Origin of the sequence: Maritalea sp. S77 (assembly GCF_049801075.1) — a bacterium.
In the GTDB taxonomy this organism is placed as follows: Bacteria; Pseudomonadota; Alphaproteobacteria; order Rhizobiales; family Devosiaceae; genus Maritalea.
The window spans coordinates 972,143-1,027,511 of sequence record NZ_JBNAGG010000001.1 but is presented as its reverse complement, the minus strand read 5'-3'; the positions used below and the strand labels follow the sequence as shown (position 1 = coordinate 1,027,511).

Genomic DNA, 55,369 nt, shown 5'->3' with positions numbered 1-55,369 from the left:
TAAAGATCGATCGCGCAGGCGCGCTTGAGAGCCGTAAGGGCTTGAATGGCTGCCATCAATTCCATGCGGTTATTTGTGGTTTCGGCTTCACCGCCGCACAACTCTTTTTCATTGCCGTTAAAGCGCAGCAATGCGCCCCAGCCACCCGGGCCGGGATTGCCTGAACATGCCCCATCAGTGAAAATTGTTACGCGCTCACCCATGCCACATATCCCGAGTATATTTATGGAAGGTCAGTTCCTGACCTGTTTTTTCTTCAATTTCGGTATGGGTAAATTCCATACCAATGGACCGCAGAATTTTGATGGACGGCGTGTTGGCCGAATAGGCGAAGCCCCAGCAAAAATCATGATCAGTTTCGCGAAATAGCCAATCGCGAATGGCGGTTGCTGCCTCGCTAGCATAGCCCTTTCGCCATTCAGTTTTCAAAATGGCATAGCCCAATTCCGGCGTGGCTTCCGTGCCGTGGATGCCGAAACCTGCACGCCCCACAAACGCACCATCTGACTTTCGGGTTAGACGAAACTTGCAAAATCCATATTTGGCGTAATGATCGGCCCACTCGTCCATGCGCCTTTGCGCATCTTCCATGGTTTCTTCTCGGCCAGACAAATAGCGCGAAACTTCAATATCTTTATGCAGATTGAAAACGTCGTCGATCTGGTCTGGTGTCCATGTGCTAAACACCAGCCGCTCGCTCTCAAACAAAGGCTTTCCGTCCATAAATTATGCTCTTAATTCACGCGGTACGTTGAAAGCGATGTTTTCTTCGGCCGTCACTTTGGTGGAGACAGTTATCTCATAGTGCTCGCCAAATTTTTCGATGATCTCATTGACCAGCTCTTCTGGCGCTGAGGCACCTGCTGAGATGCCAAGCTTTTCCACGCCGTCAAAGTCGGACCAAACAATGTCGCTCGCGCGCTGGATCAAGCCAGATTTTGGGCAGCCTGCACGGTCCGCCACTTCAACCAACCGCATGGAGTTTGAGGAGTTCGGTGCACCCACCACAACCATCGCATCGACATGCGGGGCAACCTGCTTCACCGCCTCTTGCCGATTGGTGGTGGCATAGCAAATATCTTCTTTGTGCGGTGCGCTGATGCTTGGGAAACGCTCTTGCAGCGCCGCAACAATTGCAGCCGTGTCGTCAACCGAAAGAGTCGTTTGCGTCACAAAGGCAAGGTCGTCTGGTGATTTCGGCTCAAACTTGGCTGCATCATCCACGGTTTCAATCAAGGTGATCGCGCCATCTGGCAACTGACCCATGGTGCCGATCACTTCTGGGTGACCCGCATGACCAATCAAAACGATTTCTTTGCCTTCTTCAAAATGGCGCTGCGCTTCCACATGCACTTTTGAAACAAGCGGGCAGGTGGCATCAAGATAGAACATCTTGCGCTCCTTCGCATTCGCAGGCACCGATTTCGGAACACCGTGCGCGGAAAAGATGACGGGCGCATTTGTGTCTGGAATCTCGTCCAATTCTTCAACAAATACTGCGCCTTTTTCGCGCAATCCATCCACCACATATTTGTTGTGCACAATCTCATGTCGCACATAAACCGGCGCGCCATATTTTTCGAGCGCAAGCTCCACAATCTGAATGGCTCGATCTACACCGGCACAAAATCCGCGCGGTGCACAAAGAATTATTTCCAAAGGTCGTTTTTTTGTCATAGTGGTGAGATGCGATCTATTTGTGGTGAAGTCAAGACTGGACAAATGTCGAGTTGCCCTGAACTGATTTGAACCGCATAGTAATAAATGTGAATCTGTTTGTCTCGGGTGAAAATTGTGCCACGTTCCATCAATCAGCAAATCTTTGCGCTTGCGCCGGCTAACGAACCGCCGCGTCTAAGCAAAGATCAAGAACGGCTGGTGGTGGGCAAAGCCGCCTGGATTTACGCCATGGCGCAGACGGGTGTGCCAACGGCGCCGACCATCTGCCTCACCCGGCAAGCATGGGACACGCTGCAGACCAGCGAAGTCTCTGGCCCGATGGCTGCCCATTGGGTGGCGACCTTGTTCAAACTTGTGCCGAAGGGGCAACAGCCACCTAAACTTGTGGTCCGAACCGCAGCGCATACACATTTGGCCGGGTTGGCGCGCGTGCGCGGCGCGATTGACGCACCTGCGACAGACTTGGATGCGATTGACGCGAAGAAGCCTTTGGGGCGTGCCATTCAGCGTGCTTTTGATTCTTATCAGCTCGGCACACCCGTGTGGGCGGATGAGGCCTCATCAAATGTAAAAGACGATCAAATTGTTATTATCCAAGCTGCTTTTGATCAGCCTGTTGTGCAAATCCAAACCCGCGACACAAATTCGGGATTGATGGGCCCAACGCATACCCATGGCGATAGAGCTTTGCCAGAAGCCTTCTCCGGGTCTGCGGCGCAAGAATTATGCGCCACGCTCGATCGATTGGCAGGCACCCATATGGTGTGTTTGGCCGCGCTCAAGGGCAAAAAAGTGGTGTTTTTGTCAGCGCGACCAGTGCAAGCGCCGATCTCCGCTATCTTGGAGGCAGCGTGTGATCGCGTGTCGCGCGGCATTTGGACGCCGCGACTGGCTGTCAGCCATGTTGATCCGAGCCGCTTGCCACAGCTTTTGCACGCACGTTTGAAAAACAAGAAGCGTGCGACGCCGCTGGCGGTGGGCATGGGCGTTTCTCCCGGCGCTGCCAGCGGCGCAATTGTGTTTTCCGCTGAAGATGCATCGCGCTATCAGGCACGGGGCAAAGATTGCATTTTGGTGAGCCTAGAAACAGGTCCAGCCGACATTGAGGGTATGCAAGCGGCCAATGGCATCCTAACCGCACGCGGTGGCATCACGAGCCATGCCGCAGTGATTGCGCGTGTAACAGGCAAGCCGTGCGTCTCTGGCGTGCGTTCATTGGTGATCGATGCAGACAAGCGCGCCCTGCAATTGGGTGACCGGACCCTTATTCAGGGCGCTGAACTGACAATTGATGGCAATTCTGGCGAAGTCTATGCCGGGGCATTGCCGCTCAACCAGCCCAATATTGGCGGCGCGCTGGGTAAGCTATTGGATTGGGCAGACGGCAGCCGCACCATTGAAGTGCGCACCAATGTGGAAACGATTGAAGGCGCGCAAACTGCTTTGTCATTTGGTGCAGAGGGGATTGGGCTGGCGCGCTCCGAACATATGTTCTTTTCTGCTGAACGCATGGTGGCGTTGCGCCGCATGATGTTTAGCCAAGACCTTGAAGACCGCATGGAAGCGCTGCATGGCTTGGTGGAATATCAAGCCAATGACTATGCGCAGCTTTTTACTGCGATGGAGGGGCGGCCAATCACTGTGCGTCTGTTTGATCCCCCATTGCATGAATTTCTGCCACGTAGCCAGGAAGAGGTGGAAGAAACCGCTGCCTCACTTGGGCTGAAAATTATCGATTTTGAGCGCCGCTTGGAACGGTTGATCGAAGTGAACCCGATGCTTGGGCATCGTGGCTGTCGCCTGGCGATTTCGCACCCAGAAATTTTGGAAATGCAAATCAAGGCGCTGGTTGCGGGTGGTCATGCAGCCATTCAAACCAACGATGTGCCGATTAATCTTGAGATTATGGTGCCTTTCGTTTCGTCGTCACGCGAAGTGAGTTGGGTGCGGAGCCATATTTTGGCGCTGATGGAACAATTGGGCATGTCGCCATCAGAAACATTCAAATATTCCGTCGGCACAATGATCGAATTGCCACGGGCAGCAATCCGCGCGGGCGAAATTGCCAAACATGTCGACTTCTTTTCATTCGGCACCAACGATTTGACCCAAACAACCTTCGGCATTTCGCGCGATGATGCGCCGGCCTTTCTGGCGGCCTATCAGCGAAAGAAGCTTTATGATGGCGACCCCTTTGTCACCATCGACAAAAAAGGCGTTGGCGAATTGATCCGCACGGCGATCCGTCGCGGCCGTGCATCCAACCCGGATCTAAAAATCGGCATTTGCGGTGAACATGCGGGTGACCCCGAGAGCTTGAAGTTCTTCGCGGGCTTAAATGTGGATTATGTAAGCTGTTCACCATTCCGCATCCCCATCGCTCGTCTTGCCCTTGCACAAGCTGCTATTTAACTCAAATTTGATCTGTCAAATTTTGGCCGCACAATTTCCATTTGAGCGCTGCAAACTCAACATATTCAGAACTTGATCCGCGTTTACTCCCCATAAACCAAGATTAGACATAATGAACTCTGCGGCGCGTTAATGCCGTTGAGTAGCATCGAGTACATAATGAGTTTAGATTTGGCTGGCCCGGAAGGGCGGGGGCGCGCAAAGAAGAAGCCGCTATATAAGGGCTTTTGCGCGATTTTGAGCTTTACAACGATGATGGTTGCTTTCACCAACGTTTCATTGGAACGCTTGGACGAAGGTGCTGAACTGTTCATCGATCCAATGCAGATCGATGATATGGTCGCATCACGCAAAGCTGCCCCTTCTATTGAAAATTTCTCCGTTGCTGCTGCATTTGTGGGGCCTAACCGCGACGCGAAAACAGATCGTCGTAAGGGGCCATCTGCCATGGAAATTGTGCAGAGCTTTGCCACAACACGGTTCCAGATGGCCGAGGCGCGTGCGCCGAAAGCCCTGCCCATGCCCGATAAGGTGATGGTTGCGTCCATCAATGGTACGCCGAAGAAAACCAAAGCGCCTGCGGCGGATGTTGAGTTGGTAGCAAAACCACAAGACATGCCAAAATTGGCGGCGCTTGAGGCGATCGATGCCATCTCCGGCCAAGGCGATGAAGGCCCAGACGCGATTGAACGCGATCCGAATTTGCCTTTCCCTGTATCGGTGCCGACAAAGCTAGCCTATGCGCGCGACAATGCGCCAAAGACTAAAGATCTAACTGCGCCGCTGACGCAGGCTTCGATGAAAGCCAATGCGCGTGAGGAATGGTGCATGGCCACTGCGATTTATTTTGAAGCGCGTGGCGAAAAATATCGCGGCCAAGTGGCGGTGGCGCAAGTGGTGCGCAACCGGGTGAAGCACAAAGCTTATCCCAACTCGATCTGTGGTGTGGTGTTCCAAAACCAAACATGGCGCAATCGCTGCCAGTTCTCATTCGCGTGTGATGGTATTCCAGAGCGCGTAAATGAAAAAGCTGCTTGGGCCACAGCGGAAGAAATCGCCGGCAAAGTTATCCGCGGCGATATCTATTTGCCAGAAGTGTCGAACTCAACGCACTATCATGCAACATACGTGAACCCGCATTGGGCCTCTCGCCTCAAGCGGATGACCAAAATCGGGACCCATATCTTCTATCGTTTCAAGCGTAGCTAAACGCTCAGCCGCCTATCTCGCCAGAGACTTATAGTGATAAACGATTGAAGATGGACTCGATGTCAATGCAATCCGACGCTGGAACAATTCGGATTTAGAAAAATAGATCATTGATCCGTTTACAAAGCCGGGGATGACAGGGAATACCTCTTCAACCTTGATGCCGGGATACATCACGCTTGTTGATGCGAAACCGTCAGTCGAATAGGTGCCGGTGCTTGTATACGCGATCCGAACCTCATGCTCATTGCCATAGCCGATTTTACGCACGGTTGCGCTGGCAAATGGTTCCAGATCTACACTCTCATCAGCTGTAATGCGATAGTGCTCATCTTTGATGCGCACAAACTGAGATACATCAACGGGCTTAGGTTCATCACCATTCTGAATTTCTTCAACACCTGCTTGAACAGAGCTTACAAATTCAGGCCCCATTTCAGCAAGCGCAACGCCACCTGTTACCGCCAAAAGGAAAACCATCGGGCCGTAATGGAAGTTTGAAAATGGTGACGTGCTCATAATAAATCTCCTAAAAAATCGCTGATTAAGGATTTATCAACCATTAGGGCGAGGCGTCAAAACAATGCTTAAGAAATGGTTAATTTCTGTACCAAAGTGAGACGGTACGCGCGTGCGAAAACACGCGTTAAGAACGCAAATGGTCGCTAAGCAATGTTTGGATTAGCGCGAGGCGGGGCCGGAAATATCTGAGAAATTGGCAATAAATTTCTCGTGCGCCACATGGATTGGCCACGGGCGGATAAGGCTTTCAAAGTCTGGCATATCGAAGCTGGCGAGGCTTGGCTCACCAAACAATTTACGCGCTTCCGCAGGTTCAAAGCCTGCCAAATTCACAGCCTCAAAATAAGCAGCTTGTTGATCCGCCTTCTTAATCTGCTTCACGACCTGTGCTGTTGGATTTGCAGGCAGAGAAAAGCGCACATGGATGGCGCCAAGTAATCGATTCTCTAGTTGCTTATATTCGCCGCCCATCGCCGCTTTCAACGGCGAGATAATGTCGCCCATCACATATTCAGGCGCATCGTGCAAAAGCGCATAAAGGCGTGCCGATCCATCAAACTTCGGATTGGCCGCAGCGGCCAAATGCATCACCAAAATGGAGTGCTGTGCAACCGAAAAGGCATAGTCGCCATTGGTTTGCCCATTCCAGCGGGCCACCCGGGCCAGCCCGTGGGCAATATCGCTCAACTCAATGTCTAAAGGCGAGGGGTCCAACAAATCCAAGCGACGGCCAGACAGCATGCGCTGCCATGCACGGGGTTGAGTTTTCGCCATTGGAAGGACGCTCCAGAATTGAGAATTTGCGAGGGTTTAAGAATCGCTCAAATCGTAGCTTGCCCATGTGGGCACCGCAAGCTGGATTGGCCGCCCTTCATGCAAAAATGTGGCGCCCTTTTTCGCTTTGTCTATGCGCACAAGGGCCAGACCCGAATTGCCGCTCGCATTCAGTAAGTCACCGACTTTTTTCTCGTCAGCTTCAATGGGGGCCGGCGCGCCTAGCGGCGCTTCGCTTGTCACACACACCACGCGCTTGCGGGCAGTGCCGCGATGCTGCATGCGGGAAACAACTTCTTGCCCGATATAACAACCCTTTTTGAAGTCGATGGCGCCGGGCAGCAAATCCATGCCGATATCGTGGGCGAATAGGCTGTTGGGTTCAAAATCTGCCGGGCAGGCGGCAATGCCATTTTCGAACCGCGTTTGAGTGTAGGCCGATGTGCCATCGGCCCAGCTGGAAGCTTCTTCAGTCGGCGCATAATGCCGGAAGCCCATGCCGGGGCGGATGTCTTTAAACGCATCTTCAGTTGGCTCGCTCGACCAACCGACTGCCGTTTCATCGCCGAGCTGGGTCATCTCAACATCGGCGCGCATTTTATACAGCCGCATCCGCTTGAAAAAGTCGTCCACCAAGGCCGAATCGAGATCAGCGTAAAAAGTGTCCTCTTTGCGGAAAATCTGCCCCTCGAACATAATCTTACCCTGCGGCGACAGCAGCGCGAACCACTGGCAGGTCTTCTCCTCCAGCGCGCGCACATTGGCGGTCAGCGTGTCATGCAGCAGTTTTTCGGCGTCTTTGCCGGAAAAGGAAATCAATTTGCGGTCAAGTTTGAAAATAGTTGGCATAGGGCCTCTCACTTGGCTTGCCCTTCATGGGGGCATCGCGTTAAACCGGATAAACCTTCTTATCATCTAAAAAAGAGCACACCACCATGAATGCGAAATTTGACAAAGTTTTTATCAATGCAACGCTGGTCAATCATGATGGGGTGCACAAAGCAGATGTTGGCATTGTAAATGGTCGCATCGCCCATATTGGCGATCTGCAAAACGCCGATGCGGGAGAAAAGATCGACTGCACGGGGTTGCACATTCTGCCCGGCGTGATTGACACGCAAGTGCATTTCCGCGAGCCGGGGGCAGAGCATAAAGAGAATTTGGAAACCGGATCGCTGGCGGCAGTGATGGGCGGCGTGACGGGCGTTTTTGAAATGCCAAACACCAACCCATTGACCATTGATCGCGCAAATTTTGAAGACAAAATCAAACGCGCAACCCACCGGATGCATTGTGACTTTGCCTTCTATATTGGCGGCACCCACGACAATGTGGACGAACTGCCAATGCTGGAAAAACTGCCGGGCTGCGCCGGGGTGAAGGTGTTTATGGGCTCTTCAACGGGCTCGCTGCTGGTGGAAGATGATGATGGCGTGGAAAAAATCCTCTCAGCCATCACCCGCCGCGCGGCATTCCACTCTGAAGATGAGCCACGCTTGAACGAGCGCAAACATTTGCGCGTGGAAAATGACCCGTCGAGCCACCCCGTTTGGCGCGACGTGGAAGCGGCGGTGAAATGCACCACGCGCTTGCTTTCCATTGCCCGCAAAACTGGCAAACGCATCCACGTGCTGCACATCTCAACCGCAGAAGAAATGGATATTCTGGCGGCCAGCAAAGATGTGGCAACTGTGGAAGCGACCCCGCATCACCTCACATTGGACGAAACGGCCTATGATCGCTTGGGCACCTATGTGCAAATGAACCCGCCTGTACGCAACGCAGAACACCGCGCGGGCATTTGGCGTGGCGTTGATCTGGGCATTGTGGATGTGCTCGGCTCCGACCATGCGCCGCACACCCGCGAGGAAAAAGACCAGCCTTATCCAAACTCACCATCTGGCATGACCGGGGTGCAAACCCTCGTGCCAATCATGCTGGACCATGTGAATGCAGGGCGCTTGAGTCTTGAGCGCTTTGTTGACCTCACCAGCCACGGCCCGAACCGCCTGTTCCAAATCAACAATAAAGGCCGCATCGCCGTGGGCTATGACGCCGACTTCACCATTGTCGACATGAACCGCGAACAGACCATCACCAACAACTGGATCGCCTCCAAACCCGGCTGGACCCCTTATGACGGCGTAACCGTTAAAGGCTGGCCCGTAGGCACCATCCTCCGCGGCCACCGCGTGATGTGGGAAGGCGAACTGGTTGATGCGCATAAGGGTGAGCCTATGCGTTTTGCGGAGAGCATGGCGGGGTAGTTGGGATTTTGTGGAGGCGCGTTTTGAGGCAAAGTGGAGGTTGCGTCGAAACGCGAGGTTCACGTTGTGTATAATTTAATGTCTGCTTAATAGCCCATAGTCGGCATCAGTTGTTGGATGCGATTTGTTTTTCGACTCTCGGCAGCTAGTTGTTTTGCAAGTCGTCTCCCACTACAGGTTGAGTTCCAAATTCTCACTAGAAACAACTGCTTTTCGCGGCTAACCTAACCGGACACTTTTGAAATTTGAGATTCGACAATTCACCATGACACCATCAGAATTCATTAAAAAATGGAGAAATGTCGAGCTAAAGGAGCGCACCGCTTCTCAGTCACATTTCAACGACATATGCAGATTGCTCAACATCGAAGACCCAATTGCGGCCGACCCTAAAGGTGAATGGTTCACCTTTGAAAAGGGCGCGTCCAAAACTAGCGGTGGCGAAGGTTGGGCTGACGTTTGGCGTAAAAACAGCTTTGCATGGGAGTACAAGGGTAAAAGGGCAAATCTAGACAAAGCATTTGATCAACTGCTCCAATACGCCATTGCACTTGAAAACCCGCCTTTGCTCATTGTTTCAGATATGGATGTTATCCGCATCCACACGAACTGGACCAATACTGTTCAAAAAGTCTACACGATCCATCTAGACGATTTAAGCGATGCTGCAAACCGAGAATTGTTGCGCAATGCTTTCGATGCGCCGGAAAGGCTAAAACCGAGCAAAACGCGGCAGCAGGTCACAGAACAAGCCGCCCAAAAGTTTGCCAATATGGCGCAACGATTGCGGGATCGCGGACATGATGCACAAGAAGTTGCTCATTTTGTCAATCGATTAGTATTTTGCATGTTTGCAGAAGATGTGGATTTGCTGCCAAATAAAATGTTTGAGCGCATGATTAAGGCAGCGCTTCCTGATCCCGCTACCTTTTCAAGCCATGCCCAACTTCTCTTTGTCGCCATGCAAAAAAGAGGCGGATTAGTCGGGTTTGAAAAAGTTGCTTGGTTCAATGGCGGGTTGTTTGATAGTGATGCGGTGCTGCCACTTGAGAAGGACGACCTCAATGATCTTGTCGATGCGGCAAAGCTGGATTGGTCCGATATTGACCCAGCAATTCTAGGGACTTTGTTTGAACGTGGTCTTAATCCGGCAAAGCGCAGCCAACTTGGTGCTCATTATACTGATCGCGATAAGATCATGCAGATCGTCAACCCAGTGATCGTTCAACCGCTACTCGGTGAATGGGCTGCGGTAAGAGCCGAAATTCAACTTACGCTTGCAAATGCCCCAAAACAGACAAAACAAAAACTACTACGTGGCGCAGAATTGGCGGCAAGCACGCGCGCGCATCGCAAAGCTGAGAAGCTGCTTTCAGAATTCATCGAACGACTGAAGAATTTTCGGGTCTTAGACCCTGCCTGCGGGTCAGGGAATTTTTTGTATATTGCTTTGCTTGAACTTAAGAATATTGAACATAGAGCGAATCTGGAGGCGGAGGCGCTAGGTCTTTCCCGTGGTTTCCCACAAATCGGTCCCGAGGTGGTTCTCGGTATCGAACTAAGTGCCTATGCAGCGGAATTGGCGCGAATATCGGTATGGATTGGTGAAATCCAATGGATGCGCCGTAATGGCTTTGAAGGAAACCGCAATCCGATCCTGCGCACACTGAACACAATTGAAAACCGAGACGCCGTTTTGAATGAAAATGGCACACAAGCGGAGTGGCCAAAAGCGGATGTAGTGATCGGAAATCCACCGTTTTTGGGTGATAAAAGAATGATTGCGGAACTGGGCGAAAGCTATGTTCAAAAATTAAGGGCGGCGCATAAAAATGACGTACCAGGCGGTGCAAACTTCGTTTGTTACTGGATATACCACGCCAACAAACTGGCGGCGAACGCCGGAGCGGAGCGAGTTGGTCTTGTAACCACTAACGCCGTTCGCACCGGCGCCGACAGAAAGGTGTTGGAAACGTTTACGCGTACCGCAGAGATTTTTGAAGCCTGGTCGGACGAACCTTGGATAGTCGACGGAGCATCCGTCCGTGTTTCAATTATCTGTTTTTCCAATGCACCTCAGCCAAAGAGATTAAATGGAAATACTGTCAATATAATCACGCCTTCGCTTAGCGCTTTTCCACAACCAATGCCTGTTGCATTGCAAGAGAATGCTCGGGGGTCTTTCACTGGAGTATTCTTGAACGGAGCTTTCGAAATTGAGCAAGCCAAAGCAATTAACTGGCTGAAAGCCCCGTTAAACGTCTCCGGTTCTTACAATAGCGACGTTTTGCGTTTAACTGCGAATGGTGAAGACTTGCTGCAGCGAGGTGAAGTCAAATGGTTGTTGGACTTTGGAGCAGATATTGGTGAAGACGAAGCTGCATTGTATGAGTTACCTTTTGAATATGCGCTACGAAAAATAAAGCCATTTCGGCAGCGCAAGAACGATGACGGTGAATATGTTGTGCGACGCAAAAACCATCGTGAGCGGTGGTGGATTCACGCCGAACCTCGTCCGGGAATGCGACGCGCTATCGGTTCGTTATCACGATTTCTGGTAACACCTATGGTTTCAAGTACACGGATATTCAGATTTCTTTGTGCTGCCTATCTCCCCAACCAAAAATTAGTTGTTTTCCCGAGGGATGACTATACTTCGCTTGGGATTCTATCATCGATTTGCCATGAAACTTGGACTCTAGAATACTGTTCCTGGATAGGTGCAGGCAATGATCCTACATATTCGGCCAATTCAGTTTTCCAAACATTCCCTTTCCCTAAAGGTCTAACTCCCAACATCCCTGCCAAAGACTATGTCAATGATCCGCGAGCAATTAGAATTGCAGATGCAGCGAGACGTTTGGATGAACTGCGCGATAACTGGCTGAATCCTGCTGACCTAATTGTCCGTATGCCAGAAGTGGTGCAGGGCTACCCTGACCGTATTTTACCGAAGGACGATGCGTCAGCAAAAGAACTAAAGAAACGTACACTCACCAATCTCTATAACGCCCGACCTACATGGCTGGACAATGCGCATAAAGCGTTGGACGAGGCCGTAGCTGAAGCTTATGGCTGGGGTGATGATTGGCGTGATGGCAAATTAACAGAGGACGAAATCCTTGCGCGTCTATTTAAGCTGAATCAAGAACGCGCGAAGGTTGAAGCAAAAACAACCTCAAAGGCCAAAAGTAAGATCAAGGGCAGAAGGAAAACAAAAAAGTGAGAGCAGTGTCATTTGCCTCAACTTAAATTTTCCGCCGCTATCTTTTTTTGACTTCATTTCTGTGTTGTTAGCGAATGTCTCAAAAGTCCGCATACCCGCCATTCCGCACCCTCCCACAAAAAAAGCCCCGGCAAAACTGAGGCTTTTATCCTAATCACCTGCAACGAAAAACCGCCAGACGCCGTTTTCGTCTATGCCGACGCGGAAGAAGTACCAGCCGCCATAGAGGCGCATTTCTTCTACGTCTAGATGGCTGACGAGTTTATAGACTTCCACCAGTTCTTGATTGCTCAAATCCTGCAAATTGTGGGTGGCATAGGCGGGCCAGACGAACATTTTCGGTTCGCCTTCGCCCAAATCCTGAACTGCATAGGGCGCTTCGAGTAGTTCGAGCATGATGCCCATCAGCTCAAGGCCTTCACCATCGTTTGAGCTTTCGCGCAAAAACTGGATGGGGTTGTCGACCGTGCCAAAGCTAAGCCGTGGCACTTCAGGTTGCGCATCGATGATGGGGCGCAATTTTTCAATATCGCCGGAGCGAATGGCGTCCATCAGCATGTCGCGCGTTTTGGCCACTTCACTTGGCAGCAAGGTGAGGTCTCGCTGCGGATCAAGATTGTCATATGAGGCGGCGCGCGCTTCGGCATTTTCGTTGGGCGGAATGATGATTTGATCATCCGTAGGATCAGCGGGGCCAAATTGTGAGGTGACATCGCTGTTCGCAGTGCTGCTATTTTCGCCTGTGTTGGCGAAAGCAGGCGCGGTGAGGGCGCCCGCCGTTAGGGCAGCAGACAAAGCCAAATTTGCAAGGAGCTTGGACATGGTGCTGCCTTCCGTCAAACGAATTAAATTATTGAATTGTGCGGTCGACTGTATATTCACCCAGCTCAACTTGGCCAGGCAATTTCTCTAACAATTTCGCGATGGGTTCTTCGCCATATTGCTCCACCAAAGTGGCGATGGCGGCGAACAAGGCGGCGTGTGCCAAAGCTTCTTTTTCAACGCCTTCCACATCGGCATTGCGCCATGCTTCAGCCAGATATTGCAGCGCCAATTGGCGCTCCTCATCTTCGCGTTCAAAAAGCGATTTCGTGCTTGAATATTCGAACATGTAATTCTCCTGACATTCAAGCTGTAGCACGGCTTTCTGGCGCGAACATCAAGGTTCTTTAATAAAGGTTAATTTGGGCGAGAAATCCACATTATTCGGCGTAGCGGATGTGGATATCATAGCTGATCTTGGCCCCTTCCTCGAGAAATCGAGAGGTCAATAGCGTTGCTGAGTCGGTACAGCGGCTGTGAGATTGCTGGAAGTCCGCATAATTATTGTTGAATGCCCCGGCCAGTCGCGCCCGCCGATCATCGTCAACTTCATCCAAATCCATCAGCTCAGCTAATTGCTCCCGCCAATCAATGCCGGAGCGCAAACAAAGATCATCCAAATGATAGAGCGCGCCCATAATTTCTGCCAGCCGTTCCATTTGCGGCTGATAAGCCGGATCAATGGCCTGTGCGGGCGATTGGCCGCCAAAACACAGCAAAAGTGCGGATAAAGATGTGGCAATTTTTGCGCGCAAAATGGTCTCCAAAAAAGTGCGACATCGTCAGTCTTAAGACGATGCCGCTTTGGAGGCAAGTTTTATTGCAGGATGGTCAAACCACTCATAAAGGCGCGGGCCGCAAAGGCGAATGTGACCTCATGCACCACAGGTTCTTCGCCAGAATCTGTTTGTCGAACAACTTCGATATTGCCCACATCGCGCCCCTGGCTGATCTCGCCACGATCAAGCGCTGAGGCTTGACCCACTGACCAACGGAAGATCAAATCTTCATGACTGACCTCGCCTTGCTGCTGCAATAGCGGCAGGGCAACGCCAACTGGCGTGGGCGTTTGCACCAGCGCGACACGCATCATGGGGTTGATGTCATCGGGGATTTCACCGCGAAACAGGAAGGGCTTTGCCGATTTGTCATATCCGACATAAGGATTGCGGCCCATTTGCTCAATGCGGCGGGGATCAGGCACCAAAATGTCGCCATCGGGATAAGTTTCGCGAAACAGCTTCAAGCTCATTAGACGTGACGGATAGGCTTTCAATTTCTCGCCAGCGCGCGTGCCAGCGATGGCCTCGCCGGTAAATTGCTGCCACCAATTTTGTTGCGTCCGGTCATACATAATCAGGTCGGAATGGCGGAGCTTGCCTGACGTGCCAAACTCCACGGCTTCACCATCGATGCGACGATCAAAAACAATGGAGGTGTTGCAGAGGGGGCAATAGGTCACCGCGATAGGCGTATCGCCAATCTGGTCATTCACGATTTCATGCCACATCATAATGCGCAAAGGGTAGGCGCGGGCGACACCATTCAGCTCTAACCCGATGACAGGCTCATTGCCCGGAATGCTGGCCTCGCGCGCAACGGGCTTAAATTCAGGATCATCAATGGAGGGGATGTTGTCCCGTCCGATAACGTCAATCACCTCATTGTAGCGGATGGTCGCTTTGGAGAAATCCGTTTCCCAGCCTTCCAGCATCCAACGTTGCGGCACAGCCTGTTGAGGTTGCAATTCCTGCGCAAGCGCGGCTGAGCTGCCGTTAAATATGGCTATTGCAATCAATATATTGAGAATAATCTGTCGCATTTTGCCTCCCAAAACTGAGGGCAGTTTGGCGTATTTGGTGAGCGATCACCAATCAAATACACTCACAGATCAGTGAGCCGTTGGCGCGCTGTATTGATGATGGCCCATAGATCTGGTGTATAGTGCAGCTCGGGCACCTGATGCAGCGGGACGATTTGCACGGCGGCGGCATCATCCAGCGCTTGAGCCGCGGAGATGTCGGCCTTGGCGGCAAACACTTGCAGCGTAAAACCAGCCGAACTGTGCGTTTGCACCTTATGGAAATCGTGGACCTTCAATCCGGTTTCTTCCAAGATTTCGCGCCGGATTGCGTCGATGGCGGATTCGCCAGAATTTATGCGCCCACCGGGCAAGGACCAATAATGCTGATAGGGCGGGTTTTTGCGCTGGACCAGCAGCACATTGTTGCCATCAAACAAGGCAGCGCTGACCACATCGACGTGTTCATTCATAGCGGCGGTAACCGACGTTTCACGGGCGAGCTCTTGATGATGGAGCTGTTGGTGGCTGCATATTGGCTGATATTGTCGAGGATCAAATCCAGCTGCTCAATCGATTTGAGATAGATTTTGCAGATAAAGCAATCTTCCCCCGTCACCTTGTCGCATTCGGTGATTTCAGCGGTTTGCTGGATAAGTTTGGTCACGCGCTGCAACTGGCCGGGCATGGGACTAACCCGCACAATAGCGCGCAATGGATATCCAATTTGCTCCGGCGCGACGGTCAACGTATGGCCGCGGATTACCCCGCGTTCCTCCAACCTTTTAAGCCGCTCCGAGGTGCTGGGTGCAGATAAGCCAACTTTCGCGGCAAGCTCTTTGAGTGGCGTTTTTCCATTCTCAAAAAGAGTTTCAATCAATATTTTATCTGCGTTATCCATGTAAAATAGTGTCTTTACCTAATTTCGTTCGGTGAAATCAGATTTTAGCCGAATTATTTATATGTGCAACTCTAACGCTTGGGTTTAGCGTTGAAGCAGATTACAAAGAGTTTGAAAGAGAAAAAACATGCAACGCAACTGGATTGGGGTGGTGGAACTGGTCACCGCCATGATGATTTCCGGCACCATCGGCTTTTTTGTGGTGGTGTCCAACCAACCCACATTTAACGTGGTCTTTTCCCGCTGCCTGATTGGTGCGGTGGGCCTTGGCATTGTTTGCGCGGCTTTGGGCATGTTCAAACGGGAATATTTCACCAAGCGCAACATCACACTGGCTGTGCTGAGCGGCGTTGCGGTGGTGACCAACTGGATATTGCTGTTCGGCTCATTCTCCAAAGCCTCCATCACCATTTCCACCGTGGTCTATCACACGCAGCCGATCATTCTGGCGATGATGGGCGTGGCGTTTTTGGGCGAAAAGCTGAACTTTTCTAAGGTCTTTTGGCTGCTGTTCGCCTTTGTCGGCATGATCGCAGTGGTCAGCGCGCGCGATATTTCCACCGACACAGGCACCGACTATTTGATGGGCGTCATCATGGCCTTCGGCGCGGCGGTGCTTTATGCGGTGACCGTGTTGCTGGTGAAAAAGCTGACAGGCGTGCCGCCACATCTCGTAGCGCTGACGCATGTAAGCGTAGGCACCATCATGCTATTCCCCTTGATGCAATGGCAAATCATGCCTAACGGACAAGTGGAGTGGGGCGCCATTCTCGCGCTAGGTCTGATGTGCACGGTGCTGATGTACATCATTATGTATGATGGCATTCAGCGGCTGGAAACCAGCGTCACCGGCGCACTTGCCTTTATCTATCCTATCGCCGCCATTGTGGTGGACTATGTGGCCTTTGATCGGCAATTGACTTGGATGCAATGGGTTGGCTCCGCAGCGATTTTGCTGGGCGCGGCGGCCATGACGTTGCGCTGGCGCGTACCCTTTATCGACCAAGCAAATCGCGATAAAGTTGCGGCCAAAACAAGTTAGGTAACACCATGTGCGGGCGGCTCGATCTACATCATCCACGGGAAGAATTGATCAATCTGTTCAATTTGGATGCCCAATTGAATGATTTTCCAGCCCGCTACAATATTCCGCCCACCCAGCCTGTGTTGAGCATCGTTAATCATGGACGCGGCAACGAAGCGCAACTGATGCGCTGGGGGCTTGTGCCGCATTGGGTGAAAGACCCACGTGAATTCACGGTGCTAGCCAATGCAAGGGTGGAAACAGTAGCCGAAAAACCCGCCTTTAAAAGCTCTCTGAAAAACCAGCGCTGCCTTGTGCCCGCCAGTGGCTATTATGAATGGCTGCGCCAGAATGGCGAAAAACAGCCCTTTCATATTCACAAAGAAGACGGCTCACTGCTGGCGCTGGCCGGGCTTTACGCCACATGGGAAGGGCCGAACGGCGAAGAGATCGACAGCTTCACCATACTCACCCAAGAGGCGACGGGCGAACTGGCCGACATTCATCACCGCACGCCTGTTCATGTGCCTGAAGAGAACATGGATGAGTGGCTCGACACCAAAAATGTGAATGCGCAAAACGCGCTGAAACTGGTGCGACCACTGATCAAATATAACGTGACCAGCTACCCCGTGTCGCAACGGGTGAACAATGCCCGCAATGAAGGCGAAGACTTGATTGTAGAAGTGGAGCTGGAGGCTAAGCCCAAAGAAAAAGCCGCGCCGAAACCAAAAAAATCGATACAGCTTGATTTGTTTTAAGGGCTAACAATTTTCCCCGGATTGAGAATGTTTTTTGGATCAAGCGCCAGCTTGATGCTTTTCATCATATCCAGTGCGGTCGGATCTTTCTTTTGCGCCAGCAAATCCCGTTTGAGCTGGCCAATCCCGTGTTCCGCTGAAATCGAGCCGTTGAGCTTGGCCAAGATCTCATAGGTTGCATCGTGGATGGCAGGTGCGATCTCACGCAAATCGCCTTCAAAGCCAATCGGGGCCAAAAAGTCATAATGGATATTGCCGTCGCCCATATGGCCAAAGGCGATGGAGCGAATGCCCGGCAATATTTCTTCAGCAACTGCGTCTACCTGTTCAATCAGCGTAGGAATATCGCGAATAGCGACCGAAATGTCGTGCTTAATCGCTTGGGCTTCCCGCTTTTGGCATTCCGCATAATTCTCGCGCATCAGCCACATCAATTGGCGGTCCGCCACGGAGTTGCATAGAGAGGCATCGGCGACCCATTCTCGCTCAAACAAATCTTCTAGAATGGCCAGAAGCGCACCATCATGATCGCCTTCGAATAGGGAAAGTTCCAACAGAATATGCCACCCAGTAGGTGTTTCTGTTGCGCGCGGATCGCGATTGATCAGATTGTGTTTTAATTGCAAATCCATGCCTATGGTGGGCAGCAATTCAAATGAGGTGAGGCGGTTGCCCGCGCGTTCGCGTACCAATTCAAAAATATCAACGCCAACTTGCGGCGAGGCGATGTTGAGCAGGGCAGTTTCAAAAGTGCGCGGGCGCGGGAACATTTTGAGCGAAGCCGCGGTGATGATGCCCAGCGTGCCTTCAGCGCCCACCAGCAAATCCTTCAAATCGTAGCCCGTATTGTCTTTGCGCAATTTTGAAAGGCCGTTGTATATGCGTCCATCGGCCAAAACGGCCTCAACACCCATGCACAAATCGCGGGAATTACCATAGGCCAAAACCGCGGTGCCCCCGGCGTTCGTGGAGAGAATGCCGCCAATTTGGCAGGTGCCCTCAGAACCAAGCGACAACGGAAACAGCCGATTTGCCTCTTCCGCATGCTTTTGCGCGTCAAGCACGGTAACGCCAGCTTCAAGGGTCAATACATTGGTAGACGGGTCCACATCGCGCACTTGCTTCATTTTGACGAGGCTCAGCACAATCTCATTGCCCGTAGCAGGCACTTGCCCGCCCACAAGCCCCGTATTGCCGCCCTGCGGCACCACAGAAATCTCGTTTTGATAGGCGAATTGCATTACTTTTTGCACCATCTCAACCGATGTCGGCGTGACGGCACATTGGGCCCCTTTGGTGTACAGCCCGCGCGGCTCTTCCAGAAAGCGTGCCATTTGGTCTGGTACATCATGAAAATTCGCGTCACCGACAATTTCTTTTAGTTTTGCAAATAGTTGCAGCTGCGCCATGAACTCTTTTCGCTCGCCAATCGTGGAAGGAATAGTAGAAAACTTACACAAAAACTTGCCCGTTTTCGCGTGCTGTGTCAAAACCCAATGCATAGGTTTTACTCAAGGAGTTCATTTATGACCAGCGGCAACCTGATGCAAGGCAAACGGGGCGTGATCATGGGCGTGGCCAACAATCGATCAATCGGTTGGGGCATCGCCAAAGCAGTTGCGGGCCAAGGCGCAGAGCTGGCGTTCACTTATCAAGGTGAAGCGTTGAAGCGTCGTGTGGAGCCGTTGGCGGCAGAAGTTGGATCAGAATTGGTGATCGAAGCTGATGTGACCGACGAAGCTGCGTTGGACAAAGCTTTTGCTGCCATTGAAGAAAAATGGGGCAAAATCGACTTCTTGGTGCATGCCATTGCCTATTCCGACAAGAATGAGCTTGAAGGTCGCTTTATCGACACCACACCAGGCAACTTCCAGAACTCTATGAATATTTCCGTATTCTCATTCGTTGCTGTGGCCAAACGCGCCCGTAAGATCATGAATGAAGGCGGTTCATTGGTGACATTGACCTATTACGGGTCTGAAAAAGTGGTGCCAAACTACAATGTGATGGGCGTGGCCAAAGCGGCGCTGGAAGCTTCTGTACGTTACTTGGCGGCTGATCTTGGCCCTGAAGGCATACGCGTGAACGGCATTTCTGCTGGCGCCATCAAAACATTGGCTGCATCTGGCATTGGTGACTTCCGCAAAATGCTGTCTTACGGCGAAGCCAACTCACCATTGCGTCGCAATGTGAGCATTGACGAAGTCGGCAATGCAGGGCTTTACCTCCTGTCTGATTTGTCTTCTGGCACCACAGGTGAAATTCACCATGTGGACAGCGGCTACAATGTGATGGGCATGCGCGTTCTCGACAGCGAAGAATAAGCACCAGCTTAAACACCACCCAGCAAAAAGAGTGATCTTGCGCTATGGCACATGCTGAATGGCCGTTGATTTATTTCGTACGGCACGGACAAACCGATTGGAACCGGGCAAGCCGGTTCCAAGGACAGCGGGATGTGCCACTTAATGAGCATGGGCGCAACCAAGCAAAGCTGAGCGGTGAGATTTTGCACGAGTTGGTGACCCGCGATGGCGGTGATCCAGCGGATTTCGACTGGTTTTGCTCACCTTTAGGGCGCACGCGCGAAACAATGGATATCGTGCGGGCGCAATTTGATGACCACTTGCCAGACATCGCTTATGATGAACGTCTGCGCGAAATCTCTTTCGGTCATTTAGAAGGCATTCTGGCCAGCGATGTGGAAAAGCTTTTCCCGGAAGAACACGCCCAGCGCGAGGCCAGCAAGTGGCGGCACCGGCCAAAAGATGGCGAAAGCTATGCCGAAGTGATCGAACGGGTGGAGGCCTTTATGCAAGAGCATATTCAACGCCCCACTATTGTTGTGGCCCATGGCGGCGTAGCGCGGACATTCCGGCATTTGCTCACTGGTGAGCCGGGCGATGTGCTCGACAAATGGGCCCCATCTCAAGAAGCTGTTTTTCGCTTTGAGAATGGACAATTTACCGAGTATGCAGCCTAGACAATTGCGGCGCTGTCTCGCAAAATTGTCTCCAGCACTTTCAAACCATTAGGACGCACCATGTCGCACAATAGCTTTGGCCAATTTTTCCGCTTCACCACTTGGGGCGAAAGCCATGGACCAGCCTTGGGCGTGGTGGTTGATGGGTGTCCTGCTGGCTTGGCGATTTCCGAAGCCATGATCCAAGAAAAACTGGATCGTCGGAAGCCAGGCCAATCTAAATACACCACCCAACGGCGTGAACCTGATCAGGTGAAAATCCTTTCCGGCACATTTGAAGATGAACGCACCGATGGCTTGCGCACCACTGGCACGCCGATCTCGCTGATGATCGAGAATACCGACCAGCGGTCAAAAGACTATGGCGACATTCGCGACAAGTTCCGCCCCGGCCATGCGGATTTCACCTACGAGCAGAAATATGGCATCCGCGACTATCGCGGCGGTGGCCGTTCATCTGCGCGAGAAACCGCAGCGCGTGTGGCTGCGGGAGCTGTGGCCCAATTGGTGGTGCCCGACATCAAAATCCGCGCCAGCTTGGTGCAGGTAGGTCCGCACAAAATCAATTATGATCGCTTCGATTGGGATCAGGTAGATCAAAATCCGTTCTTCTGTGCCGACCCTGTGGCGGCACAAGAATGGGCAGCCTATCTTGATGGCATCCGCAAAGAAGGCTCGTCCGTTGGCGCTGTGATTGAAGTGGTCGCCGAAAATGTACCCGTGGGCCTTGGTGCCCCGATCTATGGCAAACTCGATCAAGATTTGGCGTCGGCCATGATGTCCATCAACGCGGTGAAAGCCGTTGAGATCGGCGCAGGTTTTGACGCAGCGGAACTGACAGGCATTGAAAATGCCGACGAGATGCGCGCCGGAGAGGGCGCACCATATTTCAAAAGCAATAAAGCTGGTGGCATTTTAGGTGGTATTTCCAACGGCGACCCCGTTGTGGTGCGCTTTGCTGTGAAGCCGACCAGCTCCATTTTGGTGCCGCGCGAAACCGTGACGAAAACCAACGAAAACACCGACATCATCACCAAAGGCCGCCACGACCCTTGCGTCGGCATCCGCGCGGTGCCAGTTGGCGAAGCAATGATGGCATTGGTGCTGGCAGACCATTTCCTCCGCCACCGCGGCCAAACTGGACGCGAAGGCGGCGTTGGGTTTTAAGCGGCTGTAAGCGCTAAGACCGTTCAACTTCATCGTTCACCGCAGAAGCTGCTTGGATCCTCGGGTCAAGCCCGAGGATGACGGTGGTGTGGAGGTGATGCCTAGAGAAACTAACGCATTTACTTGCGTCATTACCGGACTTGATCCGGTAATCCATGCAGCGTCAGCCTTTAGATCTGTGAGGGCGTTACCCCTCTTTGCGATACCAGTGAATAAATTCTTGGTTGCCATCGCTGCCCGAAATGGGTGAGGGCACATCGCCCAGCTTTTGCCAGTTCTTCTCTAAGAGAAAATCATCCACGCGAGCGCGTGCCGCATCAACTGCCGATTGGTCTTTAACAATACCGCCCTTGCCGATAGCCGCGCGGCCAACTTCAAATTGTGGCTTGATAAGCAGAAGCGCATGGGCATCTGCGGTGCATAAGTCCAAGGCCGGGCCAATCACTTTGATCAATGAGACAAAGCTGATGTCGCTGACAAGGATGTCGATTGGATCGGCAATCAACTCAGCGGTGAGGGCAGTGGCGTTAGTTTGTTCTAAATTTACGACTTGGGGTGCGGATTTGATTTCGTCGGCGAGCTGGTCTTGCCCGACATCCACCGCGTAGATTGTAGCGGCATTGCCTTCGAGCAGGACTTGGGAGAAGCCGCCTGTAGACGCGCCAAGATCGAGGCATGTTTTGCCTGCAACGTCGATCTGGCTTGCCGCTAAGCCCTTTAACAGCTTGAGCGCTGCACGTGACACATAGTTCGCGGACGGATCATCGATTTGGATATGATCGTCATCACTGATTTTGAAACCGGGTTTTGTGATCTGTTTGCCATTTACGGTGACGCAGCCCCGCACAATAGCGTCTCTGGCGCGGGCCCGAGACCGCACCAGATCTTGCACATCCAAAAATTGATCGAGCCGCATCAGCCTTCGATTTTAAGCAGGCGCTTAAGCTTGGCCACAGCGCTTTCTTTGCCTTCACCATAAGCAATGGTGCCCGCAAATTGCCCATCCTCATCCAACAGGAAGAGCGTGGCGGTGTGGTTCACCAAATAATCGGAGCTGTCTTCATCCGTCACTTTTTCTGAGAAGATGCCATATTTGGCTTTGATGTCATTAACCTGCTCTTGGCTGCCAGTGAGGCCAATAATGTCTTCACCAAAAGAGCCAAGATAGGCGGACAATTGCTCTGGCGTATCACGTTCGGGATCAACGGAAACAAATACAGTTTTGATGTCTTCGCTGCTCAAATCCAAAGCCTGCCGCCATACATTGCTTTCATAAAGCGTGGTCGGGCACACATCAGGGCAGAAGGTGTAGCCGAAGAACATCATGGTCGGCTCGCCTTTCAAATCCGCTTGGGTGAAGGTTCCACCTTTGGTGCTCACCATTTCAAAATCGCCACCAATGCGCACCCGCTCAGAATCGGGAAGTGTTTGGCGATAAAGGGTGAAAACCGTGGCGGCAACGCCAACGATCAGAACAAGGGCCCAAAGGATCAGGCGGACACGTGCGAGGCTCATTATTATTCTCCAACTCAGATAGGTTGAAACCTAAATCCAAAGCAAAGTAAAGGCGATGCGACCCATCGTCCTTGCGGCAATTAATTGAATCAATGTGTGAAGTGCACGATTCAGAATCTCAGCAATATCTTTCAATTAATTGAATCTAAAGACCTTCTTCGATCATTCCCTTGATCTTTACCGCCTTTTCGAAATGATCAAGCTGATGCGTTTCGATCCACCATTGCGCCGCTTCCATCAATATATCCGGCGCGTCATTTTTGTTTTTGAAAAAGGCGTAAAAGGAAATGCCAACGCCTTCACCTTTTTGCGCGATTTTCTTGTCGCAGATTTCGATGGCTTTTTGCCGCAAGCTTTCGCGCATGTGACTAGCCGTCTAACGGCTCGGTGCCTTGTGGCTGCCCATTGCCATCCAGCGTGATTTTTTCAATCCGCGCTTCAGCTTGTTTGAGCAGTTTTTCGCAATGCGCTTTGAGCAATCCACCGCGCTCATAAACCTCGATGCTTTCCTGCAATGGCGCACGACCCGCTTCAAGCTTGCCCACAATTTGTTCCAGCTCGGTCAGTGCCGTTTCAAAATCCATCTCGGCAATATCGCTATGCTTATTCTCGCTCACGCCAAATTCCTTCTATCTCTTGTGCCGCGTTAAAGGCCGCGCCCATTTCGCCATGCTCTAACATATTGATATGCGCCGCAACACCTTCCGCCAACGCATTTAGGTGATATCCACCTTCTAATAGGGAAACGATTCTGTTTTCACATTTCCGGTCGGCAATATCCATAATTTTGCCAGTGATCCAGGCAAAGTCGCGCGGTTCCCAATTGAGCGAGGCGAGCGGGTCGCGCTTATCCGCATCAAAGCCAGCAGATAGCAAAATCAGGTCGGGATGAAATTCTTCTAGCGCGGGCAATAGCTGTTCAACATAGGCTTCGCGCATTTGGCCGCCATCGCTGCCCGGAGCTAGCGGCGCATTACAAATATTTCCAGCGCCAGTTTCACGCCGTAAACCTGTGCCAGGGAACAGGGGCATCTCGTGGCTTGAGCCATAAAAGATGTTGCGGTCTTTATAAAAAATGTCCTGCGTGCCATTGCCGTGGTGCACGTCAAAATCCACAATGGCCACCCGCTCCATTCCATATTTTTCGCGCGCCCAAAGTGCAGTGATGGCAATGGTGTTGAACAAGCAAAAGCCCATGGGGCGGTCATGTTCAGCATGATGCCCCGGCGGGCGAATGGCACAAAAGCCGTTTTGATGGTGGCCATTCATCAAGCTTTCCACAGCATCCATAGCGCCCCCCATGCCACTCATCACAGCTTCGAAGCTGTTGGCCGAGATAAAGGTATCACCGTCAATTTCGGCGATGCTTTCAACAGGGCGGCGGGATTTTACAAGTTGGATATGCTCTTTAGAATGGGCAAGCTCAACGAGACCTAAATCGGCATATTTGGCTTCGCTTTTATCAAAGCCGGCAAATCGCTCATGGTCGAAAAGCAGGTCGAGATAGTGCAAGCGATCGGGGCTTTCGGGATGCCCCTTTGGCATTTGGTGCTGTGCGCCTTGCGGGTGTTGAATTAGCAGACATGCCATTTTGATTCTTGCGCTTTCGCTCGGGGTAGATGAAGTTGATTCTTGACCTTATGGCAAAGCCTTGTCAAACAACTGCCATGAAAGAGCCGCGCGATAACACACATTTCGTTAAAATAGAACAGGCAGCCCGCATTTTACGGGCTGGCCATGTTGTGGCGATGCCCACTGAAACAGTTTATGGCCTCGCGGGCGACGCGGCGTGCGACGAAGCAGTTTTGGAAATTTTTGAAACCAAAGCCCGCCCACGGTTTAATCCGCTCATCGTGCATTGTGCTGATGTGGATATGGTCAAAAATCTCGCAACGTTTCCCGATCTTGCGCAAAAATTGGCGAAACAGTTTTGGCCCGGGCCGTTGACCATGGTGCTGCCGAAGCGAGCTGATGCGCCAATCTCAGATTTGGTGACAGCCGGTTTGAACACCATTGCCATTCGAATGCCAAAGCATGAATTGGCGCGAGAACTGATCAAAACGGCAGGTTTTCCGGTGGCAGCACCTTCTGCCAATCCATCGGGAAAGCTTTCGCCTACCACAGCCCAGCATGTACTGGAGGGGTTTGGGGGACAGGTGCCAGTTGTAGATGGCGGTGCCGCCAAAGAAGGGGTTGAGTCGACGATTGTGGCAGTGGGTGATGACCAACTGGTGCTGTTGCGGCCCGGCACAATCTCGCGCGCCCAATTGACCGCGGCAACAAAGGTGCCTGTGCTTGATCCTCAAGACAAAACCATCAAGGCTCCCGGCATGTTGCTCTCGCACTATGCGCCAAATGCTGCAGTGCGGTTAAATGCGGTGAAGTGTGAGGAAGGTGAAGCTGCGTTGAACTTTGGCGGTAGCAAACTGACCAGTGCAATGGCAACGCTCGACCTGTCGCCTGCTGGCGATTTGGCAGAAGCTGCGCGCAATCTGTTCAGCTTTCTACGCAAGTTAGATCAGCCGGGAGTGGGGACAATTGCAGTTGCACCTATCCCTGAAGATGGTTTGGGCGAAGCGATCAATGACCGCTTGCGCCGCGCTGCTGCGGATAGAGGCTAGTTTTCTTCCCGAGGGGAGTAAGGCTTCTGGTCGCGCCAGAAACGCATCAGGCTTTCCAAGTCCGGATCTTTCTTTTCCGGCAAGACGATCCGCAAATTCACATAAAGATCACCTTCGCCGAACAGCCCCTTGCCTTTAAGGCGAAGTGATTTGGATGTGTCCATGCCGGGGGTGACTTTTAGTTCCACCGCACCTGAAAGCGTGGGCACGCGCACTTTGCCGCCCAACACCGCTTCATAAAGCGTAATGGGCACATCAACGCGCAGATCGTCACCATCCTTGCGGAAATGCTTGTGCTTTTTGACTTTAACTTGCACCAACACATCGCCGCGTTTGCCGCCCATAGGCGCACCTTCGCCTTGACCTTTCAAACGCACCTGCTGCCCATCATTCAGCGGATAAGGCAAATTGACGGAGAGCACTTTGCCATTTGGCAATGTGACGGGTACGGGCTGACGCGCATTGATTTCTTCAAGGGTGACATTCAGGCGTACTTTAATGTCTTCACCCTTGGGGCGATTGCGCGCGCCAGTGGAAAAATTGCGGGCACTGCCCATGCCCATGGGGCCCGCGCCGCCACCACGGCCACCAAAGCCGCCACCGAGGCCACCCATAAATTCTTTTAGGATATCCTCTGGATTGACCCCAGCACTTTGCTGCCCACCGCCACGGCCACCGCCGAAGCCGGAAAAGTCGAACCCGGCCATCTTTGGGTTGCCGTCGGCATCAATCTCGCCACGATCATATTGCTGACGCTTCTGCTTATCTTGCAAAAAGTCATAGGCATTTGTGGCCTCAGCAAATTTTTCCTGAGCCTTCGGTTCTTTATTTTGGTCTGGGTGATAGGTCTTCGCCAGTTTACGATAGGCAGACTTGATCTCCTGATCGCTCGCCGAGCGCGCCACACCCAAAACGCTATAGGGATCACGCATAAAACGAGTCACTCCAAAATTTGGCACCAGCGGCCAGTTGCCACCAGTGCGATTTCACATTTGTTTCATATATGGCGATGGGTACCCACAATGTCCAGCTTTTCAGCCGAAAAGAAGGTATTTTCTGCGCATTTTTAGATGGGAAGTGGCCGTTGCTCTTCAATGGCCTCCATCGCGAAATAGGAGGTGACCGAATCGAGTTCTACCTTGGAGATGAGACGCTGATAAACATCGTCATAGCTAGACATGTCCCGTGTCACCACTTTTAAGAAATAGTCATAGTCGCCGCCAATGCGGAAGAAATCGATGACTTCTGGAATCGTGGACACATGAGCGCGGAATTTTTCGAGCCATTCAGCCGAATGGTGTCGGGTGCGCAGCATCACAAACACAACCAACCCGAATCCTAAATCGTCGCGATCCATCAAAATCGTGGAGCCCTTGATCAGCCCGGCGGCTTTTAAATTCTGCAATCGCCGCCAACAGGCATTTTGGCTCAAATGCACAAGCGACGCCAAATCGCGCTGCGTTAAAGATGCGTCACGCTGCATATGGCGGAGGATGGCGCGATCATACTGATCTAATTTTATTCCCTTCATGTGGTCATTTGACCAAAAAATAGGAGTTTGTCCAACAAAAAATGAGAAATCAATACGCAGGTTTGGTGCGATAATAGAGTCTATCGTGATTATGAGGGTCAAAATGTGCCGCTGGATCGCTTATTTGGGTCAACCGACCCATATGGAAGATTTTCTCTATGATGGAGAACGTGCGCTTTGTGGGCAGGCGCTAAAATCCTATCAGGCCAAATTGGGCGTGCATGGCGATGGCGGTGGCCTCGGGTGGTATGACCATAAACCTTTTCCCGGACTATATCGCAATGCTGGTCCTGCCTGGGGCGACCCGAATTTGCGCGAGCTAACCGCGCAGCTGGAGAGCTATTTGTTTTTTGCTCATGTGCGGGCCTCAACCGGGGCGCCAAATATCTTCGTCAATTGCCACCCTTTCCGCTGCGACAATTGGCTGTTTATGCATAACGGCCAGATCGGCGAGTTTGAGAAGGTCAAGCGCGTGTTGGCGCATAAGTTGGACGATGCCAGCTATCAAATGCGTCAAGGCGACACCGACAGCGAGTTGATTTTCGCGCTGCTGTGCACCAATGGGCTGAAACGCGACCCGATCAAGGCCATCGAAGCAACATTAGATCAAATCCTCACCCATATGCGGCAGGCGAAGGCGACCGCACCTTTCCGCGCCACATTCGCTGTTGCCGATGGAAGCAATATCTGGGCTGTGCGCTGGTCCAGCGATGCCCATGCACCGTCGCTCTATCAACGCCAACATTGCGACCACCTGCTGCTGGCGTCTGAGCCGCTCGACGATGAGGAAGCCAATTGGCGTGAAGTGCCGGCGAACTCCATCATCCACGCGCAGCGCGCCCCCAACGGTGTGGTGACCGTAAACCAATCATTCCTTTTCGAAAAGGTCGCATAAATGTTTGAAAAAATTACGCAAAATCTAAAATCACAAAGCGATCTACCTGCATTTCTGCGCAGTCAATTGATTGGCGACAATGCCATGATCGAAGGTCCATTTGGGCCGCAAAAAATGGTCTATGCCGACTATGTTGCGTCGGGGCGAGCACTGCGTGTGATTGAAGATTTTGTGGCCGAAGAGGTGCTGCCTTACTACGCCAATTCGCACACCCGTGCATCATACTGCGGAGAGAAGATGACCGCCATGCGCGAAGCAGGCCGCGGGGAAATTGCGCGAATTATTGGCGCTGGACCAGACTATTCCGTAATTTTCACTGGGGCAGGGGCGACGGCCGCGGTCAATCGCCTTGTCAAACTTGTAGGATTGGAAGATTTGGTGCGGTCGGACCAAGTGCCCGTCGTGTTTCTTGGGCCATATGAGCACCATTCGAATATTTTGCCTTGGGTCGAAACGGGCGCTGAAATTGTGTATGTGCCAGAAGCCGAAGAAGGCGGGTTGGACCTGAACGCGCTTTCAGACCTGTTGGATAAATATGCCCACCATTGTTTGCGGATTGGCAGCTTTTCTGCCGCGTCGAACGTGACGGGCATCACAACCGACGTGGCGGCAACCACGCGGCTGCTGAAATCCAAAGGTGCACTCAGCTTCTGGGATTTCGCAGGCGGCGCACCATATCTGCCCGTAAACTTGCATCCCGATGACAATGTTGAAATCGACGCGCTCTTTTTGTCAGCACATAAATTTGCCGGGGGGCCTGCGGCATCGGGTATTCTGGCTGTGCGGAACGACATTGTGCGGCGCAATGTGCCGTCTTGGCCGGGCGGCGGCACCGTGACCTATGTGTCGGAGTGGAACCGCGACTATGTTGATTCGATTGCAGAGCGCGAAGAGGCGGGCACACCAAACATTATTGGCGACATTCGCGCCGCGCTTTGCTTCTTGGTGAAAGAAGCCATTTGTGCAGACTTTATGGCGGATCGGCAGGCACATTTCGTGCAACAGGCTTTGGCGCGCTGGAGCAAAAATCCGAACATCCACTTGCTCGGCAATCTTGATGCCCATCGCATTCCTATTTTTTCTTTCATCGTGACGGATGATGACGGTATGCCCGTGCCGCATAATTTTTTCACCCGTGCGCTTTCAGACCTTTATGGCATTCAAGCGCGCGGTGGCTGCGCCTGTGCCGGACCTTATGGTCACCATTTGCTGAACATTGATCAGCATCAATCCGAACAGGTGCGCAATGAGATAAAGCAGGGGAATGCCCTAGCAAAGCCCGGTTGGGTGCGGTTGAATTTCAGCTATCTCTTTGATGATCGAAAAACCCAATTCATCATTGATAAGGTTGACGAATTGGCCAATAGTGCGGGCACATATTTGGATCAATATCAGCTTGATCCGCAATCTGGCATTTTTTGCCACAAGGCGGAGCAGCTGCAAGCGGTCGGCTAGCATTGAATGTGCAAAAGCCGACCTTGATAAAGGAGCGGCGTAAATGGCGCAGGACAATATCGAAGCCTTGGTGAAATCTCGCAACACTCAATTGTTCGACCCAACCTTCACCGATGACATTGACCCCTATGAGCTGTTTGACCGCTGGTTGGAGCTGGCGTGGCAAAAAGAACCAAACAATGCTAACGCCATGTCGCTGGCCACGTTGGATGAGGGGGGCTTGCCCAATATTCGCATTGTGCTGCTGAAAGAGCGCGAAGATGATGGCTTCACCTTCTACACCAACACCAACAGCAAAAAGGGCGACGAGCTGGCAAACCATCCGCAGGCGGCGCTTGGCTTTTTCTGGAAGTCCCTCAACTGGCAAGTGCGTGTGCGCGGCAAGGTGCAACCCGTAACCAAGGAACGCGCTGACGCTTATTATGCGTCGCGTCCGCGTGGTTCGCAAATCGGCGCCCATGCATCCGACCAATCGCAACCGCTTAGTTCGCGGCAAGAATTGATTGATCGCGTGGAAGAGCTGACCCAAAAATATGAAGGGCAAGATGTGCCGCGACCAGCGCATTGGTCAGGCTATACGGTGCTGCCGAGCGAAATTGAGTTCTGGTGCGACGGTGAGTTTCGCCTTCATGATCGTGTGCGCTTCACACGGGCGGCAGATGGCACATGGCAGCGCCAACGGTTGAACCCATAGATGGCAATTTAGGTGCGGATCTTTATCAAAACATCGGCTTGGGCGGTTTGGGCAGCGCGTTTGGCGCGCTTGGTCATTCCCACCTATATTGTGGCTATTGCCGCCCACCATATTGAGCTGATTGATAGCAGCATCTTCACCATCATGATGGCACTGGCCACCTTGCTCGGCGTCACAGCGTTGGGCATTGGGCTTATCGCATTTGTCCGGCTTTGGTATACAGGTGATCATGGTTGGGGGTTGGCCAGCCGAGCCAACATCATCGGCGTGGGCGCAGGCGGACTGCTGGCGGTTACAGCATTGTTGGGCACACAATATCCGCAAACCAACATGGTGACGACCAACGTTAACAACCCGCCCGATTTAGGCGTTGTTGCGCTGCAAAATGATGCCAAAAGCCAAGAACTGCAAAAGATGGCAAATGAAGTAGCCGTGAGCTTTCCAACGGCGGTGACCCGCGCTTATCCGCTTGGCGCTGACGAAGTTTTGCCGCTACTTGAGCGCCAAATTGCTTCGGCCGGCTGGGGCGGAGTTCGCCGCCAAACCGCCACAGAAACTGAAACCCTCTATGCAGGCGATGTAAAAACGTGGCTCGGGTTCAAAGATCGAGTCGCCATTCGCGCCAGCTATGATGAGACACAAACTGAAATCGACATGTTTTCAGTGTCCTATTTCGGGCGCTCTGATTTGGGCACCAATGGCCGTCGCGTGCAAAGCTTCTTGGGCAGGCTGGATGCCGCCGTGCGCCAACGATTGCTCGTGTTAAGCCGCCAAACACCGCTGCAGGAAGAACTGCTGGATGAAGAAGAAGGCTAGCGCGCCGCGTATAGGGGCTGACGGAACAACCGACCGCGTCTCCCGATCTTTGAGTGTTCCATCAAAAAATGCAGATGTGCCTTCACTGTGAGCAGTGCAGCACCTCTCACAGCCATCGAAACGTCGGGATACATTTTATCCGTAAGTTGCCACGCAGACAGCGGGCCATTTGATTTTAGGATCTCTAAGATCTGCGTGTTCCGCTGCAGCCGATGGCCTTTAAGCGCCTTCGCAAAGCCTTTTCCATTCATGATTCGATCGCCATGGGCGGGCAAGTAAATCTGGCCCGGGCAAGACATCAACATGTCCAGCGAATCCAAATAGGGGCCAAGCGCGCCATCAGGGTCCGCAATCAACGTTGAGTTCCACCCCATCACATGATCTCCAGTGAAAATGTGCGCACGATCTGAAAGGGCAAAGCATAAATGGTTGGCGCAATGACCGGGCGTTTCAATCGCTTCGATTTGAACCGCGCCAAGCCTGATAATATCGCCCTGCTTTAAGGCACGATCTGGTTGCAAGCCATAATGGCCCGAGCGCTTCATGGGATCGATTTCAAAAAACTTCAAATCACGGGAAGGGCGGTGCGGCCCACCAAACATGAGCGGCACACCATATTTCTGAGCCAGCTTGGGCGCGACCGCCGAATGATCGCGGTGTGTGTGCGTCAACAAGATGGCGTTGACTTTGCGACCATCCAACGCCTTGTCGATGGCATTGATATGAACCTGTACATCCGGCCCTGGATCGATGATGGCGAGCTCGTCCTGCCCGACCAGGAAACAATTGGTGCCCGTGAATGTGTAGGCGCTGGCATTGGGCGCTACGATTCGCTCAACAAACGGCGCGACGCTTTCAGCCACGCCAACAGGCGGCGAAAACTCGGTGTGATAATTCGGAGCGGATTGCTGGGGCAAAATAGAGCCTACCTTGGCGTTGCGGCAGATGAAATTGAGAGCTCAATTTGTAGGGCCAATCTTAAAAGACTGCAACAATGCGCAATTGAATCAATTTGTGTGTGAACAAGCCAACATTGGTTGAGATTTATGGCAATTCAGTTCTTTATCGCCTGATTTAAGAAAAAACAGCCAGTTTTGCCCGCCATATGTATCGCATTGCGCACTCAAAGTGAGGTTTGTGCAAAAAGTTTGAAAAAGGTGGTTTTCAACGGTTGCACATCGATTTGAAAAAGCGTATAGACCGTCACCGTTCAGTCATATTTTTGACGAACATGCTGGGGCGTGGCCAAGTGGTAAGGCAGCGGTTTTTGGTATCGCCATTCGCAGGTTCGAATCCTGCCGCCCCAGCCATAATTTCCAAACATAGTTGAATGCTTTCTGGCTGCAGCAGCGTGATGCCTCTCGACCCAATCATTTTGTTAAATCAAATGTTTGGCGCCTAAGCGTAATGTTTTTTCTTAGACATTTTGCCGATGCCGGGATTGAACGAATTTGTGGGGTCGCAACATTGATAATGCGCGGCCAAATCCGGCTTGGCAGCATAGAGGTGGCCCACATTATGTTCTGCAGGATATTCAGCGCCCCGCTGGTCCAACAGCGCTAGCATTTGTGCTTTTAGCGCCTTTGGATCAGCCCCTTTTTTGACGATATAGTCCTGATGCAAAACATGGCAGAAAAAGTGCCCATAATAGAGCTTGTGCACCAGCTGATCGTCGATATGTTTGGGAAGCTGCTCATACCAATCTTTATCATTGCGCCGCAGCGCAATATCCAGCGGAATGATCTCTTCCACCTCTTGGCCATGAATAGCCATGTAGCGAACCGCTGCGCCCGCCGCAGCGAACCGATGCAGACCAGCCAACTTTGCTTCACGATTCGTGCACTCGAAGAAATCTCCATCGCGATCCGCGAATAGCGCTGTCAAATAGGTGGCTGCTTCTTCAACGCCATCGTCTCGCATCTTCAAAATAAGGTGGTGGCGATATTGCTCGCGAAACGCCATCATGCGTTTGGGCAAAATGCGCGGCGTGAGACGCGCAAGCAGCTGCATGGTACGGTCTGTCAAATTGGCCAAGCCGGGCACTTTGCGCAGCCGCGAATCTATGGCCCCCTTCAATGCAAAAAAGCCGGGCAGGCGATCCGTTCCCAGCCAGTCAATCATCATCACCGTGTCTTTGCCGTAGCGCTCGGTCAAATCAAACACTTCGCGTTCCATATATTCACCGGACACCGGCAGTGTTTTAAAATTTGTGAGGATATGGCGCCGCAGCGTGGACAGGTCGTCGGTGCTATTGGTGCCGATGTAAAATGTCTTTTGCTTTGCAGGTTGCGGATAGCTGTCTAGCCGCACTGCGAACACGGCAAGCTTGCCAGCGCAGCCAGAGGCCTCGTGCAGCCGTTTCTTGTCTGCATTGAAGCGGGCAGGGCTGTCTGCGTCGACTGCGCGCACATGCGCTGCATAATCGCTTGCAGAGGCCTTGCGATTGGTGTCAGCACCGCCACTTTGATCAAAATCGCCATTATCTAAACGAGTGAGCATTTCTTCCGGCGTGTCGCCCAAATCGATGCCCAAATGATTGACCAATTGAAGTTGCCCTTCCGCGTCCAATTGCGCGAAGAGCGAAAGCTCGGTGTAAGCAGGTCCGCGTTCAACCAGTGAGCCGCCTGAACTGTTGCACACACCACCAACAATGGACGCGCCAATGCAAGAAGAACCAATAACTGAGTGTGGTTCACGCCCCAAGGGTGCGAGAAGTTTCTCGAGGGAGAAAAGGGTTGAGCCGGGCAGGCCAATCACCTGCTTGCCAGAATCCAGCAAATGGATTTTGTCCATCCTGCGCGTATTGATCAGCACAACATCGCGATCATAGGTGCCGGAGGGCGTGGAGCCTTCCGTTAATCCTGTATTGGCGGCTTGCATGATGATAATTTTGTCTGCCGCTGTGCAGGCCTTAACCACCTGCCATTGCTCCAGCAACGTGCCGGGCTGCACCACGCAAAGCGCTTCCCCTTCGCCGGAGCGAAATCCACGGCGAAAGCGTTCGGTGGCACGTGGGCCCGTGCGCACATGGCGCTTGCCAACAATTGCGCGAAAACCATCAATCAGCTCTTGATTGTTCATTCAGCACCTGCGCCAAGTGGTCCAAACTGATCTTTGAACCGCACATTGTGACGCCCCAATTGATCAATGCTGCTCACGCCCATCAAACGCATGTCGCGTTCAATTTCAGCGCGCATCAAACCCAACGCTCGTTCAACCCCGGGTTGCCCCGCGGCAGCCAGCGGATAAAGATATTGACGGCCGACGCCAACGGCTTTGGCACCAAGGGAAAGAGCCTTGAGCACATGTGTGCCGCGCTGAACGCCACTATCCATCAACACATCAAGGCGATCCCCTACAGCGTCAACAATTTCAGAAAGCTGGTCAAACGGCGTGCGCGATCCGTCGAGCTGGCGACCACCATGGTTGGAAAGCACAATGCCCGTGCAGCCAATGTCGGCGGCGCGGCGCGCATCTTCCACAGTCATCACGCCTTTCAGGCAGAACTGGCCGTCCCAATCTTTCACCATTTTCGCGACATCATCCCAGTTCAAAGTCGGATCAAGCATTTCGGTGAAATAGCCGCCAATAGAACTGGTGCCGCTACCCATTGCTACGTGATCATCAAGTTGGGGCAGGCGGAACTTTTCGTGCGTGACATAATTGATGCCCCACATCGGCTTCAGCGCAAATTGAAGCATCCCCGCCAAGGTCAGTCGGAACGGAATCGAAAATCCAGTGCGCAAATCACGTTCGCGGTTGCCGCCCGTAATGCTGTCCACTGTGAGCATCATCACGTCGACTTTCGCTTCTTTAGCGCGCTGCATCATGGCTTGATTGAGGCCACGGTCGCGGTGGAAATAGAACTGATAGATTTGCGGGTTTTTGTGCTTTTTTCGCAATTCTTCCAAAGACACAGTGCCCAATGAGGATACACCGAACATGGTGCCATATTTCTCGGTTGCGGCCGCCACCGCACGTTCGCCGCGATGATGGAACAAGCGCTGCAAAGCAGTGGGGGAGCAATAAACCGGCATATCCAGTTTCTGGCCCATCACCGTGACGGACATATCAATATCCTTCACGCCGGCCAAAACCGAAGGCAGCAAATCACAACGATTAAAGGCCTTGCTGTTTTCTGCCAGCGTCACCTCATCGTCTGCACCGCCATCAATATAGTTGAAAATGGGACTGGGTAGACGGCGTTGGGCCAATTTGCGGAAATCGTGGAAATTATAGCAGTCCTTGAGACGCATAAACTTGCTCCTAGCTCAGGCAACCGATGCACGCTGAATGGCGTGATGGCCATAAAGATATCGGATTGTTGCCCGTTGATCATGCACAAAGTGCGGCTTTTGCCGCCAGCGATCAGCGAAACATGCCAACAACCCCTGCCTTCTTCAATAGCGGCAATGCGCGTCATGTCAAAGTCCGACAGGCGCAGGACAGTCCAATATGTAACTTTTTTAATGTTGATTGCAGTGAATTTTCGCGCCGCAATTAGCGAAATGGTGCATTGGTGCGCCATGATGCGTGTGGTATTGATCGCGTAAAAGCGGCAATCGCAAAAATAGGGGACGATCTATGCAGGAAACCGTAAATCCGGTTTTGGTAGAATTTACACGCGGCAATTGGGTTGAAAATCGGCATCGGGCAGCATTTTGCATTGCTGACTCAAGTGGCGAAATTGTCGCCAGCGCAGGTGACATTGATCACCCCATCTTCCCTCGATCTGCAATTAAGTCGCTACAAGCATTGGCCTTGTTTGAAAGCGGTGCCGTTGACAAGTTCGATCTTGATGATCGCGATTTGGCACTGGCCTGCGCTTCGCACAAAGGTGAACCCATTCATGTAGAAGGTGTTTTGCGGTTTCTCGATAAAATCGGGATGACAGCTGAGCAGCTTGAATGCGGCGCCCATGTGCCGTCAGATAAAGCGGCCCGTAATGAAATGCGCAAAAAAGGCGAAGAACCGTCTGCTTTGCACAATAATTGCTCTGGCAAACATACGGGCATGTTGGCAGTGGCCAAGGCGCTGGGCATAGATCCAAAGGGCTATATTGAGCAGGATCATGCGGTGCAGAAACTAGTGCGGAGCTGCGTTGAAAAAATAGTCGGCGCCACAATGAGTACGGACCGCTGTGGGCGCGACGGGTGCTCTATCCCCACATGGGCATCTCCCTTGCGCGGTTTTGCCGTTGGCTTCGCCAAACTGAGCGATCCCAATTCCGACTTGCCGGAACTCTATACCAAAGCTGGCCAACGCTTGTTCGATGCTTGCGCGCAAAACGCAATGTTGGTGGCGGGCACGGATCGGATCGATACCGATGCGATGGAGGCGTTTAAGGGCAAACTGATGATGAAAGTGGGCGCAGATGGCGTGTTCTGCGGCGCATTGCGAGATTCGCATTTGGGTTTTGCACTGAAAGTGGATGACGGGTCAGTGCCTGCGGCTGAAGCAATCGTCGCGGGGCTAGTTGCAACGCTGGCCAATGCATCACAAGATCAAAAGAATTTGCTGGCGCAATGGTCGCACAAGACCACCAAAAATTGGCGTGGATTTGAAGTTGGCACAGCTCACCTAAGTGGCGAATTCGCATCGTTCTTTTAGGAAAAGCTAGCCGACAACATTGTTGGAAACAAAAATATGGTCTGGCGCGCTCCGTGTCAGATCATCATAGGCGATATCCTGCCATTTACCGCCGACAAGCGGTTGATCACATTCAAACAAGGAATTGCCCGTAATGTTGATCGGGCCATCGCCTTCGACAGCCGAAGCTGCAATGCCATATTTGCATTTGCGCACCAAATTGCCGTTCGCCAGCAAATTGCGGTGGTAAGGCCCCCAGCCCAGCAAAAGGCCAGCGCCCGGTACATTTTCCACCACATTGCCCGAAAGGTTGCAGTCCGCTTCTGCCGCGATGCCAAGCGGAATCGTGTCTGGATTGTTGGGGCTTTTGTCCCAGATATTGCGCACAATATTGTTGGCGCAAACAGCAAGATAACCACCATCATTATAGTTGGTGATTGAAATGCCTGTAGCGGCTTCATCAATCAAATTGTCACTGATTAAAGAGCCTGAAAATCCGAACTCAGAGAAGATGGCCACTTCACCCAACCGCAAGCAATTGTTGCCAATAATGTGCGTGTTGCGGGTGCCGTTTGCCCGCACAGCGGTGAAACCGCAATCGCGGATCACATTGTTTGAAACGATGACATTTTGTGCGCGGAAGATATTGATGCCATTGCCATTTTGGCCGTTGCCACCGCTGCGCCAATCAATATCTTGAATTTGGTTGTTAGCAACAATTGTGCCATCAATTCCGGGCTCGTCGCGCCAAATCAAAATGCCATTATTGCCGCACCCTTTAATCACGTTTCCGCGCACTTGCGACTGAACACCATTGTTCAAAAAGATTGCGGCGCTGCCAATTTGCTCGAAGCGATTGCTATTGATCTGAACTTGCGCGTCATAGCCCCAAACACCGTGTTTGGCGCTGGCGAAAAATCCACATTCTTCGATATTCACATTGCGCACGGACTGCATGTAGAGGATCGCGTCTGCCGCCAAATCCTGCGCGCCCACCAAATCAAATTGCTCAAGCGCAATGTTTTGCGCGCCGATCAATGTGAAGACTGGCTTATCCGTCATTTGCACAAGCTTAGTTGCGCCGCCCGCGCCGATAATCTGCGTATTGCTGGGCAATCCAACATTAGAGATGTTGTAGCTGCCTGCTGGCAAAAACAGTTTCTGCTTGGCGCTGTTTGCCGCGCCGATGGCGGCTGAAAGTGCCTCTGCCTGATCATAGGGCGCACCGGGAGTGAGGCCAAAGTTCCGCCCATCCAACAAAGCGCCATTTACAGCATTTTGCGCCAGGAGCGGAGAAGACATGCCAATTGTTGCCATGCCGCCCAATAAGGACGAGCCACCTGCCATCAAAAAATGTCGCCGATTGACCATGCAATCCTCCCGAGATGTCTAGCCTATTGAGCGCGATCTTGAAATGAAATGCAAGCCATGGAACAGGTTAGCTTAGGTTTTACGCAACTTTACTGCGGTGCCAGAGCAGGTGACCATCAACATCGCGCCGCGCGAACCGACAGTTTCGTAATCCAAATCCACACCGATAACTGCATCTGCGCCTATGGCGCGCGCCCGATCACACATTTCTTCCAATGCGGCTTTGCGTGATTTGCTCAAGGTTTGCTCATATGCGCCCGAGCGGCCGCCAATATAGTCAGTCACCGTCGCCATGATGTCGCGAATGAAATTGGCACCCAATATGGTCTCGCCCATAACGATGCCCATATATTCGGTGATTTCAAATCCATCTAGCGTGTCGGTTGTCGTTGTCAGCATGTCCAGCCCCCAAAAATTTGATGTTCGACAAATGGGGAATAGCATCCTGTTTTTCAAGTCAAACTGATCAGGACAGCACTCGAATGGGCATATTTATCAAAAATAACAATGGTCCTATTGAGATTTGTACACTGCAAGGCTTATATACACCTTCAAATTTCTGGAAGGGCCTAATGGATGTTTGTTGACGGCAAGGTTTATCTTGGCACCAGCACCCAAGCTGAATATCTTGATCTTAAATTGGCAAACCGCCACGGTCTAATCACCGGTGCCACGGGCACGGGGAAGACGGTTAGCCTTCAAATTATGGCAGAGGGCTTTTCGCGGGCAGGGGTGCCCGTTTTTTGTGCCGATGTGAAAGGTGATCTTTCCGGCATTGCAGTGAGCGGCGAGAGCAAAGACTTTCTCGAAGAACGCGCAAGCAATATCGGTTTTGACGATTACATCTATGAAGCCTTCCCAACGATATTCTGGGATCTCTTTGGTCGCCAAGGCCACCCTATCCGCGCCACCATTTCGGATATGGGGCCCTTGCTGTTATCTCGCTTGCTCGACCTCACCGAGGTGCAAGAAGGCGTGCTGAACATCGCCTTTGCCTATGCTGACGATGAGGGGCTGTTGCTGCTAGATCTGAAGGATCTACGCGCCATCCTAAATGATGTTGATGAAAATGATGACATCATCTCGAAACGCTATGGCCGTGTGTCGCGTGCATCTATTGGGGCAATTCAACGCGCGTTGCTCGTTTTAGAACAGCAGGGTGCCGAGCATTTCTTCGGCGAGCGGGCGCTGGATATTCGCGACCTTATGCGGACCGATAAGGATGGCCGTGGCGTCGTCAATGTTTTGGCCGCAGACGAACTCATGCAGTCGCCACGCCTTTATGCGACCTTCTTGCTTTGGTTGCTGTCGGAGCTATTTGAAGAATTGCCCGAAGTCGGCAACCCGGATAAGCCACATCTCGTCTTCTTTTTTGATGAAGCACATTTGTTGTTTGACGACGCGCCAGATGCCTTGATGGACAAGGTCGAGCAGGTGGTCAAACTTGTGCGGTCAAAGGGCGTAGGCGTATATTTTGTGACGCAGAACCCGTTGGATATTCCTGATCCAGTGTTGGCGCAATTGGGTAACCGTGTTCAACATGCTTTGCGCGCATATACACCACGTGAGCAACGGGCCGTGAAAACTGCCGCTGACACGTTCCGTCCCAATCCAGATTTTAAAACCGCAGACGTCATCACCCAATTGGGTGTTGGTGAGGCGCTGGTTTCGACGCTTGAGAAAAAGGGTGTGCCATCCATTGTCGGGCGCACCATGATGCGCCCACCTTCCTCGCGACTTGGCCCAATTTTGCCAGCCGAACGCGCCGAGATTATCAAAAACAGCCCGGTGGCGGCGCTTTATGATGAAACAATGGACCGTGATTCCGCTTATGAGGAGTTGCTGCGGCGGGCGGAAGCGAAATTGCGCGAAGAGCAATTGCAATTGGAGCGCGAAAATCAGGATGATTTTGGCGATCTGTGGGAAACCCGCACCGGCTATCGCGATAAATATCGGGATGATCGCCCCAAGACCAAGCGCAAAACGCGTAAATCCCGCAGATCCAACCGCCAAACACCAACGGAAGATGCTGTGAAAACTTTTGCCCGAACAGTGGCACGTCAGTTGGGTGATCAACTGGTCCGTGGTATCCTCGGTTCATTGAAACGGGGGCGCTAAGATGAAGGGCAAAAAGCCAATCAAAACGGCAGGTTTTCTTGTGCCGGCGGAACGCGCCGAGCATCAAAAGCAAATCACCACAGCGCATCAAACAGGTGAGTTTTTGGCGCAGAAAAATGTGGATCTATGTTGTTCAATGCCTACCGGCGAAGTGGCGTCTGCCTTTGCCTCAGGCGCGCTGACAAAAGGCGGTCGGGTGATCATCTATCATCAGCAGAACACACCTAGCGTGAAACTGCCTGAAGGTGGTGAGATCATCGAAATTGATGGGTCACCCATGCAGACTGTGGCCCAATCTGTTTCACATTTTTGGGTATTGCCCTGCGGTGTGCAAGATTTGGGGCGCTATCTGGAAACATGGCTAGCATCAGCCTGTCGTCCACTTGTTTGCTTGTCGAAAAATGACGAGTTTTTGCTGCTGCGTGGCTTTGTAGAAGAGATTGTCTCGGTTGATCGGCCTGAAGCCGTGGAACGGATTATCTTCGCGAAAACAGCGGAAGAGGGCTGGGATAAAGTTTCGGGATTGCTTTCTGAACGGGCGCGTTAGATCCCAACCGACAAATGATCAAGCCGCCTAGTGCGGCTTGTCGGCCATGCCTGTCATTTTTGCGCGATAGGCTGAAAACTCAATCACATTATCATGTTGGGCACGAATGTGCTCGAGTGCTTCACCATCATAAGGTTGCGGCTGATTTTCGTTGTGCGATGGGTCATCGCGCCAATCGCGGCTGGACGCCGCGGAAGTAGGAATGCGTACAAATTGTCCGTCCGCCCCCAAACGGGCGCTCACACGCTCCTTGATATAGGCAGGGGACATCGGTTTGACGATGATCTCATCAATACCTGCATTGACCACGCTGGCCTGCAACTCTCGGTCAATATTTTTGATCATGGTGATGGTTTGAAGTGATTCAACATCAATATTGGGGTTGGACCGCAAGCTGTTTAGCACGTCAGGTGCCGAACGGTCGGCCAGCTGATAATCCAAGATCAGCAGGTCCAATGGTGCAATATCCGCATAGCGGAGCAGGTGAGCAGCGCTGGAAAACTCGCGAAGACGCAAGCCAGAAATATCACGCAAAACCATTGCTAAAATTGAGCTGAGTGCTGAATTTTGCGTCAGAATCCCAACTACTTTTGTGTCGAACAAATCACCTCTCCCATGGTTAAAGAATGGTTAACACTTAGGAGGGGGCGTTGCCTAGAGATTCGTTTGTTTTTTCACAGCACAAAAAAATCCGCCAAACCCAAGGGCTTGGCGGATTTCAAAAATTCGAATGTCGAATTCTGGCTTATTTTGCAGCTTCGTAAAGCTCTGCAACATATTCCCAGTTCACCATAGAATCGAAGAACGCTTCGAGGTATTTCGGACGCGCATTGCGGTAGTCGATGTAGTAAGAATGTTCCCAAACATCACAACCCAACAATGGTGTTTCGCCGTGGATCAATGGGTTTTCGCCATTAGGTGTTTTGGTCACGGCCAACTTGCCATCCTTCATCACCAACCAAGCCCAACCAGAGCCAAACTGAGTTGCGCCAGCATTCAAGAATGCTTCACGGAATTCGTCAACTGAGCCAAGGTCAGATTTGATTTGTGCTTCCAAATCACCTGGGATTGAACCGCCACCATTTGGCTTCATCCATTTCCAGAAATGATTGTGGTTGAAATGTTGCGCCGCATTGTTGAACAAGCCTGCATTTTTGCCATAGCTTTCGCGCACAATATCTTCGAGCGACTTGCCTTCAAGGCCTGAACCTTCAAGCAATTTATTGCCGTTGGTCACATAAGCTTGGTGGTGCTTGTCGTGGTGATATTCAAGCGTTTCCGCTGACATATAAGGGTTCAACGCATCATAGGCGTAAGGGAGTTCTGGCAGTTCAAAAGACATGATTGGCCTCCAATTTATTGTCGTTGGTCTCAATATTCTCAACTCTTATAATCGGTTATTTGTTCCGCAACAAGAGTTATGAAAAGAAAAAACTTTCTTTATTTTGCGCCATTTGTGGTTTGCAGCGCGAATGCGTAGGCAAGGGCAGTTTCTTTGATTTTCTCAAATCGCCCGGACATGCCGGCATGGCCCGCACCCATGTGGGTTTTCAAAATTAGAGAGTTGTGATCGGTTTTGTGTTCGCGCAGTTTTGCCACCCATTTCGCAGGCTCCCAATAGGTCACGCGCGGGTCGGTCAAGCCTGCCATCACAAAGATCGCCGGATAATCTTTCGCCTCAATATTGTCATAAGGCGAATAGCTGGCGATATATTCATAGTCTTCTTTGGACGTGATTGGGTTGCCCCACTCGGGCCATTCAGGCGGGGTGAGGGGCAGGGTGTCGTCCAGCATTGTGTTCAACACATCCACAAACGGCACCAATGCCAAAATAGATGCAAACAGATCCGGTGCTTGATTGGCCACAGCGCCCATCAACATGCCACCAGCGGAGCCGCCCATTGCTGCAATATTGCCTTTGCTGGTGTAGCCTTGTTCTACCAGCATTTCACCTGCTGCGATGAAATCGTTGAATGTGTTCTTCTTGTTGTGCTTTTTGCCCGATGTGTACCAGTTGTAGCCCTTTTCCATGCCACCGCGAATGTGCGCGATGGCGTAGACCATGCCGCGATCAACAAGTGATAGAGTGGAGATGGAAAAACCGGCCGACATCGACATGCCGTATGAGCCATAGCCGTAAAGCAACAATGGCGCTTTGCCATTAGGTTCAAAGTCCGCACGGTGCAAAATGGTGACGGGCACCTGTGCGCCGTCCGGCGCGGTCGCAAACAAACGCCGCGTCACATAGTCGTCTGGATTGTGGCCAGATGGAATTTCCTGCGTTTTCAGCAACGTGCGGGCTTTGCTATCGATGCGATAATCGAAAACTTGCGGTGGCGTCGTCGGGGACGAATAATAATAGCGAATTTCATCGCTCTCAAATTCATATCCGGCAGACACAGACAGCGTATAAGCTTCCTCTTTGAAGCTGATTTCTTCTTCCTGACCGTTTTTAAGATCGCGCACGATGATGCGGGGCAGACCCTCAAACTCTTCCTTACGCACCAGATAGCGCGATTTTAGGAAATAGCCTTTGAGCAAAACGCCAGGCCGATGTGGCACCAAATCTTGCCAATTTTCGATGCCCGGATTGTCAACGGGCGCTGTCATCAGCTTATAATCCTCGGCGCCATCTGCATTTGAGCGGATGTAAAACACGCCATCGGCATCATCAATCGAATATTCACGCCCGTTTTTGCGTTCGGCCACCAAAGTCGGCGCACCAAGCGTATGCGCATCAATAAATCGCACTTCGCTGGTTTCATGATCATGGCTATCAATGATAATGTAATTGCCGGAATTGGTTTTGCCAACGCCGAGAAAGAAACCTGAATCGGGCTCTTCATAAATCAGTTTATCGTTGCTCGGGTTGTCTCCAAGTGTGTGATGGAACACTTTATGTGGGCGGTGATTATCGTCTTGAACAGTATAGAAAAAGCTCTTTGAATCTGCGGCCCAAGTGACGCCACCCGTGGTGCTGGCGATCTCGTCTTTCAACTCATCTCCGGTCGCCACATCGCGCACATAAATGGTGAAATATTCTGATCCATTGCGATCTGCAGACCATGCGACCAACTTATGGTCTGGCGAGTGCGCTGCGCCGCCAGAGCGGAAATAGCCTTCGCCAGCTTCTTTGTTCATATCCAGCAACACGGTTTCATTGCCGCCATCGCGGTCAGAACGGCAAATCTGCGAATATTGCTGCCCCTCCAATGTGCGGCTGAAATATGCATAGTCGCCATCTTTAAACGGCACAGAGCTATCATCTTCTTTGATCCGCCCGCGAATTTCGGTGTAAATCCGCTCGCGCAAATCGGCACTGTCTTCCATGTGCGCTTCGAAATAATCGTTCTCTGCTTCCAGATAGGTGCGGATTTCTTTATCCAGCACATCCGGATCACGCATGACCTGCTGCCAATTATCGTCTCGCAACCAATGATAGGGATCATTGCGTTCAATGCCGTGATGCGTGGTGAAGTGGTCCTTCTTGGCGGCTTTAGGGGGCGTCAAATCGCTCATAATTCACTCATTTTCCAGTTGCGGCACAAACTTCAACGCGGTGCCATTGGTGCAATAACGCTTTCCTGTGGGTTGTGGCCCATCTTCAAACATATGTCCAATATGAGAATTGCACTGCGCACAAATCACTTCTGTTTTACGGGCAAAAAAGGTGCGCTGAATTTGTAGCTCCACAGTGCCATCGGGTGCTGCATCGCAAAAACTGGGCCAGCCGGAACCTGAATCATATTTGTGCTGCGCATCAAAAAGAAGTGCGCCGCAGGCTTTGCAGACATAATGCCCTGGTGAGGTCTGTTTATCATATGGATGAGAAAAGGCCCGTTCAGTGCCCTTCTTGCGCAGCACATGAAATTCAAGCTCGCTTAGCTCTTGCCGCCAGTCCTGTTCGGATTTTTGTTCAAAAGTTAGTTTGGACATACTCGATAAGGAAAGAAACCAGATTGGGATAAGGCACCAATTTGGGGAGCCTGAGCGCAACAATCAAGTCTTTGCAAATCTGATAACGATGTTTATACGGTGAATTTGAGTTTTTGTGGTCCGAAAACACTGCAAAACCGTTGTTTGATCGGCGCTTGCCCTTGTCGTTTTCCTTCGGACTAGGTCAAATTGTTCTACTTTTTCTGCGATTCGGAATGAACGACAGAAATAGTGCGCCAAACCGCAAGATATGCGCCAAAGATTTGGGCGCGCCGAATGGAGAGTGATCATTGTCCGACTTGCCTAATTATCATGCTTTGTTGCTGATCGCGCTCGCGCCTTTTGTGACAGCCCTGTTTGCCCCTTGGGTTAACCGGTTTGCCAAAGGCATCTCAGGTTGGATTTTGGCCACTGTGCCGGCTGCGATATTTTTGGTGCTCACCACCTTCATTGGCGAGATTGCTGAGGGCGGCACCATTTCTTTCGCCATGACTTGGGTCGATAGCCGCTACTTCCATTTTCCGATCAATCTGAGTTTCTTTGTTGACGGGCTTTCGCTGATCTTTGCTTTGCTGATCTCCGGTATTGGCACATTCATCATCACCTATTCTGGGGGTTATTTGAATGGCCACCGACATCAGGGTCGGTTCTTCTCGTTCATTTTGATGTTTATGGGCTCCATGTTGGGGCTGGTGTTGGCAGACAACATCATCACTTTGTTCGTGTTTTGGGAACTGACGTCGATCACCTCATTCCTGTTGATCGGCTTCAACCATAATAAGGCGGCGTCGCGCCGTGCGGCCATTCAGGCCTTGGTGGTGACTGGCGGCGGCGGTCTGCTGCTGCTGTTTGGTCTATTGATGATTTTCGGCGTGTCTGGCCACAGCGAGCTGAGCACCTTGCTCACAGATCACAATGTGCTGCGGGACAGCCCATTTTATTTGATGATTTTGTTGTTGGTGCTGGGCGGAGCGTTCACCAAATCTGCGCAAGTGCCGTTCCACTTCTGGTTGCCCAACGCGATGGAAGCGCCCACGCCTGTTTCGGCCTATTTGCACTCGGCCACCATGGTGAAGGCTGGTGTATATTTGCTGGCGCGCATGAGCCCCGTACTAAATGGCACGCCTGAATGGAATTTGATCTTGCCGATTTTCGGTGGGATCACATTGCTCACTGGCGCCATCATGGCGCTGCGCCAAACAGATATGAAGCAAATGCTGGCCTATACCACTCTCGGCTCGCTCGGCATGTTGGTCATGCTTTTGGGCTTGAGCGAGAAGGTGGCGATTTTGGCCGCATTGTTGTTCCTCGTGGCGCACTCTTTCTACAAGGGCGGACTGTTTATGGTGGTTGGTGCCATCGACCATGAATCCGGCACCCGCGATCTCACAGAAGTTTCCGGCTTACGGTATAAACTGCCATTCACCTTTATCGGTGCCGCGCTCGCCGCGCTTTCAATGGCGGGCTTGCCTGTGTCGCTTGGCTATTTCGCCAAGGAAGAAATCTATTTGCTGTTCGGGCCTGAAAATATCTGGAGCGTCGTTTTGGTTTTGGTTGCTTTGTTGGGCAACGGCCTGATGATGGCAGCGGGCTTGGCGATTGCAATCAAGCCGTTCTTCGGCAAACAGCTGGAAACACCCAAATCACCGCACGAAGCGCCGCTTTCGATGATCTGGGGACCCGTCATCCTTGGTGTACTCGGGTTCGTGGCGGGCTATTTCATCACAGATGTTGGCGAAATCTTCTTCGGTCCCGCAGCCACTGCAGTTTACGCAAAGCTGGTGGAAACACACCTCAAGCTGCATTTTGATCCGCTTTTGATCGGCCTATCTCTGGCAACGTGGACAGTGGGCGGCATTGCATTCTACAAGCTTGACGCCATTCGCAGTTTCTTGCGCCGCGTGGCCAGTGTTTGGACATGGGGACCAGACCAAGGCTTTGACCAGTTTATGTTTGGCTTGATCCGTTTTGCGGATCGTGTGACCCGCATTTTCCACCATGGACGGTTGGAATTTTATTTGATCCTCGTTTTCGTCTGCTTGGCGGGGGCACTGTTTGCGCCGCTCATCATGCAAAACGCCTTACCAGCGGTGCCAGCGCTACCAAACTTGCGGTTCTATGAATGGGCAATTTTGGCAATTGCCGCTATCGGATTGATCGCAGTAATCGTCGCCAAAACGCGACTGGTGGCCATTGTATCGCTGGGGATTCAAGGCTTTGCTGTCGCGATTATCTTCCTGCTGTTTGGCGCGCCAGACCTTGGCTTCACTCAATTGATGGTTGAAACACTGTCTGTGGTGATCCTCGCTTTGGTGATGACCCGCTTGCACCTTGATCAACGCGATGCACGTGTGTTGGAAGAAGCTGTGCGTGATGGCGCGATTGCCATCGTGTGTGGCTTTGGCTTTGTGGCCTTGCTGTTGGCGGTGCTCAGCGTCGAACTCGACACGTCTTTGTCTGAATTCTTCATCGAAACCAGCGTGCCAATTGCACATGGGCGTAACATTGTGAACGTGATCTTGGTGGATTACCGGGCGCTCGATACGTTGGGCGAAATCTCGGTGGTGATGACTGCAGGCATTGCCATTTTGGCACTAATCGGCATTCGGCTTGGCGGTGCAAAACGCGGCGTTGGCGCCAGCAAGAAGAGGGCGCCGAAGCGACGCGCACCAAGAAAGACAATTGCCCGAGATAAAGGAGCACGCGCATGAATACCGTAATTTTTCGGACCGTGGCTCCTTATTTGGCAGCCTTGATGGTGTTGTTCTCAGTGTTTGTTTTGCTGCGCGGCCATAATGAACCGGGCGGCGGCTTCATCGGCGGACTGATCGCAGCATCAGCCATCGCTATTTACGGCATCGCGGCTGGGGTTGAAGAGGTGCGCAAAGCACTTGTGTTTCACCCCATCGCTGTCGCTGGCCTCGGCGTGTTTCTAGCCGCCATCGCTGGCTTTATGTCTCTATTTGTTGAAGCGCCATTCCTCAAAGGTTTGTGGTTGTTTTTAGAAATGAGCGACGGTAGCGAATTGGCGCTATCCACGCCCATGCTGTTCGATATTGGCGTCTATCTGGTCGTTGTGGGGGCAATCTCCTCCATCGCACTGGCGCTAGAAGAAGACGAGGAGACCCGCTAATGGAAATCGCACTCGCTTTTCTGATCGGCTTGTTCTTCACAGTGGCCATCTATTTGCTGCTCTCGCGCTCTTTGATCCGCATGTTGCTGGGCATCGCGATTATCGGCAATGGCGTCAATTTGTTGATATTCACAATCGGCCGCGTCACCCGCGAGGTGCCGCCAATTGTGCCAGATGGCGAATATGCGCCACTTGAGCCCATTGCCAATCCGCTGCCACAAGCGCTCATTTTGACGGCGATTGTGATCGGCTTTTCATTGTTCGCATTTTTGCTGGTGCTCACCTATCGGGCCTATCAAGAATTGGACGCAGATAACACAGACACCATGCGCGTGGCAGAGCCTGAGGATAGCCCTCGGCCGCCGCTGAGCTACTAGGAGCATTTGATGGCCAGTTCTTCGATGCCAAAAAATCTCGATTTGCCACCCGCAATGATTGAAGGGGCAACATCCGTCGCCGATTGGGTGATTGTATGGCCCGTGGCTCTGCCAATGCTGGGTGCCGCAGTATTGTTGATGGCGCGCAAGCGTCCTGAATGGCAGGCACCTTTCGCCTTTGTCATCTTGTTTGCGACGGTGGTCGCTAACTTGATGCTTTATTTACGGGTGCAGGACACCGGGCCATTCACCATGACCATGGGCAACTGGTTGCCCCCTTATGGCATCAGCCTCACAGCCGATGCGTTGAGCGCGTTGTTCTCGCTGGTCAGTGCCTTCATTCTGCTGATTGTCGTGCTGTTCGTGCAGTCCGAAATTGAAACACGCGAAAATAAATATGGCTATCATTCGCTGTTGTTGCTGTTGCTCGCTGGCGTCTCTGGCGGGTTCCTAACGGGTGACTTGTTCAACCTTTATGTTTGGTTCGAGGTGATGTTGATTGCCTCCTTCGGCTTGCTCATCATTGGCGGCCGGAAAATCCAACTGGATGGCGCGGTGAAATATGGCTTTCTCAATTTCCTTGCCACCACCTTCTTCTTGATCGCCATCGGCTTCCTTTATGGTTTGGTCGGCACGTTGAACATGGCAGATATTGCCCTAAAAGCACCTCAAGTTGAAAGCGGTGCAATTTATGCCGTGGCAGCCTTGTTCTTCTTGGCATTTGCCATGAAGGCAGCGGCATTTCCGCTAAATGCTTGGTTGCCTGCCTCCTATCACGCGCCTGATCCTGCAGTTTCTGCTGTGTTTGCGGGCTTGCTTACAAAAGTTGGCGTCTATGCACTTGTGCGCACGCACCTTTTGCTAATTCCGCAATCCCATGCCTATTTGCAATTGGCGATGGAAGTGGTTGCCGGTTTCACCCTAATTTTGGCACCGCTTGGCGCTATCGCGCAAACCAACGCGCGTCGCGCGCTCGGCTTTTTAGTGATCGGTGGCATTGGGGCCATGTTGGCCGGGCTGGCCATCGGCTCACCAACAGGTATTTTTGGCCTCGCAGCCTATGCCGTGAATTCAATGTTGGTCATGACCGCACTTTATCTGGTTGTCGGGCTGGTTGAGCGCATGGGTGGCACAAGCGATATTCGCAAATTGGGTGGCCTCTATCGCGCAAACAGCTGGCTCTCAATCATGTTTATTGTGCTGGTATTTGCTGTTGCGGGCTTACCGCCATTTTTGGGCTTCTGGCCAAAGATGATCTTGGTGCAAGCCGGGATTGAAGTGAGTAACTTCTGGCTGGTTGGCCTGATCTTGCTGAACTCAATTCTAACGTCGATTGCAGGGTCGCGTTTGTGGGCGCACATCTTCTGGCGCGATGGACGGGAAGGAGTGAATTCTGAGCAGATTAATGATCGCATTCGGCCTTTGCCATCACGTGCTAAGATATGGGGTTTGTTGCCAGCAGGCGCACTCGTTGCCTTTATCGTTTTTGCAGGACTTGCGCCGCAGCCATTGTTCAAAGCAGGCGCAGATGCCGCATTCGCGGTATATGAGCCAGCCGAATATGTGGGCGCGGTATTTGATGGCGTTTCGGAGGCGAAGGAGTAAACCATGACACTTTTGCTTATCTCGGTTTTATTGGCCCTCACATGGGCTGCCATCACCGGCACATTCTCGCTCGGAAACTTGATTCTCGGGTTTGTCATTGGCGGCATGTCGCTTTGGGTGATCCGCCTGCAAGTAGGCCAGGCCCAGTTGCTGCGTAAAATCCCGAAGATCCTTTCGTTAGCTGGCCTGTTTCTTTATGAGTTGGTGTTGAGTGCGTTCAAGGTGTTGATCCTTGTGCTTTCACCCAACATGCACAAAAAACTACAGCCTGCGATTATCTCATTCCCGCTAAAAGCCAAATCGGATGCTGAAATTACGCTGCTGGCGAATTTGATTACGCTGACGCCAGGTACACTGAGTGTCGATGTGTCGCCAGATCGCTCAAGCCTATATGTGCATGCGCTTGAGATGCCAGACAAAAAGCAAATGATCAAAGACATTGCTAATGGCTTCGAGGCCAAAATTATTGAGGTGTTTGAACCATGATTGGTGGCGCAGAATTCCTAGAGCTAGCGATTAATATCGCTTTAGGGCTGCTCAGCTTGGCGTTCCTGTTTGTTTTGGTGCGCATCTTGCGTGGTCCCACATTGCCAGATCGCATCTTGGCCCTCGACATGTTGTTGACCATTGGCATTGGTTATATCGCGGTGATCGCAATCAAAACGGGCTATGCACTATATTTGGATATCGCCATTTCCCTAGCGCTTGTCGGCTTTTTGGCGACTGTCGCATTTGCGCGCTTCGTCTTGCAACGATGGAAAATTCGAGCAGAACGGTTGGAAAATGAGAAGCGTGATTTAGGAGCGAAAGAATGATGCACGAGATTTTGGCCTATATGGTCGGTATTTTGTTGATTATCGGCGCTATCTTTTCATTGGGCGCAGCAATTGGCTTGTTGCGATTGCCTGACCTTTACACGCGTATGCACGCCGCCTCAAAGGCGGGGACGCTGGGTGCAGGCTTCGGCTTTCTTGCCATTGCGCTTGCATCGCTCGATGGTTCGGTGATTCTACGGGCATTCGCGGGCTTCGTCTTCTTGTTGCTCACAGCTCCAATCTCAGCCCATCTGCTCGCGCGTGCGGCATACTTTGCTGGCTACAAACCAGCACCCGTGACGAAGATCGATGAAATGGACCCCAAATAAAATCGATCACTTGATGCTAAAATGTCGCACAAAATAAGCAAAATTTTGCAACTTTATCCGCTTTATTGGTTGCATTTTGTACTTTCACATAATATCTAAGTGTTAAATATTAGCATTCGCTAAAGTAGAAGCAATCTGCAGGAAATGGTTAAATAATGACTGAGCAACAAGATAATAATCAAGTTGACCTTAAATCTGAAATTATTGAACTGAGCACAGATATCGTTAGTGCTTATGTCTCTAACAATGCCGTGAGCCAAACAGATTTGCCTAAATTGATTGCGGATGTGCATGCAACTTTGGCTGGGTTGGCCAATAGCCCGTCCGAAGCTGAGCAGGAAAACCGTAAACCAGCAGTACCTGTGAAGAAGTCAATCACACCTGACTACATCATTTGCTTGGAAGATGGTAAGAAATTCAAATCATTGAAGCGCCACTTGCGCACCCATTATGATTTGTCACCTGAAGAATACCGCGAGAAGTGGGGATTGCCGAGCGATTACCCAATGGTTGCGCCTAACTATGCGGCAGCACGCTCTCGTCTGGCCCGTGAAATGGGCTTGGGTCGCAAAGCAGGAAAATAATCTGACTGCTTTTGTTTGAATGATTGAGGCTGGCTGTGCGCCAGCCTTTTTTGTGCACTATTCTAAGTTGCATTTGCGCGTTGGGTTAATCTGTTTAACATTTTGATTTCAAAGGCAAAAAGTCCTTCGCCGTTAATTTTGTCTTAATAAACTTATCCCCGGTCCTTCCAAGTCGGGTTATAGGAATATATACCTATAACGGGGAAAGACCATGCATTTTTATCAAATTTACAAACACACATATCAAGTCGAAACTGACTTGAGTCCCGTTTCCACCAGGCTCCTAGCTGATGATTTGGAAGCCCAATTTGTACTCAACCTTGTCGCGTGCGCGCGACAAGTAAATTCAGCTGAGCTGCTGAGCAAAGCCCGTGGCGATGGCAATATATGTCTCGCCCGACAGACTGCGATGTACCTCATCAATGTGATTTTGAGGCGCTCACTCACCTATACAGGCGATTTATTTGGCCGAGATCGCCGAACGGTAGCGCACGCATGTGCGAGAATCGAAGAAATGCGAGAGCGCCCGCCGTTCGATCGCGTTATCGATTGCTTCGAAAAAACGGTCCTATTGGCCATGATTGACCTAAACGACTTTGCGGAGCAGGCCTGATGCAGCAGATCAAGCGACAATTAAGGTTTGTGCGCCTGTTGCATAAGGGAGGTGCCGTTGAACAGTGCGGGCAATTGATGCGCGTTGTAGTTGGACAAGAGAAAGCCTCATTAGAAGAGCATGTGGTCAAAGCGTTGAAAAGCCAAGGCGTTTTATGCATCCAAAACGGTGCATTGGCGACCACAACAGAGGCACCGCATTGGATGCGGCGACAAAAGCTTTGGTTGGCAGATCCAAATCAAACTGCACCCATTGTCTCCAATGCAAAGCGTAGCGGAAAACAGCTGCCGATTATCGGCAACGGCCAGCTTAACCGCCTTTGCAAATCAGGTGGCAAACAGGGTGGTTTGCTGACGCAAGATCATATTCTCACGGCCAGCCGCCTCGAACGGCTGATTGAGCGTGCCATGCTGACACCGCAAATCACGCGCGACTACCAGCAACTGAGCCAAACTTTGGGGCAATCCAGAGGGAGCGGGCAGGCCGACATCAGCGATATGGCGGCCGATGCCCGAAAGGAGCTATCGCAGCTCTATGACCAACTGCCTCCTGATTGCATCAATGCTTTGGTTGATCTTTGTGGTTTCGGCAAAGGGTTGCAGGACGTTGAGGCCAGCCGAAATTGGCCGCGCCGTAGCGCAAAGTTGGTGGCAAAAATTGGATTGGATCAATTGGGTGCCATTTGGGGCATCGGTGAACTGGCAACGCCCAATCATCTGCGTCGCAATGGTAGCCGATAGAAAAAGCGAAGTGGCAGCGGTTTAATCCGCTGCTGCAACCGATTCTACACGCTTGATCATGGCCTTTAGGCCGTTGGCGCGTTGAGTGGTCAAATGTTCCTGCAAGCCGATGGCAGCAAAATCGCGTTCAGCGTCAAGCTGCGCCACTTCTTCCTTTGTGTGACCAGAGAAATAGGCAATCACAATGGCCACCAGCCCCTTAACGATCATCGCATCACTGTCGCCTTTTAGCTGCAGGACCTGCTTGCCATTTTCCTCATCAAACGCAGGCACTAGCCACACTTGAGAGACACAACCTTCAACCTTGTTGGCGGCATTATATTCATCTTCCGGCAGGCCGGGGAGGGACTGGCCCAATTCGATGACATATTTATAGCGATCTTCCCAATCGTCTAAAAACTCAAGGCTTTCTTTAATGTCGTCAAATGTCATGGCGCACTCCTTTGCCCATTTGATAACCAAATCAATTTGATATGACTACCCGGTGCGACAAAAAAAGAGCCGTGGCACCCGGGGAAGGTGCACGGCTCAGAATAAGACCGCATTTTGGAGTAGCATCGGGGAAGTGATGCGGTCTCGTTTTAGTTAACCTGCCCAATCGGGACGTGGTGGCGGCACGGGAATTGTTGCCATCCCATCATTTAAAGCAGGAAGTGTAACCGGCTTGGAGGCCATAGCACTGGCAACAACAAGTGTTTTAACGCTGTTGCAACCAATATCGGTACAGTCGATCTGATCAGCATTTTGAACCACAAACTCAGAAGCGCCATGCACGGCGGCATTTGCCAGTGCTTTTGTCGCTTGCTCAGGTTCAAACGCGAAGGGTTTGATCACCAAAAATCCGATCAACAGCCAGAATGCACTGCGTAAAATAAACATTTTGGCCCCCTTGTTCGTCCCGACTTAAAAACTCATTGAAGCCAACCTAGCGAACAGCTGTAAAACCCAAATGCAGAATTTCGATAAAATTTTAATCAAAATTGATTTTCACACAAACTGCTCGTTGTGCGAGTGTAATTGCTCTCGACAAAATATTTTTTGCCTGAGCAGAAACGAGCCTAGGATAATTTATGGATATTCGCGTCAGTTCGCGATTTTGGAGCAGTACTTTTAAGATACCTGAATTTGCTACGAGCAGCATTTTACAGCTAAAGTTTCACAAAATTCTTCCATTGCGGGATGAGCAAACTCACAGGCAATTTTACGCCTCAACATCAGATAAGGTTTTTTCGTCGCGTGACCAGTTGATGCGATACCTGCCCAAAGTTTTTGGCGAAATACAATCTAATCATAACCTAAGTGATCTTTCAGAAAGACGACTGGCCGAGGGGGAGGTTTGGATCTGTTCATTTGGGGAAGGGATAAATCTCGAAAACATGATCTCTGAAAAGCTTTTGAAACAAATCAAAAGTTCACACATGTCATTGTTTTATGAAAACTACCCATTAAGTGAGGATGCAAATCCTGAAGGTCGATTTCTCGTGCGCCGCAGATAAGTGCAAGAAGCCGAACTGAGACGCCATTTGGAGTTTAATATAGGTAACATTAAACGGGGGGCGAGGTGTTCAACCTGCATCCAGAGTGAATATGAAGATTTTATCCAATTTGAAAAGGAATCTCGCCTATAACAAGGCAGTGAAGCTTTTGCGCTGTGGTGATATCACCAAATCGCGGGAGATAGTCAAAGCATACCTCGAAAGCGAACCGAATAGTCATTATCTAATGTGGCACGCATTGCTTGTCGAACTGGAGTTGCGACAAGGTGATGTTGACGCGGCAGTTAGGGCAAAGAATTCAGCAGAGGGCAGAATATCGAGCTCGACAACACTAACACCCGCAGACAAGATCTATCTTCATTTTGCAATCACGAACCTTTTCCCTGATCGTTACCTGGTTCAGAATGTTGAAAATTGGTATTTCGTGGATCCTCGAGATGTGGATCTAACCAAGGTTAGCAGGATCTACCGAAACTCAATTCGATGCGATTTTAATAAGAAGTCACTGATTCAAATTATTAAAAATAATCCGGACAGGGTTTTAGCCTTGAAAGATTTTTTATGACAAAACTATCAAGCATCTCGGCAAGAAATTTGCGCTTCACGTTGCGGACGAAGATGTTCTCATAGATCGGTCAAGTGCATCAATTGAGAATGAATAGTTAAAGCGTTTTTTGATTTGATACACCCGCAGACTTCAAGCAAAACACTTTGTTTACCACACTAGATAAAAGTGTCTCTATCACCGTTAATTTGATGCTGGAGGACTGTGCGGTTTAAGACCCTTTTAGATTCTTAAGGTCATGGTGGGGCCAACAATAATTGGCATCAAGCGGAAATGTAATGCGTAATCCCTTGACCATGATACAAGAGGCGTATCGGTCACCCCGAAACGGGGCAGTTCACGGCAGTGTCGACGAGTTGCGGCAGCGGGTTATCCAAACCAATGCGGTTCTTGGATTGGCGCTGGCTGCGCTTGCAATGCCGTTTGCGGCTTTGCTGGCGTTGCGCGGCGATGCGCAACTGGTGTTGCATACAAT

The 55,369-nt window shown here is 51.5% G+C and carries 59 protein-coding genes, 1 tRNA gene and 2 pseudogenes (2 of these 62 cut by a window edge); 31 read left to right on the top strand and 31 right to left on the bottom strand.

The annotated features are described in order from the left end of the window. The 3 genes in view from rnhA to ispH are tightly spaced (at most 3 nt apart) and all read right to left on the bottom strand, a layout consistent with a single transcriptional unit that may run on beyond the window. Positions 1-203, bottom strand: partial view of a ribonuclease HI gene (rnhA, locus tag ACP15Y_RS04905; RefSeq protein ID WP_424981874.1) — the start only. It extends 238 nt beyond the left edge of the window; 203 of the gene's 441 nt are visible here — the first part of the coding sequence; its start codon is at positions 201-203; its stop codon lies off the left edge, out of view. After that, positions 196-723, bottom strand: a complete 528-nt coding sequence (locus tag ACP15Y_RS04900; RefSeq protein WP_424981873.1) for a GNAT family N-acetyltransferase — start codon at positions 721-723, stop codon at positions 196-198. Before ACP15Y_RS04900 ends, rnhA begins: the two co-directional genes overlap by 8 nt. 3 nt (positions 724-726) lie before the next feature. Then, the gene (gene ispH, locus ACP15Y_RS04895; RefSeq protein ID WP_424981872.1) at positions 727-1,677 is read right to left on the bottom strand and encodes a 4-hydroxy-3-methylbut-2-enyl diphosphate reductase; all 951 of its coding nucleotides are present in this window, start codon (positions 1,675-1,677) and stop codon (positions 727-729) included. A 117-nt stretch (positions 1,678-1,794) separates the two neighbouring features. On the opposite strand from ispH, the gene ACP15Y_RS04890 reads away from it, so the two are divergent. Both ACP15Y_RS04890 and ACP15Y_RS04885 read left to right on the top strand, forming a co-directional pair. Next, positions 1,795-4,092, top strand: coding sequence for a putative PEP-binding protein (locus tag ACP15Y_RS04890; RefSeq protein WP_424981871.1), 2,298 nt, complete (start codon positions 1,795-1,797; stop codon positions 4,090-4,092). An 813-nt stretch (positions 4,093-4,905) separates the two neighbouring features. After that, a pseudogene (locus ACP15Y_RS04885) lies at positions 4,906-5,301 on the top strand (cell wall hydrolase); the annotation flags it as partial. 12 nt (positions 5,302-5,313) lie between these two features. Here the strand turns inward: ACP15Y_RS04885 and ACP15Y_RS04880 are convergent. The 3 genes from ACP15Y_RS04880 to ACP15Y_RS04870 form a co-directional block, all read right to left on the bottom strand. Next, on the bottom strand, positions 5,314-5,820 hold the full coding sequence (locus ACP15Y_RS04880; protein ID WP_424981870.1) for a hypothetical protein: 507 nt from the start codon (positions 5,818-5,820) through the stop codon (positions 5,314-5,316). A 162-nt stretch (positions 5,821-5,982) separates the two neighbouring features. Further along, positions 5,983-6,597, bottom strand: a complete 615-nt coding sequence (locus ACP15Y_RS04875) for a hydrolase (RefSeq protein WP_424981869.1) — start codon at positions 6,595-6,597, stop codon at positions 5,983-5,985. Between the two features lie 36 nt (positions 6,598-6,633). Further along, a complete protein-coding gene (locus ACP15Y_RS04870; RefSeq protein ID WP_424981868.1) occupies positions 6,634-7,446 on the bottom strand; it encodes a YgfZ/GcvT domain-containing protein in 813 nt (270 codons plus the stop codon). A gap of 83 nt (positions 7,447-7,529) precedes the next feature. On the opposite strand from ACP15Y_RS04870, the pseudogene ACP15Y_RS04865 reads away from it, so the two are divergent. Then, positions 7,530-8,864: pseudogene (locus ACP15Y_RS04865) on the top strand (dihydroorotase); the annotation flags it as partial. Between the two features lie 265 nt (positions 8,865-9,129). Further along, positions 9,130-12,090, top strand: coding sequence for a class I SAM-dependent DNA methyltransferase (locus ACP15Y_RS04860; protein ID WP_424981866.1), 2,961 nt, complete (start codon positions 9,130-9,132; stop codon positions 12,088-12,090). A gap of 150 nt (positions 12,091-12,240) precedes the next feature. Here the strand turns inward: ACP15Y_RS04860 and ACP15Y_RS04855 are convergent, their stop codons facing one another. From ACP15Y_RS04855 to ACP15Y_RS04830, 6 genes are all read right to left on the bottom strand, one after another. Then, a complete protein-coding gene (locus ACP15Y_RS04855) occupies positions 12,241-12,912 on the bottom strand; it encodes a hypothetical protein (protein WP_424981865.1) in 672 nt (223 codons plus the stop codon). A 28-nt stretch (positions 12,913-12,940) separates the two neighbouring features. Further along, a complete protein-coding gene (locus tag ACP15Y_RS04850) occupies positions 12,941-13,201 on the bottom strand; it encodes a hypothetical protein (protein ID WP_424981864.1) in 261 nt (86 codons plus the stop codon). Between the two features lie 91 nt (positions 13,202-13,292). Next, positions 13,293-13,667 carry a TIGR02301 family protein gene (locus ACP15Y_RS04845; protein WP_424981863.1) on the bottom strand — a complete coding sequence of 125 codons (375 nt, stop codon included), beginning with the start codon at positions 13,665-13,667 and terminating at the stop codon, positions 13,293-13,295. Between the two features lie 62 nt (positions 13,668-13,729). Then, positions 13,730-14,734 carry a DUF3179 domain-containing protein gene (locus ACP15Y_RS04840; protein WP_424981862.1) on the bottom strand — a complete coding sequence of 335 codons (1,005 nt, stop codon included), beginning with the start codon at positions 14,732-14,734 and terminating at the stop codon, positions 13,730-13,732. Between the two features lie 62 nt (positions 14,735-14,796). Next, a complete protein-coding gene (locus ACP15Y_RS04835) occupies positions 14,797-15,186 on the bottom strand; it encodes an NUDIX hydrolase (protein WP_424981861.1) in 390 nt (129 codons plus the stop codon). Then, the gene (locus ACP15Y_RS04830) at positions 15,183-15,614 is read right to left on the bottom strand and encodes an Lrp/AsnC family transcriptional regulator (RefSeq protein WP_424981860.1); all 432 of its coding nucleotides are present in this window, start codon (positions 15,612-15,614) and stop codon (positions 15,183-15,185) included. The genes ACP15Y_RS04835 and ACP15Y_RS04830 overlap by 4 nt, the downstream gene beginning before the upstream one ends. A gap of 127 nt (positions 15,615-15,741) precedes the next feature. Here ACP15Y_RS04830 and ACP15Y_RS04825 point away from each other — a divergent pair, with 127 nt between their 5' ends. Further along, the gene (locus ACP15Y_RS04825; RefSeq protein ID WP_424981859.1) at positions 15,742-16,656 is read left to right on the top strand and encodes a DMT family transporter; all 915 of its coding nucleotides are present in this window, start codon (positions 15,742-15,744) and stop codon (positions 16,654-16,656) included. An 8-nt stretch (positions 16,657-16,664) separates the two neighbouring features. Further along, positions 16,665-17,399, top strand: a complete 735-nt coding sequence (locus ACP15Y_RS04820) for an SOS response-associated peptidase (RefSeq protein WP_424981858.1) — start codon at positions 16,665-16,667, stop codon at positions 17,397-17,399. On the opposite strand, the gene ACP15Y_RS04815 is transcribed toward ACP15Y_RS04820, so the two are convergent. Then, on the bottom strand, positions 17,396-18,808 hold the full coding sequence (locus ACP15Y_RS04815; RefSeq protein WP_424981857.1) for an FAD-binding oxidoreductase: 1,413 nt from the start codon (positions 18,806-18,808) through the stop codon (positions 17,396-17,398). The two genes, ACP15Y_RS04820 and ACP15Y_RS04815, sit on opposite strands and share 4 nt — an antisense overlap. 117 nt (positions 18,809-18,925) lie before the next feature. Between ACP15Y_RS04815 and fabI the strand changes: the two genes are divergently transcribed. From fabI to aroC, 3 genes are read left to right on the top strand one after another with little or no spacing between them, the layout of a single operon-like run. Continuing rightward, the gene (gene fabI / locus ACP15Y_RS04810) at positions 18,926-19,723 is read left to right on the top strand and encodes an enoyl-ACP reductase FabI (protein ID WP_166638979.1); all 798 of its coding nucleotides are present in this window, start codon (positions 18,926-18,928) and stop codon (positions 19,721-19,723) included. A 44-nt stretch (positions 19,724-19,767) separates the two neighbouring features. Further along, positions 19,768-20,382 carry a histidine phosphatase family protein gene (locus ACP15Y_RS04805; RefSeq protein WP_424981856.1) on the top strand — a complete coding sequence of 205 codons (615 nt, stop codon included), beginning with the start codon at positions 19,768-19,770 and terminating at the stop codon, positions 20,380-20,382. A 60-nt stretch (positions 20,383-20,442) separates the two neighbouring features. Further along, positions 20,443-21,549, top strand: coding sequence for a chorismate synthase (aroC, locus tag ACP15Y_RS04800; RefSeq protein WP_424981855.1), 1,107 nt, complete (start codon positions 20,443-20,445; stop codon positions 21,547-21,549). 187 nt (positions 21,550-21,736) lie between these two features. Here aroC and ACP15Y_RS04795 read toward each other — a convergent pair whose 3' ends face one another. The 5 genes from ACP15Y_RS04795 to ACP15Y_RS04775 form a co-directional block, all read right to left on the bottom strand. After that, positions 21,737-22,465, bottom strand: a complete 729-nt coding sequence (locus ACP15Y_RS04795) for a TlyA family RNA methyltransferase (RefSeq protein WP_424981854.1) — start codon at positions 22,463-22,465, stop codon at positions 21,737-21,739. Then, positions 22,465-23,064, bottom strand: a complete 600-nt coding sequence (locus ACP15Y_RS04790; protein WP_424981853.1) for an SCO family protein — start codon at positions 23,062-23,064, stop codon at positions 22,465-22,467. The genes ACP15Y_RS04795 and ACP15Y_RS04790 overlap by 1 nt, the downstream gene beginning before the upstream one ends. A gap of 145 nt (positions 23,065-23,209) precedes the next feature. Continuing rightward, positions 23,210-23,428, bottom strand: coding sequence for a DUF6500 family protein (locus ACP15Y_RS04785; protein WP_424981852.1), 219 nt, complete (start codon positions 23,426-23,428; stop codon positions 23,210-23,212). A 4-nt stretch (positions 23,429-23,432) separates the two neighbouring features. Further along, the gene (locus ACP15Y_RS04780) at positions 23,433-23,648 is read right to left on the bottom strand and encodes an exodeoxyribonuclease VII small subunit (RefSeq protein WP_236114173.1); all 216 of its coding nucleotides are present in this window, start codon (positions 23,646-23,648) and stop codon (positions 23,433-23,435) included. Between the two features lie 19 nt (positions 23,649-23,667). Next, positions 23,668-24,654 carry a histone deacetylase family protein gene (locus ACP15Y_RS04775; RefSeq protein ID WP_424981851.1) on the bottom strand — a complete coding sequence of 329 codons (987 nt, stop codon included), beginning with the start codon at positions 24,652-24,654 and terminating at the stop codon, positions 23,668-23,670. 29 nt (positions 24,655-24,683) lie between these two features. Between ACP15Y_RS04775 and ACP15Y_RS04770 the strand changes: the two genes are divergently transcribed. After that, positions 24,684-25,685 (top strand): L-threonylcarbamoyladenylate synthase, encoded by a 1,002-nt coding sequence (locus tag ACP15Y_RS04770; protein ID WP_424981850.1) that lies wholly within the window; start codon positions 24,684-24,686, stop codon positions 25,683-25,685. Here the strand turns inward: ACP15Y_RS04770 and ACP15Y_RS04765 are convergent. Both ACP15Y_RS04765 and ACP15Y_RS04760 read right to left on the bottom strand, forming a co-directional pair. Further along, positions 25,682-26,617 (bottom strand): DnaJ C-terminal domain-containing protein, encoded by a 936-nt coding sequence (locus tag ACP15Y_RS04765; RefSeq protein WP_424981849.1) that lies wholly within the window; start codon positions 26,615-26,617, stop codon positions 25,682-25,684. The two genes, ACP15Y_RS04770 and ACP15Y_RS04765, sit on opposite strands and share 4 nt — an antisense overlap. Before the next feature lie 134 nt (positions 26,618-26,751). After that, positions 26,752-27,216, bottom strand: coding sequence for an Lrp/AsnC family transcriptional regulator (locus ACP15Y_RS04760; protein WP_424981848.1), 465 nt, complete (start codon positions 27,214-27,216; stop codon positions 26,752-26,754). A gap of 103 nt (positions 27,217-27,319) precedes the next feature. Between ACP15Y_RS04760 and ACP15Y_RS04755 the strand changes: the two genes are divergently transcribed. The 4 genes from ACP15Y_RS04755 to ACP15Y_RS04740 are packed head-to-tail and all read left to right on the top strand — an operon-like array spanning position 27,320 to position 31,076. Then, positions 27,320-28,111 carry a class II glutamine amidotransferase gene (locus ACP15Y_RS04755; protein ID WP_424981847.1) on the top strand — a complete coding sequence of 264 codons (792 nt, stop codon included), beginning with the start codon at positions 27,320-27,322 and terminating at the stop codon, positions 28,109-28,111. After that, positions 28,112-29,566: an aminotransferase class V-fold PLP-dependent enzyme gene (locus tag ACP15Y_RS04750; protein ID WP_424981846.1), complete on the top strand. Its 1,455-nt coding sequence runs from the start codon at positions 28,112-28,114 to the stop codon at positions 29,564-29,566. Between the two features lie 43 nt (positions 29,567-29,609). Continuing rightward, the gene (gene pdxH / locus ACP15Y_RS04745; protein WP_424981845.1) at positions 29,610-30,260 is read left to right on the top strand and encodes a pyridoxamine 5'-phosphate oxidase; all 651 of its coding nucleotides are present in this window, start codon (positions 29,610-29,612) and stop codon (positions 30,258-30,260) included. Positions 30,261-30,272: 12 nt separating this feature from the next. After that, a complete protein-coding gene (locus tag ACP15Y_RS04740) occupies positions 30,273-31,076 on the top strand; it encodes a DUF1499 domain-containing protein (RefSeq protein WP_424981844.1) in 804 nt (267 codons plus the stop codon). Here ACP15Y_RS04740 and ACP15Y_RS04735 read toward each other — a convergent pair. Continuing rightward, positions 31,073-31,993, bottom strand: coding sequence for an MBL fold metallo-hydrolase (locus ACP15Y_RS04735; RefSeq protein ID WP_424981843.1), 921 nt, complete (start codon positions 31,991-31,993; stop codon positions 31,073-31,075). The genes ACP15Y_RS04740 and ACP15Y_RS04735 overlap by 4 nt on opposite strands. 318 nt (positions 31,994-32,311) lie before the next feature. Here ACP15Y_RS04735 and ACP15Y_RS04730 point away from each other — a divergent pair. Next, positions 32,312-32,386: transfer RNA gene (locus ACP15Y_RS04730), tRNA-Gln, on the top strand. A gap of 88 nt (positions 32,387-32,474) precedes the next feature. Here ACP15Y_RS04730 and dld read toward each other — a convergent pair. Next, positions 32,475-34,157 (bottom strand): D-lactate dehydrogenase, encoded by a 1,683-nt coding sequence (dld, locus tag ACP15Y_RS04725; protein WP_424981842.1) that lies wholly within the window; start codon positions 34,155-34,157, stop codon positions 32,475-32,477. Next, positions 34,154-35,332: an alpha-hydroxy acid oxidase gene (locus ACP15Y_RS04720; protein ID WP_424981841.1), complete on the bottom strand. Its 1,179-nt coding sequence runs from the start codon at positions 35,330-35,332 to the stop codon at positions 34,154-34,156. Before ACP15Y_RS04720 ends, dld begins: the two co-directional genes overlap by 4 nt. Before the next feature lie 328 nt (positions 35,333-35,660). On the opposite strand from ACP15Y_RS04720, the gene ACP15Y_RS04715 reads away from it, so the two are divergent. Next, entirely contained in the window at positions 35,661-36,686 is a 1,026-nt protein-coding gene (locus tag ACP15Y_RS04715) for an asparaginase (RefSeq protein ID WP_424981840.1), read from the top strand. 6 nt (positions 36,687-36,692) lie between these two features. On the opposite strand, the gene ACP15Y_RS04710 is transcribed toward ACP15Y_RS04715, so the two are convergent. Together ACP15Y_RS04710 and ACP15Y_RS04705 are read right to left on the bottom strand one after the other, a co-directional pair. After that, the gene (locus ACP15Y_RS04710) at positions 36,693-38,036 is read right to left on the bottom strand and encodes a TIGR03808 family TAT-translocated repetitive protein (RefSeq protein ID WP_424981839.1); all 1,344 of its coding nucleotides are present in this window, start codon (positions 38,034-38,036) and stop codon (positions 36,693-36,695) included. Positions 38,037-38,108: 72 nt separating this feature from the next. Beyond that, positions 38,109-38,435 carry a YbjQ family protein gene (locus tag ACP15Y_RS04705; protein ID WP_424981838.1) on the bottom strand — a complete coding sequence of 109 codons (327 nt, stop codon included), beginning with the start codon at positions 38,433-38,435 and terminating at the stop codon, positions 38,109-38,111. Positions 38,436-38,612: 177 nt separating this feature from the next. Between ACP15Y_RS04705 and ACP15Y_RS04700 the strand changes: the two genes are divergently transcribed. Further along, positions 38,613-40,154 (top strand): helicase HerA-like domain-containing protein, encoded by a 1,542-nt coding sequence (locus ACP15Y_RS04700; protein ID WP_424981837.1) that lies wholly within the window; start codon positions 38,613-38,615, stop codon positions 40,152-40,154. A gap of 1 nt (position 40,155) precedes the next feature. Further along, a complete protein-coding gene (locus tag ACP15Y_RS04695) occupies positions 40,156-40,701 on the top strand; it encodes a hypothetical protein (protein ID WP_424981836.1) in 546 nt (181 codons plus the stop codon). A 27-nt stretch (positions 40,702-40,728) separates the two neighbouring features. Here the strand turns inward: ACP15Y_RS04695 and ACP15Y_RS04690 are convergent, their stop codons facing one another. The 4 genes from ACP15Y_RS04690 to msrB form a co-directional block, all read right to left on the bottom strand. Continuing rightward, the gene (locus tag ACP15Y_RS04690; RefSeq protein ID WP_424981835.1) at positions 40,729-41,304 is read right to left on the bottom strand and encodes a response regulator; all 576 of its coding nucleotides are present in this window, start codon (positions 41,302-41,304) and stop codon (positions 40,729-40,731) included. A gap of 142 nt (positions 41,305-41,446) precedes the next feature. Next, positions 41,447-42,043 (bottom strand): superoxide dismutase, encoded by a 597-nt coding sequence (locus tag ACP15Y_RS04685; protein ID WP_424981834.1) that lies wholly within the window; start codon positions 42,041-42,043, stop codon positions 41,447-41,449. Positions 42,044-42,141: 98 nt separating this feature from the next. Next, the gene (locus tag ACP15Y_RS04680; RefSeq protein ID WP_424981832.1) at positions 42,142-44,220 is read right to left on the bottom strand and encodes a S9 family peptidase; all 2,079 of its coding nucleotides are present in this window, start codon (positions 44,218-44,220) and stop codon (positions 42,142-42,144) included. Between the two features lie 3 nt (positions 44,221-44,223). Further along, positions 44,224-44,637: a peptide-methionine (R)-S-oxide reductase MsrB gene (msrB, locus tag ACP15Y_RS04675; RefSeq protein ID WP_424981831.1), complete on the bottom strand. Its 414-nt coding sequence runs from the start codon at positions 44,635-44,637 to the stop codon at positions 44,224-44,226. A gap of 299 nt (positions 44,638-44,936) precedes the next feature. Between msrB and ACP15Y_RS04670 the strand changes: the two genes are divergently transcribed. The 10 genes from ACP15Y_RS04670 to ACP15Y_RS04625 all read left to right on the top strand — a co-directional run bounded on the left by ACP15Y_RS04670 (position 44,937) and on the right by ACP15Y_RS04625 (position 52,833). Then, positions 44,937-47,348, top strand: coding sequence for a putative monovalent cation/H+ antiporter subunit A (locus ACP15Y_RS04670; protein WP_424982464.1), 2,412 nt, complete (start codon positions 44,937-44,939; stop codon positions 47,346-47,348). Beyond that, positions 47,345-47,770 carry a Na+/H+ antiporter subunit B gene (locus ACP15Y_RS04665; protein WP_424981830.1) on the top strand — a complete coding sequence of 142 codons (426 nt, stop codon included), beginning with the start codon at positions 47,345-47,347 and terminating at the stop codon, positions 47,768-47,770. Before ACP15Y_RS04670 ends, ACP15Y_RS04665 begins: the two co-directional genes overlap by 4 nt. After that, positions 47,770-48,147 (top strand): Na+/H+ antiporter subunit C, encoded by a 378-nt coding sequence (locus ACP15Y_RS04660; RefSeq protein ID WP_424981828.1) that lies wholly within the window; start codon positions 47,770-47,772, stop codon positions 48,145-48,147. Before ACP15Y_RS04665 ends, ACP15Y_RS04660 begins: the two co-directional genes overlap by 1 nt. Positions 48,148-48,156: 9 nt before the next feature. Beyond that, positions 48,157-49,752: a Na+/H+ antiporter subunit D gene (locus ACP15Y_RS04655; protein WP_424981827.1), complete on the top strand. Its 1,596-nt coding sequence runs from the start codon at positions 48,157-48,159 to the stop codon at positions 49,750-49,752. Between the two features lie 3 nt (positions 49,753-49,755). Continuing rightward, entirely contained in the window at positions 49,756-50,238 is a 483-nt protein-coding gene (locus tag ACP15Y_RS04650) for a Na+/H+ antiporter subunit E (RefSeq protein WP_424981826.1), read from the top strand. Beyond that, the gene (locus ACP15Y_RS04645; RefSeq protein WP_424981825.1) at positions 50,235-50,567 is read left to right on the top strand and encodes a cation:proton antiporter; all 333 of its coding nucleotides are present in this window, start codon (positions 50,235-50,237) and stop codon (positions 50,565-50,567) included. Before ACP15Y_RS04650 ends, ACP15Y_RS04645 begins: the two co-directional genes overlap by 4 nt. Next, a complete protein-coding gene (gene mnhG / locus ACP15Y_RS04640; RefSeq protein ID WP_424981824.1) occupies positions 50,564-50,896 on the top strand; it encodes a monovalent cation/H(+) antiporter subunit G in 333 nt (110 codons plus the stop codon). The genes ACP15Y_RS04645 and mnhG overlap by 4 nt, the downstream gene beginning before the upstream one ends. Before the next feature lie 155 nt (positions 50,897-51,051). After that, positions 51,052-51,480 carry a MucR family transcriptional regulator gene (locus ACP15Y_RS04635; RefSeq protein ID WP_424981823.1) on the top strand — a complete coding sequence of 143 codons (429 nt, stop codon included), beginning with the start codon at positions 51,052-51,054 and terminating at the stop codon, positions 51,478-51,480. A gap of 211 nt (positions 51,481-51,691) precedes the next feature. After that, the gene (locus ACP15Y_RS04630; protein WP_424981822.1) at positions 51,692-52,093 is read left to right on the top strand and encodes a helix-turn-helix domain-containing protein; all 402 of its coding nucleotides are present in this window, start codon (positions 51,692-51,694) and stop codon (positions 52,091-52,093) included. Beyond that, a complete protein-coding gene (locus ACP15Y_RS04625; protein WP_424981821.1) occupies positions 52,093-52,833 on the top strand; it encodes a DUF6456 domain-containing protein in 741 nt (246 codons plus the stop codon). The genes ACP15Y_RS04630 and ACP15Y_RS04625 overlap by 1 nt, the downstream gene beginning before the upstream one ends. A gap of 21 nt (positions 52,834-52,854) precedes the next feature. Here the strand turns inward: ACP15Y_RS04625 and ACP15Y_RS04620 are convergent, their stop codons facing one another. After that, on the bottom strand, positions 52,855-53,265 hold the full coding sequence (locus tag ACP15Y_RS04620; protein WP_424981820.1) for a SufE family protein: 411 nt from the start codon (positions 53,263-53,265) through the stop codon (positions 52,855-52,857). 153 nt (positions 53,266-53,418) lie between these two features. Next, on the bottom strand, positions 53,419-53,712 hold the full coding sequence (locus ACP15Y_RS04615) for a hypothetical protein (RefSeq protein WP_424981819.1): 294 nt from the start codon (positions 53,710-53,712) through the stop codon (positions 53,419-53,421). Between the two features lie 191 nt (positions 53,713-53,903). On the opposite strand from ACP15Y_RS04615, the gene ACP15Y_RS04610 reads away from it, so the two are divergent. The 3 genes from ACP15Y_RS04610 to ACP15Y_RS04600 all read left to right on the top strand — a co-directional run. Then, positions 53,904-54,329, top strand: a complete 426-nt coding sequence (locus tag ACP15Y_RS04610; RefSeq protein WP_424981818.1) for a hypothetical protein — start codon at positions 53,904-53,906, stop codon at positions 54,327-54,329. 91 nt (positions 54,330-54,420) lie between these two features. After that, complete coding sequence (locus tag ACP15Y_RS04605; RefSeq protein ID WP_424981817.1) at positions 54,421-54,894, top strand: hypothetical protein; 474 nt, start codon at positions 54,421-54,423, stop codon at positions 54,892-54,894. Between the two features lie 278 nt (positions 54,895-55,172). Continuing rightward, positions 55,173-55,369, top strand: partial view of a PAS domain-containing sensor histidine kinase gene (locus tag ACP15Y_RS04600; RefSeq protein ID WP_424981816.1) — the start only. The gene runs 1,615 nt beyond the window's last position; 197 of the gene's 1,812 nt are visible here — the first part of the coding sequence; the start codon lies at positions 55,173-55,175; its stop codon lies beyond the right edge, outside the window.

Excerpts from the sequence above, each read along its gene's own strand:
- ACP15Y_RS04900 (WP_424981873.1), bottom strand. The coding sequence starts at position 723 with ATGGACGGAAAGCCTTTGTTTGAGAGCGAGCGGCTGGTGTTTAGCACA.
- ispH (WP_424981872.1), bottom strand. The coding sequence starts at position 1,677 with ATGACAAAAAAACGACCTTTGGAAATAATTCTTTGTGCACCGCGCGGA.
- ACP15Y_RS04880 (WP_424981870.1), bottom strand. The coding sequence starts at position 5,820 with ATGAGCACGTCACCATTTTCAAACTTCCATTACGGCCCGATGGTTTTC.
- ACP15Y_RS04875 (WP_424981869.1), bottom strand. The coding sequence starts at position 6,597 with ATGGCGAAAACTCAACCCCGTGCATGGCAGCGCATGCTGTCTGGCCGT.
- ACP15Y_RS04870 (WP_424981868.1), bottom strand. The coding sequence starts at position 7,446 with ATGCCAACTATTTTCAAACTTGACCGCAAATTGATTTCCTTTTCCGGC.
- ACP15Y_RS04860 (WP_424981866.1), top strand. The coding sequence starts at position 9,130 with ATGACACCATCAGAATTCATTAAAAAATGGAGAAATGTCGAGCTAAAG.
- ACP15Y_RS04855 (WP_424981865.1), bottom strand. The coding sequence starts at position 12,912 with ATGTCCAAGCTCCTTGCAAATTTGGCTTTGTCTGCTGCCCTAACGGCG.
- ACP15Y_RS04850 (WP_424981864.1), bottom strand. The coding sequence starts at position 13,201 with ATGTTCGAATATTCAAGCACGAAATCGCTTTTTGAACGCGAAGATGAG.
- ACP15Y_RS04840 (WP_424981862.1), bottom strand. The coding sequence starts at position 14,734 with ATGCGACAGATTATTCTCAATATATTGATTGCAATAGCCATATTTAAC.
- ACP15Y_RS04835 (WP_424981861.1), bottom strand. The coding sequence starts at position 15,186 with ATGAATGAACACGTCGATGTGGTCAGCGCTGCCTTGTTTGATGGCAAC.
- ACP15Y_RS04830 (WP_424981860.1), bottom strand. The coding sequence starts at position 15,614 with ATGGATAACGCAGATAAAATATTGATTGAAACTCTTTTTGAGAATGGA.
- ACP15Y_RS04825 (WP_424981859.1), top strand. The coding sequence starts at position 15,742 with ATGCAACGCAACTGGATTGGGGTGGTGGAACTGGTCACCGCCATGATG.
- ACP15Y_RS04820 (WP_424981858.1), top strand. The coding sequence starts at position 16,665 with ATGTGCGGGCGGCTCGATCTACATCATCCACGGGAAGAATTGATCAAT.
- ACP15Y_RS04815 (WP_424981857.1), bottom strand. The coding sequence starts at position 18,808 with ATGGCGCAGCTGCAACTATTTGCAAAACTAAAAGAAATTGTCGGTGAC.
- fabI (WP_166638979.1), top strand. The coding sequence starts at position 18,926 with ATGACCAGCGGCAACCTGATGCAAGGCAAACGGGGCGTGATCATGGGC.
- ACP15Y_RS04805 (WP_424981856.1), top strand. The coding sequence starts at position 19,768 with ATGGCACATGCTGAATGGCCGTTGATTTATTTCGTACGGCACGGACAA.
- aroC (WP_424981855.1), top strand. The coding sequence starts at position 20,443 with ATGTCGCACAATAGCTTTGGCCAATTTTTCCGCTTCACCACTTGGGGC.
- ACP15Y_RS04795 (WP_424981854.1), bottom strand. The coding sequence starts at position 22,465 with ATGCGGCTCGATCAATTTTTGGATGTGCAAGATCTGGTGCGGTCTCGG.
- ACP15Y_RS04790 (WP_424981853.1), bottom strand. The coding sequence starts at position 23,064 with ATGAGCCTCGCACGTGTCCGCCTGATCCTTTGGGCCCTTGTTCTGATC.
- ACP15Y_RS04785 (WP_424981852.1), bottom strand. The coding sequence starts at position 23,428 with ATGCGCGAAAGCTTGCGGCAAAAAGCCATCGAAATCTGCGACAAGAAA.
- ACP15Y_RS04780 (WP_236114173.1), bottom strand. The coding sequence starts at position 23,648 with ATGGATTTTGAAACGGCACTGACCGAGCTGGAACAAATTGTGGGCAAG.
- ACP15Y_RS04775 (WP_424981851.1), bottom strand. The coding sequence starts at position 24,654 with ATGGCATGTCTGCTAATTCAACACCCGCAAGGCGCACAGCACCAAATG.
- ACP15Y_RS04770 (WP_424981850.1), top strand. The coding sequence starts at position 24,684 with ATGAAGTTGATTCTTGACCTTATGGCAAAGCCTTGTCAAACAACTGCC.
- ACP15Y_RS04765 (WP_424981849.1), bottom strand. The coding sequence starts at position 26,617 with ATGCGTGATCCCTATAGCGTTTTGGGTGTGGCGCGCTCGGCGAGCGAT.
- ACP15Y_RS04760 (WP_424981848.1), bottom strand. The coding sequence starts at position 27,216 with ATGAAGGGAATAAAATTAGATCAGTATGATCGCGCCATCCTCCGCCAT.
- ACP15Y_RS04755 (WP_424981847.1), top strand. The coding sequence starts at position 27,320 with ATGTGCCGCTGGATCGCTTATTTGGGTCAACCGACCCATATGGAAGAT.
- ACP15Y_RS04750 (WP_424981846.1), top strand. The coding sequence starts at position 28,112 with ATGTTTGAAAAAATTACGCAAAATCTAAAATCACAAAGCGATCTACCT.
- pdxH (WP_424981845.1), top strand. The coding sequence starts at position 29,610 with ATGGCGCAGGACAATATCGAAGCCTTGGTGAAATCTCGCAACACTCAA.
- dld (WP_424981842.1), bottom strand. The coding sequence starts at position 34,157 with ATGAACAATCAAGAGCTGATTGATGGTTTTCGCGCAATTGTTGGCAAG.
- ACP15Y_RS04720 (WP_424981841.1), bottom strand. The coding sequence starts at position 35,332 with ATGCGTCTCAAGGACTGCTATAATTTCCACGATTTCCGCAAATTGGCC.
- ACP15Y_RS04715 (WP_424981840.1), top strand. The coding sequence starts at position 35,661 with ATGCAGGAAACCGTAAATCCGGTTTTGGTAGAATTTACACGCGGCAAT.
- ACP15Y_RS04710 (WP_424981839.1), bottom strand. The coding sequence starts at position 38,036 with ATGGTCAATCGGCGACATTTTTTGATGGCAGGTGGCTCGTCCTTATTG.
- ACP15Y_RS04705 (WP_424981838.1), bottom strand. The coding sequence starts at position 38,435 with ATGCTGACAACGACAACCGACACGCTAGATGGATTTGAAATCACCGAA.
- ACP15Y_RS04700 (WP_424981837.1), top strand. The coding sequence starts at position 38,613 with ATGTTTGTTGACGGCAAGGTTTATCTTGGCACCAGCACCCAAGCTGAA.
- ACP15Y_RS04695 (WP_424981836.1), top strand. The coding sequence starts at position 40,156 with ATGAAGGGCAAAAAGCCAATCAAAACGGCAGGTTTTCTTGTGCCGGCG.
- ACP15Y_RS04685 (WP_424981834.1), bottom strand. The coding sequence starts at position 42,043 with ATGTCTTTTGAACTGCCAGAACTCCCTTACGCCTATGATGCGTTGAAC.
- ACP15Y_RS04680 (WP_424981832.1), bottom strand. The coding sequence starts at position 44,220 with ATGAGCGATTTGACGCCCCCTAAAGCCGCCAAGAAGGACCACTTCACC.
- msrB (WP_424981831.1), bottom strand. The coding sequence starts at position 44,637 with ATGTCCAAACTAACTTTTGAACAAAAATCCGAACAGGACTGGCGGCAA.
- ACP15Y_RS04665 (WP_424981830.1), top strand. The coding sequence starts at position 47,345 with ATGAATACCGTAATTTTTCGGACCGTGGCTCCTTATTTGGCAGCCTTG.
- ACP15Y_RS04660 (WP_424981828.1), top strand. The coding sequence starts at position 47,770 with ATGGAAATCGCACTCGCTTTTCTGATCGGCTTGTTCTTCACAGTGGCC.
- ACP15Y_RS04655 (WP_424981827.1), top strand. The coding sequence starts at position 48,157 with ATGGCCAGTTCTTCGATGCCAAAAAATCTCGATTTGCCACCCGCAATG.
- ACP15Y_RS04650 (WP_424981826.1), top strand. The coding sequence starts at position 49,756 with ATGACACTTTTGCTTATCTCGGTTTTATTGGCCCTCACATGGGCTGCC.
- ACP15Y_RS04645 (WP_424981825.1), top strand. The coding sequence starts at position 50,235 with ATGATTGGTGGCGCAGAATTCCTAGAGCTAGCGATTAATATCGCTTTA.
- mnhG (WP_424981824.1), top strand. The coding sequence starts at position 50,564 with ATGATGCACGAGATTTTGGCCTATATGGTCGGTATTTTGTTGATTATC.
- ACP15Y_RS04635 (WP_424981823.1), top strand. The coding sequence starts at position 51,052 with ATGACTGAGCAACAAGATAATAATCAAGTTGACCTTAAATCTGAAATT.
- ACP15Y_RS04630 (WP_424981822.1), top strand. The coding sequence starts at position 51,692 with ATGCATTTTTATCAAATTTACAAACACACATATCAAGTCGAAACTGAC.
- ACP15Y_RS04625 (WP_424981821.1), top strand. The coding sequence starts at position 52,093 with ATGCAGCAGATCAAGCGACAATTAAGGTTTGTGCGCCTGTTGCATAAG.
- ACP15Y_RS04620 (WP_424981820.1), bottom strand. The coding sequence starts at position 53,265 with ATGACATTTGACGACATTAAAGAAAGCCTTGAGTTTTTAGACGATTGG.
- ACP15Y_RS04615 (WP_424981819.1), bottom strand. The coding sequence starts at position 53,712 with ATGTTTATTTTACGCAGTGCATTCTGGCTGTTGATCGGATTTTTGGTG.
- ACP15Y_RS04610 (WP_424981818.1), top strand. The coding sequence starts at position 53,904 with ATGGATATTCGCGTCAGTTCGCGATTTTGGAGCAGTACTTTTAAGATA.
- ACP15Y_RS04605 (WP_424981817.1), top strand. The coding sequence starts at position 54,421 with ATGAAGATTTTATCCAATTTGAAAAGGAATCTCGCCTATAACAAGGCA.